Annotated in this window: 45 protein-coding genes, 1 tRNA gene and 3 pseudogenes (2 of these 49 running past the window's edge); 31 read left to right on the top strand and 18 right to left on the bottom strand. The window is 72.1% G+C overall.

Annotated features, from left to right (window positions below; all coding sequences use genetic code 11):
- Nucleotides 1-2,379: the 5' portion of a S41 family peptidase gene (locus M1E25_RS17375; protein ID WP_251416529.1), read on the bottom strand. Its footprint begins 999 nt before the window's first position; the window shows 2,379 of its 3,378 coding nt (coding positions 1-2,379); the start codon lies at nt 2,377-2,379; its stop codon lies beyond the left edge, outside the window.
- 141 nt (nt 2,380-2,520) lie between these two features.
- Nucleotides 2,521-4,551 (bottom strand): MDR family MFS transporter, encoded by a 2,031-nt coding sequence (locus tag M1E25_RS17380; protein WP_251416531.1) that lies wholly within the window; start codon nt 4,549-4,551, stop codon nt 2,521-2,523.
- Between the two features lie 247 nt (nt 4,552-4,798).
- On the opposite strand from M1E25_RS17380, the pseudogene M1E25_RS17385 reads away from it, so the two are divergent.
- From M1E25_RS17385 to M1E25_RS17405, 5 genes and pseudogenes are all read left to right on the top strand, one after another.
- A pseudogene (locus M1E25_RS17385) lies at nt 4,799-5,910 on the top strand (energy-coupling factor ABC transporter permease).
- The gene (cbiQ, locus tag M1E25_RS17390; RefSeq protein WP_251416533.1) at nt 5,910-6,671 is read left to right on the top strand and encodes a cobalt ECF transporter T component CbiQ; all 762 of its coding nucleotides are present in this window, start codon (nt 5,910-5,912) and stop codon (nt 6,669-6,671) included. Before M1E25_RS17385 ends, cbiQ begins: the two are co-directional and overlap by 1 nt.
- Nucleotides 6,659-7,450, top strand: a complete 792-nt coding sequence (locus M1E25_RS17395; RefSeq protein ID WP_251416535.1) for an energy-coupling factor ABC transporter ATP-binding protein — start codon at nt 6,659-6,661, stop codon at nt 7,448-7,450. The genes cbiQ and M1E25_RS17395 overlap by 13 nt, the downstream gene beginning before the upstream one ends.
- 117 nt (nt 7,451-7,567) lie before the next feature.
- Entirely contained in the window at nt 7,568-8,764 is a 1,197-nt protein-coding gene (locus M1E25_RS17400; RefSeq protein ID WP_251416537.1) for a serine hydrolase domain-containing protein, read from the top strand.
- A 683-nt stretch (nt 8,765-9,447) separates the two neighbouring features.
- Nucleotides 9,448-9,675, top strand: coding sequence for a hypothetical protein (locus tag M1E25_RS17405; protein ID WP_251416538.1), 228 nt, complete (start codon nt 9,448-9,450; stop codon nt 9,673-9,675).
- 158 nt (nt 9,676-9,833) lie between these two features.
- Here M1E25_RS17405 and M1E25_RS17410 read toward each other — a convergent pair whose 3' ends face one another.
- The 4 genes from M1E25_RS17410 to M1E25_RS17425 form a co-directional block, all read right to left on the bottom strand.
- Nucleotides 9,834-10,685, bottom strand: a complete 852-nt coding sequence (locus M1E25_RS17410) for an EamA family transporter (protein WP_251416540.1) — start codon at nt 10,683-10,685, stop codon at nt 9,834-9,836.
- Entirely contained in the window at nt 10,682-11,173 is a 492-nt protein-coding gene (locus M1E25_RS17415) for a YbaK/EbsC family protein (RefSeq protein ID WP_251416543.1), read from the bottom strand. The genes M1E25_RS17410 and M1E25_RS17415 overlap by 4 nt, the downstream gene beginning before the upstream one ends.
- 166 nt (nt 11,174-11,339) lie before the next feature.
- Nucleotides 11,340-12,998 carry a penicillin-binding transpeptidase domain-containing protein gene (locus M1E25_RS17420; RefSeq protein WP_251416546.1) on the bottom strand — a complete coding sequence of 553 codons (1,659 nt, stop codon included), beginning with the start codon at nt 12,996-12,998 and terminating at the stop codon, nt 11,340-11,342.
- Nucleotides 12,999-13,169: 171 nt separating this feature from the next.
- Nucleotides 13,170-14,957, bottom strand: coding sequence for a dolichyl-phosphate-mannose--protein mannosyltransferase (locus tag M1E25_RS17425; protein WP_251416548.1), 1,788 nt, complete (start codon nt 14,955-14,957; stop codon nt 13,170-13,172).
- 111 nt (nt 14,958-15,068) lie between these two features.
- Here M1E25_RS17425 and rsmI point away from each other — a divergent pair, with 111 nt between their 5' ends.
- The 20 genes and pseudogenes from rsmI to M1E25_RS17525 all read left to right on the top strand — a co-directional run bounded on the left by rsmI (nt 15,069) and on the right by M1E25_RS17525 (nt 40,078).
- A complete protein-coding gene (gene rsmI / locus M1E25_RS17430) occupies nt 15,069-15,956 on the top strand; it encodes a 16S rRNA (cytidine(1402)-2'-O)-methyltransferase (RefSeq protein ID WP_251416551.1) in 888 nt (295 codons plus the stop codon).
- A gap of 388 nt (nt 15,957-16,344) precedes the next feature.
- Nucleotides 16,345-16,869, top strand: a complete 525-nt coding sequence (locus tag M1E25_RS17435; RefSeq protein ID WP_443735589.1) for a hypothetical protein — start codon at nt 16,345-16,347, stop codon at nt 16,867-16,869.
- 134 nt (nt 16,870-17,003) lie between these two features.
- Nucleotides 17,004-17,909 (top strand): TatD family hydrolase, encoded by a 906-nt coding sequence (locus M1E25_RS17440; protein ID WP_251416554.1) that lies wholly within the window; start codon nt 17,004-17,006, stop codon nt 17,907-17,909.
- Between the two features lie 109 nt (nt 17,910-18,018).
- Complete coding sequence (locus M1E25_RS17445) at nt 18,019-19,698, top strand: resuscitation-promoting factor (RefSeq protein WP_308290439.1); 1,680 nt, start codon at nt 18,019-18,021, stop codon at nt 19,696-19,698.
- Entirely contained in the window at nt 19,695-20,582 is an 888-nt protein-coding gene (rsmA, locus tag M1E25_RS17450; RefSeq protein ID WP_251416556.1) for a 16S rRNA (adenine(1518)-N(6)/adenine(1519)-N(6))-dimethyltransferase RsmA, read from the top strand. Before M1E25_RS17445 ends, rsmA begins: the two co-directional genes overlap by 4 nt.
- Nucleotides 20,583-20,675: 93 nt before the next feature.
- The gene (locus M1E25_RS17455) at nt 20,676-21,647 is read left to right on the top strand and encodes a 4-(cytidine 5'-diphospho)-2-C-methyl-D-erythritol kinase (RefSeq protein ID WP_251416558.1); all 972 of its coding nucleotides are present in this window, start codon (nt 20,676-20,678) and stop codon (nt 21,645-21,647) included.
- A gap of 92 nt (nt 21,648-21,739) precedes the next feature.
- Nucleotides 21,740-23,533, top strand: coding sequence for an ABC-F family ATP-binding cassette domain-containing protein (locus M1E25_RS17460; protein ID WP_251416560.1), 1,794 nt, complete (start codon nt 21,740-21,742; stop codon nt 23,531-23,533).
- Nucleotides 23,534-23,799: 266 nt separating this feature from the next.
- Entirely contained in the window at nt 23,800-25,551 is a 1,752-nt protein-coding gene (locus M1E25_RS17465) for an outer membrane protein assembly factor BamB family protein (RefSeq protein ID WP_251416563.1), read from the top strand.
- A 680-nt stretch (nt 25,552-26,231) separates the two neighbouring features.
- Nucleotides 26,232-26,765: a hypothetical protein gene (locus M1E25_RS17470; protein ID WP_251416565.1), complete on the top strand. Its 534-nt coding sequence runs from the start codon at nt 26,232-26,234 to the stop codon at nt 26,763-26,765.
- A gap of 109 nt (nt 26,766-26,874) precedes the next feature.
- Nucleotides 26,875-29,064 carry a S1 family peptidase gene (locus tag M1E25_RS17475; protein WP_251416567.1) on the top strand — a complete coding sequence of 730 codons (2,190 nt, stop codon included), beginning with the start codon at nt 26,875-26,877 and terminating at the stop codon, nt 29,062-29,064.
- Nucleotides 29,065-29,325: 261 nt separating this feature from the next.
- Nucleotides 29,326-30,210 carry an alpha/beta hydrolase gene (locus M1E25_RS17480; protein ID WP_251416569.1) on the top strand — a complete coding sequence of 295 codons (885 nt, stop codon included), beginning with the start codon at nt 29,326-29,328 and terminating at the stop codon, nt 30,208-30,210.
- A gap of 45 nt (nt 30,211-30,255) precedes the next feature.
- Nucleotides 30,256-31,716, top strand: a complete 1,461-nt coding sequence (locus M1E25_RS17485; protein ID WP_251416571.1) for an FG-GAP-like repeat-containing protein — start codon at nt 30,256-30,258, stop codon at nt 31,714-31,716.
- 303 nt (nt 31,717-32,019) lie between these two features.
- Nucleotides 32,020-35,373 (top strand): ALF repeat-containing protein, encoded by a 3,354-nt coding sequence (locus M1E25_RS17490; RefSeq protein ID WP_251416573.1) that lies wholly within the window; start codon nt 32,020-32,022, stop codon nt 35,371-35,373.
- Nucleotides 35,374-35,563: 190 nt separating this feature from the next.
- A complete protein-coding gene (locus M1E25_RS17495; protein WP_251416575.1) occupies nt 35,564-35,953 on the top strand; it encodes a hypothetical protein in 390 nt (129 codons plus the stop codon).
- A gap of 198 nt (nt 35,954-36,151) precedes the next feature.
- Nucleotides 36,152-36,868, top strand: a complete 717-nt coding sequence (locus M1E25_RS17500) for a LuxR C-terminal-related transcriptional regulator (RefSeq protein WP_251416577.1) — start codon at nt 36,152-36,154, stop codon at nt 36,866-36,868.
- 72 nt (nt 36,869-36,940) lie between these two features.
- Nucleotides 36,941-37,064, top strand: a pseudogene (locus M1E25_RS17505) (galactose-1-phosphate uridylyltransferase); the annotation flags it as partial.
- A gap of 16 nt (nt 37,065-37,080) precedes the next feature.
- Entirely contained in the window at nt 37,081-38,067 is a 987-nt protein-coding gene (galE, locus tag M1E25_RS17510) for a UDP-glucose 4-epimerase GalE (RefSeq protein WP_251416798.1), read from the top strand.
- A 53-nt stretch (nt 38,068-38,120) separates the two neighbouring features.
- Nucleotides 38,121-38,195 (top strand): galactokinase family protein, encoded by a 75-nt coding sequence (locus M1E25_RS25795; protein ID WP_251416800.1) that lies wholly within the window; start codon nt 38,121-38,123, stop codon nt 38,193-38,195.
- A gap of 82 nt (nt 38,196-38,277) precedes the next feature.
- Nucleotides 38,278-38,928, top strand: a pseudogene (locus M1E25_RS17520) (galactokinase); the annotation flags it as partial.
- A gap of 397 nt (nt 38,929-39,325) precedes the next feature.
- The gene (locus M1E25_RS17525; protein WP_251416802.1) at nt 39,326-40,078 is read left to right on the top strand and encodes a response regulator transcription factor; all 753 of its coding nucleotides are present in this window, start codon (nt 39,326-39,328) and stop codon (nt 40,076-40,078) included.
- Here the strand turns inward: M1E25_RS17525 and M1E25_RS17530 are convergent.
- A complete protein-coding gene (locus tag M1E25_RS17530) occupies nt 40,037-40,534 on the bottom strand; it encodes a MarR family winged helix-turn-helix transcriptional regulator (RefSeq protein ID WP_251416579.1) in 498 nt (165 codons plus the stop codon). The genes M1E25_RS17525 and M1E25_RS17530 overlap by 42 nt on opposite strands.
- 135 nt (nt 40,535-40,669) lie before the next feature.
- Between M1E25_RS17530 and M1E25_RS17535 the strand changes: the two genes are divergently transcribed.
- Nucleotides 40,670-41,488, top strand: a complete 819-nt coding sequence (locus M1E25_RS17535) for a trans-aconitate 2-methyltransferase (RefSeq protein WP_251416580.1) — start codon at nt 40,670-40,672, stop codon at nt 41,486-41,488.
- Nucleotides 41,485-41,844 (top strand): VOC family protein, encoded by a 360-nt coding sequence (locus tag M1E25_RS17540; RefSeq protein WP_251416582.1) that lies wholly within the window; start codon nt 41,485-41,487, stop codon nt 41,842-41,844. Before M1E25_RS17535 ends, M1E25_RS17540 begins: the two co-directional genes overlap by 4 nt.
- A gap of 72 nt (nt 41,845-41,916) precedes the next feature.
- Here M1E25_RS17540 and M1E25_RS17545 read toward each other — a convergent pair whose 3' ends face one another.
- Nucleotides 41,917-42,603: a TetR/AcrR family transcriptional regulator gene (locus M1E25_RS17545; RefSeq protein WP_251416584.1), complete on the bottom strand. Its 687-nt coding sequence runs from the start codon at nt 42,601-42,603 to the stop codon at nt 41,917-41,919.
- A complete protein-coding gene (locus M1E25_RS17550) occupies nt 42,600-43,598 on the bottom strand; it encodes an acyl-CoA desaturase (protein WP_251416586.1) in 999 nt (332 codons plus the stop codon). The genes M1E25_RS17545 and M1E25_RS17550 overlap by 4 nt, the downstream gene beginning before the upstream one ends.
- A gap of 283 nt (nt 43,599-43,881) precedes the next feature.
- Between M1E25_RS17550 and ppc the strand changes: the two genes are divergently transcribed.
- A complete protein-coding gene (gene ppc / locus M1E25_RS17555) occupies nt 43,882-46,614 on the top strand; it encodes a phosphoenolpyruvate carboxylase (RefSeq protein WP_251416804.1) in 2,733 nt (910 codons plus the stop codon).
- A 74-nt stretch (nt 46,615-46,688) separates the two neighbouring features.
- On the opposite strand, the gene M1E25_RS17560 is transcribed toward ppc, so the two are convergent.
- The 7 genes from M1E25_RS17560 to M1E25_RS17590 all read right to left on the bottom strand — a co-directional run bounded on the left by M1E25_RS17560 (nt 46,689) and on the right by M1E25_RS17590 (nt 52,678).
- Nucleotides 46,689-47,321, bottom strand: a complete 633-nt coding sequence (locus M1E25_RS17560) for a hypothetical protein (RefSeq protein ID WP_251416587.1) — start codon at nt 47,319-47,321, stop codon at nt 46,689-46,691.
- Between the two features lie 190 nt (nt 47,322-47,511).
- Complete coding sequence (locus M1E25_RS17565; RefSeq protein ID WP_251416588.1) at nt 47,512-48,033, bottom strand: hypothetical protein; 522 nt, start codon at nt 48,031-48,033, stop codon at nt 47,512-47,514.
- A 347-nt stretch (nt 48,034-48,380) separates the two neighbouring features.
- Entirely contained in the window at nt 48,381-48,971 is a 591-nt protein-coding gene (gene pth, locus M1E25_RS17570) for an aminoacyl-tRNA hydrolase (RefSeq protein ID WP_251416590.1), read from the bottom strand.
- Nucleotides 48,972-49,097: 126 nt separating this feature from the next.
- Complete coding sequence (locus M1E25_RS17575; RefSeq protein WP_251416593.1) at nt 49,098-49,694, bottom strand: 50S ribosomal protein L25/general stress protein Ctc; 597 nt, start codon at nt 49,692-49,694, stop codon at nt 49,098-49,100.
- Between the two features lie 225 nt (nt 49,695-49,919).
- Nucleotides 49,920-50,897, bottom strand: a complete 978-nt coding sequence (locus tag M1E25_RS17580; protein ID WP_251416595.1) for a ribose-phosphate diphosphokinase — start codon at nt 50,895-50,897, stop codon at nt 49,920-49,922.
- 94 nt (nt 50,898-50,991) lie between these two features.
- On the bottom strand, nt 50,992-52,446 hold the full coding sequence (gene glmU / locus M1E25_RS17585) for a bifunctional UDP-N-acetylglucosamine diphosphorylase/glucosamine-1-phosphate N-acetyltransferase GlmU (RefSeq protein WP_251416597.1): 1,455 nt from the start codon (nt 52,444-52,446) through the stop codon (nt 50,992-50,994).
- Between the two features lie 160 nt (nt 52,447-52,606).
- Nucleotides 52,607-52,678, bottom strand: a tRNA-Gln gene (locus tag M1E25_RS17590).
- Nucleotides 52,679-52,996: 318 nt separating this feature from the next.
- Here M1E25_RS17590 and M1E25_RS17595 point away from each other — a divergent pair.
- The gene (locus M1E25_RS17595; protein WP_251416599.1) at nt 52,997-54,331 is read left to right on the top strand and encodes a sensor histidine kinase; all 1,335 of its coding nucleotides are present in this window, start codon (nt 52,997-52,999) and stop codon (nt 54,329-54,331) included.
- 101 nt (nt 54,332-54,432) lie between these two features.
- Here M1E25_RS17595 and M1E25_RS17600 read toward each other — a convergent pair whose 3' ends face one another.
- Nucleotides 54,433-54,939: an SUKH-3 domain-containing protein gene (locus M1E25_RS17600; protein WP_251416601.1), complete on the bottom strand. Its 507-nt coding sequence runs from the start codon at nt 54,937-54,939 to the stop codon at nt 54,433-54,435.
- Nucleotides 54,940-54,958: 19 nt separating this feature from the next.
- Nucleotides 54,959-55,468, bottom strand: a complete 510-nt coding sequence (locus M1E25_RS17605; protein WP_251416603.1) for a YwqJ-related putative deaminase — start codon at nt 55,466-55,468, stop codon at nt 54,959-54,961.
- A gap of 178 nt (nt 55,469-55,646) precedes the next feature.
- Here M1E25_RS17605 and M1E25_RS17610 point away from each other — a divergent pair, with 178 nt between their 5' ends.
- A complete protein-coding gene (locus M1E25_RS17610; RefSeq protein ID WP_251416605.1) occupies nt 55,647-56,621 on the top strand; it encodes an SMI1/KNR4 family protein in 975 nt (324 codons plus the stop codon).
- Nucleotides 56,618-57,671: the 5' end (the start) of an SUKH-4 family immunity protein gene (locus M1E25_RS17615; protein WP_251416607.1), read on the top strand. Its footprint extends 1,331 nt past the window's final position; only the first 1,054 of its 2,385 coding nucleotides appear in the window; it begins with the start codon at nt 56,618-56,620; the stop codon falls past the right edge of the window. The genes M1E25_RS17610 and M1E25_RS17615 overlap by 4 nt, the downstream gene beginning before the upstream one ends.

The raw sequence follows: 57,671 nt of genomic DNA on the forward strand, positions 1-57,671 counted from the left end.
GTCCGCAGTGGGCCGGAAGTTCGCCCCGAGCAGGCCGATGGGCCGCTGGTACCGGCCGGGCCCCTCGTTCCGGCGGGCCGGGACGACATAGGCGTGGGACGTGCCGAGTTCCCCGAGTACCTCGCGCAGCAGATCGGCGAACTCGTCCGGTGTGGCGACGTGTTCGACCAGCGGCCGGTACTGGTCCAGCACCGCGTCCCAGTCGATGCCGCACATCCCGGGGTCCCAGAAGTACGTGCGGACGATCCGGCCCGCCTCCTCGAACGCGTGCCGCCACTCCGCCGCCGGGTTCGCCTGGTGCATGATGCGCCGCAGATCGAGCCGCACGGTCGAGTCGCCGTCACCGGGCTCGGTCGCCGGCACCGCACTCAGCTCGCCGTCGTTGTCGACCACCAGCCGGGTGCCGTCACCGCTCACCTCGAACCAGTCCAGATCCGCGACCAGTTCGGTGCACTTCGCCCGCGCCGGGTCGAAGTGCTCGAGCGTCGGCCAGCCCGAGACGTCCGCGGGGTTGGCGAACGTCTGGCCCAGCGCGCCCGAGATGGGCCAGCGCAGCCACACCAGCCCGCCGCCGCTCACCGCGTGCAGCGAGGAGTACTTCGACGCCGCGACCGGGAACGGCGTGACCCGGCTCGGCAGTCCCTCCGCCTCCACCAGCACCGGACCGCCCTCGGCGTTCTCCCCGGCCTCCTCCGGATCGAGGCCGCCGGCGGCGGGCCGGCCCTCCGCGGAGAGGGCGAACGGGGACGGCGTCGCCGACGACAGCGGGACGAGGTGCGGGCGGCAGCCCAGCGGGAACGACAGATCGCCGGTGTGGACGTCGTACACCGGGTCGAAGCCGCGCCAGGACAGGAACGCGAGATAGCGGCCGTCGCGGGTGAACACCGGCTGCTCGTCCTCGAACCGGCCGTCCGTGACGTCGACGACCGTGCCGTCCGCGAGCCGGGCCAGCCGGATCTGCCGCAGCGACCGGCCGACACCCGGGTGCGACCAGGCGATCCACGCCGAGTCGGGTGAGAAGGCCAGGTCGCGGACCGGGCCGTTGCCGGAGACCGCGAGCACCCGGACCGGGTCGGCGCCGGGGCTGTCCACCGGTTCCTCCGCGCCGGTGACGTCCTCGGCTTCCTCGGGAGCACCGGCTTCGACGATCAGCAGCCTGCCGTCGTTCGAGGCGACGGCCAGCCGCTCGCCGTCGGGGGAGGCCACCAGCTCGTGGACCCGGCCGAGCCGTCCGGAGGCCAGCCGACGGGGGCCGCGTCCGCCGCCGGCGCTCGGCAGCGGGACGATTTCGATGGCGTCCTCGCCCTCCGCGTCCGTCACCTGCGCGAGCCGTCCGGTCGAACCCAGCATCCCGGGAAGCCTGACCCGGGTTCCGGGGGCGTCGGCGAGGGTGCGGGCCGGACCGTCCCGGTGGGTCAGCCAGTACAGGCTGCCGCGAACGCACACGGCACTCGCGCGCCCGGTGGTGTCGACGGCCAGCGAGTCGATGTGCGACTCCGCCGGCACCTGGTACCGGCGCCGGCCGGCCCGCGGCCCGCCGAGCCGCACCTCCACCCGTCGCGGCCGGGCGCCCGGGCCCAGGTCGTCGACCAGCCAGATCTCCCCGGCGCACTGGTAGACGATCCGGCGGCCGTCGGTCGAGGCGTGCCGGGCGTAGAAATCGGTGTGATCGGTGTGACGGCGCAGGTCGGAGCCGTCGTGTCGGCACGAGTAGAGGTTCCCGACCCCTTCGTGGTCGGACAGGAAGGCGATCCGGCCGCCGGACACGAACATCGGGCAGTCCAGATGCCCGTTCAGCCCGGCGAGCAAGCGCTGCCCCCGGAGGTACAACCGGCCGGTCGCGCCGCCCCGGTAGCGCTTCCAGGAGGCCGGCTCGTGCGGGGGTTTGCCGGTCAGCAGCAGCGTGAGGTGTTCGCCGTCGACGTCCGCCACCGCGATGTCGGAGAGCGGCCCCCACGGCAGCCTGCCGCCCGGGCCGCCGTCGAGCGGGACCTTGTAGCCCCAGGAGAAGTACGAGAACGGCTGGCCGTGCGACGCGGCGGCCAGGATGTGACCGTCGGGGGTCCAGCCGCACACCCGGGTGTCGGGACTGCCCCAGTAGCTCAGGCGCCTGGCCGGGCCGCCGCCCACCGGCACCAGGTGGATCTCCGGGTCCAGGCTGCGCCAGGTCGTGAACGCCATGTGGTGGCCGTCGGGGGAGAAGCGGGGGTGCCCGATGCGCGTGCGGTCGACGGTGAGCCGCCAGGCACGAGCGGGGGGTTCGGCTTCGGCGGGCGGGGTGAGCGGGGACACCCACAGGTCGTCCTCGGCGGCGAAACACACGAGGTCGCCGTGGATGTGAGGGAACCGGAGGTACACGCCGTTGCTCACCTCATCCATGGTTCGGCCGGCGGCGGAACGGGGCAACTCGTGGTGCGCGGGCCGCCGGGGGTGTCCGGTCGCGGGCACGGTCGCCCGGTGTTCCGGTGCGTGCGGTCCCCGCCCGGAGGGGGTGGTAGCGGGAGGGGCGGATCCGGGTGGTCACAGCGGTGTGCGGATGTACTGGGCCTCGGCCTCCTCCAGGAGTTCGGAGGCGAGGTGGTCCAGGGCACGGTCCAGACGGGCACGGTCCTCCGGGTCGCGGACGTCCCAGTCCTCGAGCCGTTGGTCCAGCCAGTGCCGCCAGGCCGCGGTGAGGCGGTCGATCTCGGCCCGGCCGGACGGCGTGAGCTGCAGCCGGCCCTCCTCGTCGGGCTCGACGTACCCGGCCTCGGCGATCCGGATGAACACCGGCCACAGCACGTCGTCCGGCACCCGGTGCTCGGCCGCGACGTCGCGCAGCACGGCACCGCGTTCCCGTTTGCCGCGCCAGTGGATCTGGCCGAGCGCCCACGCCTCGGCCGCGGTCAGCGGACTCTCGCTGTCCTCGATCAGCTGCCGGCCCACGGGCCTCGGAGACCTGCGCATGACGCCGGCCACCGCCCGGGCCAGCTGCTGGTCGGAGTCCGGGGTGTCGGGCGCGGAGAACCCCTCGCCGATGTCCGATGCTCCGGCGCGGGCGCTGTCGCGGAGCGGAACGCTCTTGAGGAAGAAGGCGATCACCAGCCCGGCGAGGGCCACCGGGACCACCCAGAAGAACACGTGGTTCACGGTCTCCGCATAGGCGTCGATGAAGGGCGCGGCGCGGGCGGGCGGCAACTGGTGCAGGGCTCCGGGGGCGCGTACCGCGTCCGGCGGCACGCCGGGGGAACGGGCGGAGGCGTCGGCGAGGCTCGCTTCCAGCTTGCTGCTGTAGAGGGTGCCGAAGACGGCTGTGCCGAAAGCCGAGCCGAGGGTGCGGAAGAACGTGACGCCCGAGGTCGCGGCCCCCAGCACGTGGTACGGCACCGTGTTCTGGACCGCGATGGTCAGCACCTGCATGGTCATACCGAGTCCCAGGCCCAGTACGAACATGTAGAGGAACTCCAGTGGCGCCCCGGTGGAAGCGCTCATCGTGGACATCAGGAACAGCCCGAGCGCGGTGACCGCGGAACCGAGGATCGGGAAGATCTTGTATCTGCCGGTGCGGCTGACGACCTCCCCGGAGAACAGCGCCGTCCCCAGCAGTCCGATGACCATCGGCAGGGTGCGCACCCCGGACGAAGTGGCCGAGACGCCGTCCACGAACTGCAGATAGGTGGGCAGGTAGGTCAGCGCTCCGAGCATCGAGAAGCCGACGATGAAGCTGAGGACCGAGCAGATCGTGAACACCGGACTTCGGAACAGCCCGAGCGGGATCATCGGCTCCCGCGCCCGGTGCTCGGCGAACACGAACGCCGCGAGGAGCGCGGCCGAGCCCGTGAACAGGCCGATGATCGTGACCGAGTCCCACGGGTACGTGCTCCCGGCCCACTCCAGCCCCAGCACGAGCCCCGACGCTCCCATGGCGATCAGGACGATGCCCAGGTAGTCGATCACAGGGCGAACGGGAGCCCGGATGACCGGGATGGTGCGCGCCGCCATGAAGATCATGAGGAGCGCGAGCGGGATGTTGATGAAGAAGCACCAGCGCCAGGTGGCATGGTCGGTGAAGACGCCCCCGAGGGTGGGACCGACCACGGTGGTGATGCCGAAGACCGCGCCCAGCGCCCCCTGGTACTTGCCGCGCTGCCGCAGCGGGATGACATCGGCGATCAGCGCCATGGCGGTGACCAGCAGTCCGCCGCCGCCGATGCCCTGGATGGCGCGGGCGGTGACGAGCATGAGCATGCTGCTCGCAACGCCCGCGAACACCGACCCCAGCAGGAAGATTCCGGCACTGATCTGGAAAATGAGCTTCCGGCCGAAGAGGTCGCCGAACTTGCCGACCAGAACGGTCGCGATCGTCTCGGTCAGCAGGTAGGCGGTGATCACCCAGGCCATGTGTCCGCCGCCGCCGAGGTCGGCCACGATGGTCGGCAGGGCCGTCGAGACGATCAGCTGGTCGAGCGCGGCGAGCATCAAGCCGAGCACGATCGTGGCGAAGACGGCGTTGGTGCGCCGCCGGGACAGCACGGGCGGCGCGACGGAAGGCTCGACAGCGGCGTTCACCATCCCGCACGCACCTCCCCAGGTCGGCTCTCCTACAGGATTCGGTCCCCGGGGCGGCGCCGCCACCTCGGAGCGCGCGGAGCAGCGCTACCGGAATCCGGCACGGGAACCCCGGCGCGCTCCCGGAACGACTTCGCACATGAGGCGCTCTTGCAAGCCGTTCGCATGTAGCGTCTATCATCGGACCGCCGGGGGCACAGGGCCCTCCGCACGCACGCAGACGTCCCACGCAGCAGAAGCGGAGCCCGCGATGCACGTACCCGACGGATTCCTCGACGCCCCGGTGTCGGTGGCGACCGGAGTCGCGGCGGCGGCAGCCGTCGCGGTCGGCCTCCGGGGCGCGCGCCGCGAACTGGAGGAGCGCACGGCCCCGCTGGCCGGGCTGGTCGCCGCCTTCGTCTTCGCCGTGCAGATGCTCAACTTCCCCGTGGGAGTCGGCGTCAGCGGGCATCTGCTGGGCGGGGCGCTCGCAGCGATCCTCGTCGGCCCCTTCACCGGGGTCCTGTGCATCGCGGTCGTGTTGCTGATGCAGAGCGTGCTGTTCGCGGACGGCGGACTCACCGCGCTCGGCACCAACGTCACGGTCATGGGCGTGGTGACCGTCGCCGTCGCGTACGCCCTGTTCCGCGGCCTCCTCAAGGTGCTGCCGGTGTCCCGGGCGTCGGTCACCGCGGCGTCGTTCGTCGCCGCGCTGGTGTCCGTCCCCGCAGCGGCAGCCGCCTTCACCGGCCTCTACGCGATCGGCGGCGCGGCAGACGTGCCGCTCGGCAAGGTCCTCACCGCCATGATCGGCGTGCATGTCCTCATCGGTGTCGGCGAGGCGGCGATCACTGCCCTCACCGTGGGTGCGGTCCTTGCTGTCCGCCCCGACCTGGTCCACGGCGCGCGGGGGCTGCGGCACCCCCTGGTGCTCGCCACCACTGCCCCCGAGACCCCCTCCGGCCCGCAGGGCGCGAACACCGGCAAGGGAGTGACGGCCTGATGTCCGCCGACGCGAAGTCCGAGCAGTCCGTCACCGCCGGGAGCAGCACCGCGGCGCCGGCCCGCCGCAAGTCCGCCCGGGGAGTCTGGATCACCGGCCTGTTGGCAGCCCTGCTCCTCGCCGGCGGTCTCAGTTATTACGCCTCCGCCAGCCCGGACGGCCTCGAGAAGGTCGCGGCCGACCACGGCATCGACCGGACGGCCCGGGACCATGCGGCCGCGAACTCGCCGCTGGCCGACTACCGGACCAAGGACGTCGAGAACGCCCGGCTGTCCGGTGGCCTGGCCGGAGTGGTCGGCGTCGGCGCGACGCTCGCGGTCGGTACCGGCGTCTTCTGGGCCGTGCGCCGCCGCACCCCCGCCTCCTCGGACGCCGCCTGATGGGCGCCGGGCACGCGCACAAGCTCTACCGGCACGGCCACTCGCGCGTGCACCGGCTGCCCGCGCACTGCAAGATCGCCGCGCTGCTCTGTTTCGTGCTGGCGGTGGTCGCCACCCCGCGCGAAGCGCTGGGAGCATTCGGCCTGTACGCGCTGCTGCTCGGGGCGGTGGCGGTTGCCGCCCGGGTCCCGGCCGGTTTCCTGTTCCGGCGGATGCTCGTGGAAGTGCCGTTCGTCCTGTGCGCCGTACTCATGCCGTTCGTGGCGGAGGGCGAGATGGTGCACGTGCTCGGGGTGCCGCTGAGCGTCTCCGGACTCTGGGGCGCCTGGAACGTCCTGGCCAAGGGCACACTGGGCGTGGCCGCGTCCGTCCTGCTCGCCGCCACCACCGAACTGCGCGAGGTGCTCCAGGGGCTGCAGCGGCTGCGGATGCCGTCCCTGCTCGTCCAGATCGCCTCGTTCATGATCCGTTACGGGGACGTGATCGCCGACGAGCTGCGCCGGATGCGGATCGCCCGGGCCTCCCGCGGCTTCGAAGCCCGCGGAGTGCGCCACTGGGGGGTCCTCGCCAAGACTGCCGGGGCGCTGTTCATCCGCAGCTACGAACGCGGGGAACGCGTGCACCTCGCCATGGTGAGCCGGGGCTACACCGGCACGATGCCCGTCCTCCACGAGGCGCCCGCGACCCGCGCCCAGTGGACGTACGCGGCGACCCTGCCCGCGGCGGCCCTCGCCGTCTGTCTGATGGGATGGACCCTGTGACCGTATCCGGCCCGATGCCCCCCGGCCCCCCGGCGTCCCTCGATGTCCGCGGCCTCGCCTACGCCTATCCCGACGGCCACCAGGCGCTGTTCGGCATCGACCTGACCGTCGACCGCGGTGAGCGCGTCGCCCTCCTCGGTCCCAACGGCGCCGGCAAGACCACCCTCGTCCTGCACCTCAACGGCATCCTGGCGGCCGGTGCGGGGACGGTGCACGTGGCCGGACTGCCGGTCGACGCGGAGAACATGGCCGAGGTGCGCCGACGGGTGGGCATCGTCTTCCAGGACCCCGACGACCAGCTCTTCATGCCCACGGTCCGCGAGGACGTCGCCTTCGGGCCCGCAGCCGCGGGGCTGCGCGGTGCGCAGCTCCGGGCCCGGGTCGACACGGCTCTCGACCGGGTGGGCATGGGGTCGTTCGCCGACCGCCCGCCGCACCACCTGTCGTTCGGGCAGCGCCGCCGGGTCGCCGTCGCCACCGTGCTCGCCATGGAGCCGGAGGTCCTCGTCCTGGACGAGCCGTCGTCCAACCTCGACCCCGCGTCCCGCCGCGAACTCGCCGACATCCTGCGCTCGCTCGACGTGACGGTCCTGATGGTCACCCACGATCTTCCGTACGCGCTGGAGCTGTGCCCCCGGTCGGTGGTCCTCAGCGGTGGGGTCATCGCGGCCGACGGGCGCACCCAGGACCTGCTGTGCGACAGCGAGTTGATGGGCCGTCATCGTCTCGAGCTCCCGTTCGGCTTCGATCCCCGGTCGGTGGCCGCGCCCGTCGGCTGAGCCCGACGGGGGCCGGGCAACCCCCGCCCGCGGGTGCCCCCGCCTCCGTCCCCCCGTGGGCGCCGAGGCACTATGGGAGGTTGACAGCGCAACGACGGCGAGCGGGAGTGCGGACCAGTGGTGGACGTCCAGGGCACGGTGACGGGCGGCTTCGAGCCGGTCCGGGACGCCTTCGCACGCAACTTCGAGCAGCGCGGTGAACGCGGTGCCGCCCTCGCCGTCTACCGGGACGGCCGGAAGGTCGTGGACGTCTGGGCCGGCACCGCCGACGCCACCGGAGGGCCGGACTCCGCCCCGTGGACCGAGAACACCGCACAGGTCGTGCGCTCCGCCACGAAGGGCCTGGCTGCCGCCGTCCCCCTCATCCTGCACCAGCGGGGACGGCTCGACCTGGATGCCCCGGTCGGCACCTACTGGCCCGAGTTCAAGGCCGCCGGCAAGGAACGCGTCCTCGTCCGGCACCTGTTGTCCCACCGGGCCGGACTGCCCGCGCTCGACACCCCGCTCACCCCGGACCAGGCCGTCGACGGCGTGAGCGGACCGGCTGCCCTCGCCGCCCAGCGGCCCCTCTGGCAACCCGGCACGGACCACGGCTACCACGCGCAGACCTACAGCTGGCTGCTGGGCGAACTCGTCCTGCGGGCCACCGGTCGCACCATCGGACGCTGGATCGCCGAGGAGATGGCCCGGCCGCTCGGGCTGCAACTGTGGCTGGGCGTGCCCGAGTCCGACCAGGGCCCGGTCGGCCGTATCGGTGACGTGGAGACGCCGCCGCCCCCGCCTGCCCAGGGGCTGCGGGCGCGCCCCAAGCGGTCCGTGCTGGAGGCCTACCGCGATCCTGAGTCGCTGACCCGCCGCGCCTTCACGGCGATCCACCCCCTGCCCGACGAGAACGCCCCCGCCTACCGCGCCGCCGGCCTGCCCGCGTCCGGCGGCATCGCCACGGCACGCGGACTGGCCCGCTGCTATGCCGCGTTCGCCGGTGAGGTGGAGGCCGAGGCGGGCGGTCGGGCCGGACGGCTCTTCGTCCCGGCGACCCTGACCCTCGCCCGCACCGAGGAGTCCGCCGGACCGGACCGGGTGCTGGTCGTCAACACCCGTTTCGGGCTGGGGTACATGCTGCACGGGCCGTCCTCACCGCTGCTGTCGCGCGGTGCGTTCGGGCACCCCGGCCGCGGCGGATCCCTCGCCTTCGCCGATCCCGAGTCGGGCATCGGCTTCGGCTACGTCACCAACGGCATGCAGCAGAACGTCACCGCCGACCCGCGGGCCCAGGCCCTGGTGCGTGCACTTCGCGACTGCCTGCGGAGGTAGGACGACCACCGCGCGCGTGGTCAACCCGGCCGAAGGGGGCGGCACATGCGCGACCTCGGTCGTCGTCCCGAACATCTCCGCGGCTTCCGCAGGCTTCTCGTGCGACATCGATGACGGTTCTCGTCATGAGTGCTACGTGGCCGATCACGGTGTCCGGACTTCGGTGAGACCGAATCTCCCATAGTACGACATCTCCTGGCGCTGCCCTGCGAGTGGAGTTGTGAAGATCGCTGCCGATGTGGCGCTCGTCTCATCGGCCGAGGTGGCGCCGGCCCGGCGATGTGGGCCCGCGAGCGCTCCTGCGTCCCGGCGCAGGGCGACTATGGGCCGTGAAATCAGGATCCCGCGGTTACGCGAAGGTTGAAAGGTTTCGACGTCGTGTCAGCTCCCGCGGATTCCATGCCTTTCGCCGGAATTCTGGCCCCTCATCCGCCCATGGTGTGGCGGTTCGACGGCCTTACGCGCGAATGTGAAAGGGATGTGACGTTGCCCCACGGAATAGTCACTGGGAATACAGAAAATCGAGGTGGGCTTCCGCATAGCCCATGTGATCTGATCTCTGGGTAAGCGGGAGCGGGCTCCGTCTGACCGGTTGTCCCACACGCCAGTTGGGGTCTCCGGATCAACCCCCCGCCGAGTCGGCTGATGCTACGTCCATTCTCGTTTCGAAGGGAACACATACAATGAGCAACTTCACCAACCAGGTCGAGACCCGCGAGATCGCCGACGCCGACCTGGACAACGTCGCCGGTGGCATGTCCGCGGGTGTCGAGACCGCCAACCCGGCCGGTGCCCTGGGCGCCCTCTCCGGTGGCCTGCCGCTGTCCCTCCCGGCCCTGCCGACCGAGGGTGTCCTCTCCGGCGGCGTCGAGATCGCCCCGCTGGGCGCTCGTGGCGGCGTGCAGATCTGATTTCTCTTCGCGAGAGCGGCCCGTCCGGCAAGTCCGGGCGGGCCGTCCGCCGTTCTCCCGCAGGGGCACGTGCCCTGCGCCGTACGCACCCCGGTCGTACGCCCTGCACCGGCACCGCGCCCGCCGGGGGCGACGTACGGCTCCGGAGCCGGCAGCGGTCAGCCCGCGTGCAGCATCAGGCCGATGCCGACCACCATCAGCCCCGCGGCAGCGACCCGAGGACCGCCGAACCGCTCCTCGAAGAACACGGCCCCGATCGCCGCGCCCACCAGGATGCTCGACTCGCGCAGCGCCGCGACCGGCGCCAGCTCGGCCTGCGTCTGGGCCCACAGCACAAGCCCGTACGCCCCCACCGACAGCACCCCGCCGCCCAACCCGCGCACGGCGTGCGGCCGCAGTTGGGCCGGGAATTCCCGGCCGCGCCGGGCCAGCGTGAACAACGGGATCGCCGACCCCTGGACGATCATCAGCCAGGCGATGTAGCCGAGCGGAGTCCCCGACGCGCGCACCCCCACGCCGTCCACGACCGTGTAGACGGCGATGGCGAGTCCCGTCGCCATCGCCGCCGTGACCGCAGCCGTGCGCGGACGGCCGCCGCTGCCCCGGATGCCCCACAGGGCAAGGCCGACCAGTCCGGCGGAGGCGACCACGACCCCCAGCGACGCCCAGCCGTCCGGCCGTTCGCCGACGAACAGCGCGGCGAGCACCGTCACGACCAGCGGAGCGGTGCCGCGGGCGATCGGGTACATCTGGCCGAAGTCGCCCAGCCCGAAGGACCGCATGAGCAGCGCCATGTAGGCGACGTGGACCGCCGCCGAGACCGCCAGGTACGGCCAGGCCGCCGGTGCCGGCAGCGGCACCTGACAGGCGATCACCACCCCGGCCAGCGCCCCGCCCGAGGACACCAGGGTGAACGCGATCAGCTGGTCCCGGATGCGGTGGGCGATGGCGTTCCACCCCGCGTGCGCGACCGCCGCGGTCAGCACCGCCGTGGCGACGACCGGGGTCACACGCCCGCTTCGCTGACGTCCACCAGTTCGCCCCCGGCATGGTCGATCAGGGTCCTGGGGGCGAGCGCGAAGACCGTGTGCGGGGTCCCGGCCGCCGCCCACACCACGTCGTGCCGCAGCAGCCCGTGATCGGCGAGCACCCGGATCCGGGTGCGATGGCCGAACGGCGGTACGCCGCCGATGGCGTACCCCGTCGCCTCGCGCACGGTGGCGGCGTTCGCGCGCTGCACGACGGAGGCACCCAGCTCCTCCCGCACGAGCGTCAGGTCGACCTGGGAGGAGCCGTCCATCAGCACGACGACAGGTTCCCCGTCCACCTCGAAGACCAGCGACTTGACGATCCGGCCGGGATCGCAGCCGATTGCGGCGGCGGCCTGGGCCGCGGTCCGTACCGCGTCCGGGAACTCGCGCAGCTCCACCTCGAGGCCGAGCTCCTCGAGAGCCTCGGCGAAACGGGGGTGCGCGGTGGGGTGGTCCGAAGTGCTCATGGGCCGAACCCAACCACAGGGGTCCGGGCAACGCGACCGCCTTTCAGCACCCGGACGACGGCGGCCGGGCCGGGCACAGGGCACCGGTCGTCCGCGAGGAACGAGCGACGCGGCGCCCGGCCCGTGCCGGACGCCGCGCCGCCGGCGGCGGGCGTCTCGCCGCGCCTCAGCCGGCGCGCAGGATCGCCGCCACGACCGGCCCTGCGGAGTCACTGCCGTGGCCGCCCTCGGGGACGACCGCCGCGGCAGCCACGTCTCCGCGGTAGGCCGTGAGCCAGCCGTTCGGCTTCTTCTGGTTCATCACCTCGGCCGAACCGGTCTTCGCGCCGATGTCGCCGCTGAGTCCGGACATGGGCTCGGCAGCCGTCCCGGACGTCGCCGTGAGCCGCATCAGGGCACGCAGTTGCTGCAACGCGTCAGCCGAGAGCGTGCGGGGAGCCTTGGCCAGCTGCCGGTTGTCGAGCTCCGGGGAGACCAGGTACGGCTGACGGAACGTGCCGCTCTGGACCGTGGCCGCGACCGACGCCATGTTCAGCGGGTTCATCCGGACACCGCCCTGCCCGATCATCGAGGCGGCCTTCGGGGCGTCGTGCTGCACCGGCACGGCGCCGTCGAACGTCGGCACGCCCGTCTGCCAGTTGAGGCCGATGCCGAACACGTCACGCGCCTGCTGCGTCAGCGCGTCGTCCTTGATCTTCTTGGCCTGGGTGATGAAGGCCGTGTTGCAGGAGCGGGCGAAGCTCTGCGCGAACGTTCCGTCCTTGATCTCGAACTTCTTGTCGTTCTGGAACTTCCAGCCGCCGTAAGAGGAGTACTTGGGACACGGGTGCGGCTTGTCGTAGCCGGCCAGCCCCTTCTCCAGCAACAGCGACGACGTGATGACCTTCATCGTCGACCCCGGGGCGTAGGAGCCCTGGAGCGCCGCATTGAAGCCGTCGGCCGGGGAGTTCGCGACCGCGAGGATCTCACCGGTGCTGGGCTTGACGGCCACCACGGCGGCCTTGCGGTGCTTGTTGACCTGTGCCTCGGCGTTCGACTGGAGCCGCGCGTCCAGCGTGGTGCGCAGCGTCCCCGGCGTTCCCTTGGAGAGCACCTTCAGCGTCTCGTCCGGGCGCTCGGCCGCACGGGTCTTGGCGTCCGCACCTTTCGGCGCGGCACGGGAGATCCACAGTTCCACGCCGGGGCGGCCGTCCGTCTTGTCGCCGTAACGCTCGCGGAGCGAGGCCAGCACGCCGCGCAACGCCGGGTGCGACTTCGTGCTCAGCTCCACGCCGTTGCGGTCCACGGCCTTGATGGGCGGAGCGTCGGCCTCGCCGGTCTTGAGGGTGTCGCCCTCGCGCAGATGCGGGTGGACGACGGACGGCTCCCAGTCGAGCACCGGCTTGCCCGTCGACTTGTCCCGGGTCACGGTCAGCTCGGAGGCGTACTGCCACGGGGCCTTCTGCGTGCCGAACGCGATCACCGCATTGACCTTGAACGGGACGGTCCGCTGCGAAGCCCTGCCGGGCTCGAAGGCGACGTCGGAGATCCGGGCGTCCTTGTGGTACGACGTGAGGGCCGCGGCGGCGTCGGCCGGGCTGTCCGTGAGGGCGGCGGCCTTCTTCAGCGAGCCGCTCTCCCACGCGGACAGGAACTTCCGCGCCGTGGTGCGGACCTCGGCGGCACTGGGCGGACCTGTCTTCACCCGCGGACGGTCGTCCTCGGAGGTGACGGACGAGCTGCCCCCACCGGAGTCACTCATCAGGGCGTACGTCCCGACACCCGCTCCCACCACGGCAACGACCACTCCGCCGACGACGGCCACCTTCGCGCCATTGGTGCGCATTGCAGATCCCCACAGCCCTTCGGAGTCCTCCCCGGATCCCGCGGACCGGAGATGCGATCGCTGGGGACTCTACTTGACGTCCTCCCGGCCCTGAAGAATCGGGATTCCTGCCGTCCCTGCGCGCAGCTCCGGCCGGGCCGGCTGCCCTGCGCCGGCCGGGACACGTCCGTATCAGACCCAGGTGTCGAACCACATGCGGTTGCGCCACGCCTCCACGGGCAGCGGATCGCCGGTGAACAGCGGGTGGAAGTAGATGAAGTTCCACACGATGAGCAGCACCAGCACCCCGGCGCCGACCGTTCCCGCCACCCGCCTGCGCTCCGGGACCCCGGCCGGGCCCAGCATCGCACCGATCATCATGGCCAGCGCCAGGCACAGGAACGGCACGAACACCACGGCGTAGAAGAGGAAGATCGTCCGCTCCTGGTACAGGAACCACGGCAGCCAGCCCGCCGCGATGCCGCACAGGATGCCGCCTGCCCGCCAGTCCCGGCGCAGGGCCCAGCGGTAGATCAGGTACAGCACGGCGAAGCAGGCCGCCCACCACAGCACCGGGGTGCCGATCGCCAGCACCTCGCGGGCGCACTTGTCGACGGTGCCGGCCGGGCACCCGTCCTCCCCGGGCTTCGGTGACTCGTAGAAGTACGAGACCGGGCGGCCCAGGACCATCCAGCTCCACGGGTTCGACTCGTACGTGTGCGGTGACGTGAGCCCGACGTGGAAGCCGTAGACCTCCGACTGGTAGTGCCACAGGCTGCGCAGGCTGCCGGGCACCCAGCTCCACGCGCCGCCCCGGTGCGCCCCCTCCTCGGCCCAGGTGCGGAAGTATCCCCCGCGGGTGGCGAACCAGCCCGCCCAGGAGACGATGTAGGTGATCACGGCGACCGGGACCAGTGACAGGAACGCCGGGAGCATGTCCCGGCGCGCCACGGCACGCACCGGCCGGTACGCCCCGGCGGTCCGCCGGGCGCCGATGTCCCAGGCCAGGGTGAGCAGGCCGAACGCGGCGAGCACGTACAGGCCGTTCCACTTGGTGGCGCAGGCCAGGCCCAGGCACAGTCCGGCGGCGAGCCGCCAGGGCCGCAGCCCGAGACCGAGCCGGCCGCCGACGGTGGCGTCCGGCCGTACGGTCCCGGCCGTCCCGTCCCGTTCGGCAGCGTCGCCGAGCGCGTCGGCCAGCCGGGCCCGGGTCCGGTCGCGGTCGACGAGAAGGCAGCCGAACGCGGCGACCACCCAGAACATCAGCACCACGTCGAGCAGGGCGGCGCGGCTCATCACGAAGTGCAGGCCGTCGACGGCCAGCAACAGGCCGGCCAGGCAGCCCAGCAGGGTGGAGCGGAACAGCCGCCGGCCGATGCGGCAGAGCATCAGTACCGAGAGGGTGCCGAGAAGAGCCGCCATGAAGCGCCAGCCGAACGGGTTCAGCCCGAACAGCCACTCGCCCGCCGCGATCATCCACTTGCCGACCGGCGGGTGCACGACGTAGCTGGCCTCGGGACTGAGCAGCACGCTCGGCGGGCTCTGCAGGATGGCGTCGTTGGCGTTCTTCGGCCAGGTGCCCTCGTAGCCGTACTGCAGCAGTGACCAGGCGTCCTTGGCGTAATAGGTCTCGTCGAATATCACCGCCCGCGGGCTGCCCAGCTGCCGGAAGCGCAGCACACCGGCGAACAGGGCCACCAGGAGCGGGCCGCCCCAGGCCGACCAGCGGGCAAGCCGTCCGGCGGCGCGGGGGCCGAGGCCGAACACCGACCATCCCCCGGAGCCGCGGCCGGCGACGTCCCGGTCCGCGAACGGCGGCACGAGCCGCTCGCGCACGGAGGTCCGCGGCCGGTCCGTATGGCCGAAGTGCCGCAGCCGCTGCTGCCAGGCCGTCGGGGCGGCCCCGGGAGCACCCGCACCGGATGGGTGTCCGCCGGGCTGCCGCGCGTGCCGCGATCCTGTCGCCGTGTCACTGGTCACCGCGACAGGATAGGGAACGCGCCGGAGTGCTCCGCGCCTCGCGGGGCGGGTGCGGGCCCGACGGCGGCGGGCGGACCGTCTCCCGCCCGGCCGGCCTGGGAGGATGGCCGGGTGACTGGAACGCTCGTACTCGCAGGGACACCCATCGGCGACACCGCGGACGCCCCGCCCCGGCTGGCCGCGGAACTCGCCGCCGCCGACGTGGTGGCCGCCGAGGACACCCGCAGGCTGCGCCGCCTGACGCAGGCGCTCGGGGTCCAGCCGTCCGGGCGGATCGTGTCGTACTTCGAGGGCAACGAGGCGGCGCGAACGCCCGAGCTGGTCGAGCAACTGGCGGGCGGTGCGCGGGTGCTGCTGGTGACCGACGCCGGGATGCCGTCGGTGTCCGACCCCGGCTACCGGCTGGTGGCTGCGGCCGTCGAGCACGGCGTCCGGGTCACGGCGGTGCCGGGGCCGTCGGCCGTACTGACCGCGCTCGCACTCTCCGGTCTGCCGGTGGACCGCTTCTGCTTCGAGGGCTTCCTGCCCCGTAAGGCCGGGGAACGACTGGGCCGGCTCCGCGAGGTGGCCGACGAGCGGCGGACCCTCGTCTTCTTCGAGGCGCCGCACCGGCTCGACGACACGCTCATGGCGATGGCCGAGGTGTTCGGCGCGGAGCGCCGGGCCGCGGTCTGCCGGGAGATGACCAAGACGTACGAGGAGGTCCGGCGCGATTCGCTCGGGGAGTTGGCGGCCTGGGCTGCCAACGGCGTGCGCGGCGAGATCACGGTGGTGGTCGAGGGCGCGGCACCGCCCGGCCCGCAGGACCTGGACGCCGCCGAACTGGTACGACGGGTGGCCGTCCGCGAGTCGGCGGGGGAGCGGCGCAAGGAGGCCATCGCTGCGGTGGCCGTCGAGGCCGGAGTGCCGAAGCGTGAGGTGTTCGACGCGGTCGTGGCGGCGAAGAATGCCCATGCGCCGGGGAAGACCGGAAAGTCCGGGACGGCGGGGGAGGGCTGAGTGCTCACGGGGAGTTGTCCGCCTTCCTGTTCCCTGTCGCGTTTCCGACCCGTTCCCGTTTCCCGTTCCGTTTCGTGTGCCGTGTTTCTCGCTCATCGCCCGCCGTCGGTGCCGAGTCCTGCGTGCCGACGGCGGTGAACGACGGACCCCGGCGCTGTTTTCCGCTTTCCTTCACAAGTCTTTCAATTCTTCTGCGAATCGTCCCGTAGGGGGGACGAAGGGCTATTCTGAAGGGAAGTCCGGGGCGCATGGCATGCCCATTTCGCGGACGGTGGCCGGGTTCCGTCAGGGCCGCGGGAGTGGTCCGGCGCGCTGCCGCCGGAACGGGCGTCCACTGGATACGAGGGTTCGTCCCGGAGTCCTTGTCCAGCGGACAGGAGGAACGGTCATGAGCGACACCCCGGACACGACTCCGGACACTCCGCGGACGCCGCTCGGTCTCCCGGTCGATCATCCGACGACGCAGGAGGCGTACTCCTTCGCGTGCATGCGCTGCGGGCACGGCTGGGAGCAGGAGTACGTGATCGAGCACCATGTCGACGCGGCCGGCGAGGAGTACGTGGTCTACCGCGCCGACGGCCGGCGGGTCCCCTCCCCCCTGACCCGGCCCAGGTGCGCCAACTGCGGTCACACGGTGGTCCGGATCATGCGCTCGGGCCGGGTCTCCACGGCGCGCGGCGGATGGCTGTCCGACGTTCCGGCGGCCGGGCCGCTGGTCGTGCCCGGTGCCCACGAGACACCGCGAGGGGCAATGGCTGCGGCGTCCGAGCCAGCCGAGGCCGTCGAGAGGTCCCGGCCCGCCGGGGAGGAGCCGCCCGGTGACCGGGCGCCCGAGCCGGAGGCGGAGCGCGAGCCCCGGCACCGCCGGCACGTGCACGATCTGGTGCGCCTCCTGCACCGCGAACGGCACTGACGGCAGCCGGCGCCCCCGGAGCGCAACGCTCCGGAACGGTCCGAGGACGCAGACCGCGTGCGGAACCCGCCACGGTCCGCGTCCCAGGGGGCCGCCCCGGGCCGGACCCGCGGCCGCGTCCTACCATGACGGGCATGACGGCACGGACGGGCGGCAACGGCGGCAGCGGCGAGCGCGACAAGGCCGCTCCGCCACCTCTGCCCGAACCGCTGCGGGTCCCCGTCGCCGATTCGCACACCCACCTCGACATGCAGAGCACAAGCGTCGAGGAGGCGCTGGCCAAGGCCGCCGCGGTCGGTGTCACGACCGTGGTGCAGGTGGGCTGCGACGTCAACGGCTCCCGCTGGGCCGCCGACACCGCCGCGGCGCACCCTGCCGTCCTGGCCACCGTCGCCCTGCATCCGAACGAGGCCCCGCGCATCGTGCACGGCGACCTCGAAGGGTGGTCGCGCCAGGGAGCCCGGGAACCCGGCGGCACGGCCGCGCTCGAAGAAGCGCTCGCCGAGATCGACCGGCTGGCCGCGCTGCCTCAGGTGCGCGGTGTGGGCGAGACCGGACTCGACCGGTTCCGCACCGGTCCCGAGGGCATGGCCGCCCAGGAACTGTCGTTCCGCCGCCACATCGACATCGCCGAACGGCACGGCAAGGCGCTGGTCATCCATGACCGGGAGGCCCACGACGACGTGCTGCGCGTCCTCGACGAGGAGGGCGCCCCCGACACGGTCGTCTTCCACTGCTACTCGGGCGACGCCGAGATGGCCAAGATCTGCGCCGAGCACGGCTATCTGATGTCCTTCGCCGGCAACGTGACCTTCAAGAACGCCCAGCCGCTGCGCGACGCCCTGGCCGTCGTCCCGCTCGACCTCCTTCTGGTGGAAACCGACGCGCCGTTCCTGACGCCCGCCCCCTACCGCGGCCGCCCCAACGCGCCCTACCTCATCCCGGTCACCCTACGGGCGATGGCCGAGGTCAAGGGCGTCGACGAGGACACCCTCGCCGCGGCCGTCTCCGCCAACACGGCCCGCGTCTTCGGTCGTTGAAACCCGCACTCCCCCCGACTGTCCGTCACTATCGGTGCCCGTTCGACTTGGGAGAGTAGTCGGAGCTCCGCTACAGTCCCCGGGCCTACCGCCGGACCAGTGGAGCGTCGTGAGCAATTCCCAGGGCAGCCACCGGACAGTGCGCACCGGAACCCCCGCTGCGTCCGAGGCGCCGCCTGAGTGGCCCCGTCCGCCGTACGAGAGCCACGTCCGCCACCCCCACATCCACGGCCGGGACCTCCACGGGGCCCATGCACCGGCCGGTCAGGGGTACGGGTACGCCGACACCGCCCGGGCCGTTCACCCGGACCGGCCCCGGCCGCCCGCGCCCCGCGCAGAGCACAGGATCCCGGACCTGTACCTCCCCCCGCAGGCCCCGCCGGCCGGCGCCCAGGCCCCCGCCCACCCGTCGCCCCAGGCGTACCAGGTCCACGCCCCCGCGCCGTCCGTACCCGGCCCGTCGCCCCGCCCGGCGCCATCCCCGACTCCCGGCGGCGGACGCCATGCCGCTCCGGCTCCCGGCGTCCGCTCCGCAGAGCGACGGCCCACCGCGACCCTCCTCGACCCACTCGCCGCGCCGCGCACCGTGGCACCGGACGCCCCCACCGTCCCGCACTTCGTCGCACCCACCCTCGAACTCCCCCGGGAGGGGCGGGCCGCCGCCCGCCGCGCCGCACGAGCGAAGCGCGCAGCGGAACTGGACGCGCTGCGCCGCCTCGTCCCCCGGGCGCTCGTGGTCGCCGTCCTCGCCGGAGGGACCACGGCGTTCGTCGCCCACGACAAGGAGGTCCGGCTCAGCGTGGACGGCCGGGAGCGCTCGCTCCACACCTTCGCCGCCGACGTCGGCGGGCTGCTGGAGAGCGAGGGCCTCGACACCGGGCCCCACGACCTCGTCTCGCCGTCCCCGGGTGAGGCGATCACCGACGGCGACGAGATCAAGCTCCGCCGCGGGCGTCCCGTCACCCTCACCCTCGACGGGGAGCGGCACCGGATCTGGACCACAGCGCGCACCGTGGAGGGCGCCCTGCGCCTGCTCGGGGTCCGCGCCGAGGGTGCCCACCTGTCCGTGCCCCGGCACGCCGCCATCTCCCGCCGCGGCCTCGATCTGGAGGTCCGCACCGAGCGGACCGTCACGTTCCTGGCCGACGGCCGGGAACGCACGATCCGCACCAACGCGGCCACGGTCCGCCGTGCCGTGGCCGAGGCCGGCATCGTCCTGCGCGGCGAGGACACCACCTCCGTGCCGCCCGACAGCTACCCGCTGGACGGCCAGCGGGTGTCGGTGCTGCGGATCACCGGCAGCAGGGAGGTCCGCGAGGAGGTGACCCCCTTCCGCACGGTCGAACGCTCCGACCCGACGCTCTTCGAGGGCACCCGCGTCGTCGTCCGGCGGGGTGTCCTCGGCGTGCGCCGCGTCACCTACGCCCTGCGCACCGTGAACGGGGTCGAACAGAAGCCGCGCAAGCTCTCCGCCGAGACCGTCCGGGAACCGGTCGACCAGATCGAGCACATCGGCACCAAACCCCTGCCCGGCTCCGTCGGCGGCGCGGACGGCCTGAACTGGAAGGCGCTCGCCCAGTGCGAGGCCGGCGGGCGGCCGAACGCGGTCGACCCCTCGGGCACGCACGGCGGGCTCTATCAGTTCGACACCCGCACCTGGCAGCGGCTCGGAGGCACCGGACGGCCCCAGGACGCCCCCGCCGCCGAGCAGACCCACCGGGCCAAGAAGCTCTACGTGCAAAGGGGGGCGAGTCCGTGGCCGGTGTGCGGCCGTAAGCTTCACCAGTGAGCTTCAGCCCCACCACCCCCGGCCCCGACCCGTCGAGCGCCCTGCTGGGCCCCGCCGAGATCCGCGAACTGGCCGCCGCCCTGGGCGTACGCCCGACCAAGCAGCGCGGCCAGAACTTCGTCATCGACGCCAACACCGTGCGCCGGATCGTCCGGACCGCCGAGGTTCGCCCGGACGACGTCGTCGTCGAGATCGGCCCCGGCCTCGGCTCGCTCACCCTGGCGCTGCTGGAGCAGGCGGACCGGGTCACGGCCGTCGAGATCGACGACCTGCTCGCCGCGGCGCTCCCGTCCACGGTCGCCGCCCGGCTGCCCCGGCGCGCCGGCCGCTTCGGCCTCGTCCACTCCGACGCCATGGACGTGTCCGAGCTCCCCGGCCCCCCGCCGACCGCACTCGTCGCCAACCTGCCGTACAACGTCGCCGTGCCCGTGCTGCTGCACATGCTGGCGACCTTCCCGACCATCGAGCGCACCCTCGTCATGGTCCAGGCCGAGGTGGCCGACCGCCTCGCCGCCCCGCCCGGCTCGAAGGTCTACGGGGTGCCGTCGGTCAAGGCCGCCTGGTACGCCCACGTCACCCGGGCCGGCAGCATCGGGCGCAACGTGTTCTGGCCCGCCCCCAACGTCGACTCCGGCCTCGTGCGGCTGGTGCGCCGGAGCGAACCGCTCGCCACCCGGGCCACCCGGCAGGAGGTGTTCGCCGTCGTCGACGCCGCGTTCGCGCAGCGCCGCAAGACCCTGCGCGCGGCCCTCTCGGGCTGGGCCGGCTCGGCCGCCGCCGCGGAGGTGGCGCTGACCGCCGCCGGCGTCTCCCCGCAGGCCCGCGGCGAGGCCCTGACCGTGGAGCAGTTCGCGGCCATCGCCGAGAACCGACCCGACCGCTGAACCCCCGGCTCCGGCCGGCGGACCGCACCCCGCACCGGAACGCCGTGCCCGCCACGGCAGCCCCCACGCCCACCACACGAGGAGCCCCGTCCCATGTCCCCGGCGTACCCGGCGTACCCGGCGCCCCCGGTCCCCGTCACCGTCCGCGTCCCGGCGAAGGTCAACGTGCAGCTCGCGGTCGGCGGACTGCGCCCCGACGGCTACCACGACCTCGCCAACGTCTTCCTCGCGGTGTCCCTCCACGACGACGTCACCGCCACCCCGGCGGACACCCTGCGGATCACCGTCGAGGGACCCGACGCGGGCCGGGTACCGCAGGACCGGACGAACCTCGCCGCCCGCGCCGCCGAGCTCCTCGCCGCCCGCCACGGCATCGAGCCGCACGTCCACCTGCACATCGCCAAGGACATCCCGGTCGCCGGAGGCATGGCCGGCGGCAGCGCGGACGCCGCCGGTGCGGTGCTGGCCTGCGACGCCCTCTGGGGGACCGGAGCGAGCCGGGACGAACTCCTCGAGATCTGCGCCGAGGTCGGCAGCGACGTGCCGTTCAGCCTGGTCGGCGGGGCCGCTCTCGGCCGTGGTCGAGGCGAGCTGCTCACCCCCGTGGAGACCGGCGGCACCTTCCACTGGGTGTTCGCGGTCGCCGACGGCGGCCTGTCCACCCCGGCCGTCTACCGCGAGTGCGACCGGCTGCGCGAGGCCGCGGGAACCGGCTCCGGCGTCGCGGACGTCCCCGCCCCCGACCCCTCCGCAGAGCTCCTGGACGCCCTGCGCAACGGAGACCCGCGCGCGCTCGCCGCCGCCCTGAACTCCGACGGCGGCGCCAACGACCTCCAGCCCGCAGCGGTCTCCCTGCGCCCGTCCCTCGAGGCGGTGCTGCGCGCGGGCACCGAAGCCGGTGCGCTCGCCGGGATCGTCTCCGGCTCGGGACCCACGACCGCCTTCCTCACCGAGGACGGGGCGGCCGCCCGCAAGGTCGCCGACGGGCTCCGCGCCTCCGGCACCTGCCGGGCCGCCCGGGTGGCCACCGGCCCCGCGGACGGCGCCCGCGTGATCACTCGATAGCGCCCCCCGCGGCGGCGGCTACGCTGGGAACGATTCATACAAGGGCGCCCAGGGCCGGTCCACCGGCCCGGGGCGCGGGAGCTGGGGCGGAAGTGGCAACGAACCTCGTCAATCTGGAAACCGTCGACAAGGTGTACGGCACGCGTGCGCTGCTCGACGGCATCTCCCTCGGCGTCAACGAGGGCGACCGGATCGGCGTCGTCGGCCGCAACGGCGACGGCAAGACCACCCTCGTCCGCATCCTCGCAAAGCTGGAGGAACCGGACGCCGGACGGGTCACCCACTCCGGGGGGCTGCGCCTCGGCGTCCTCACCCAGCACGACTCGCTCGACCCCGCGGCCACCATCCGGCACGAGGTCCTCGGGGACATGGCCGATCACGAGTGGGCGGGCGACGCCAAGGTCCGGGACGTGCTCACCGGGCTTTTCGGCGGGCTCGGCCTCCCGGGCTTCCCCGACGGCCTGGAAACCGTCATCGGACCGCTCTCCGGCGGTGAGCGCCGGCGCATCGCCCTGGCCAAGCTGCTCATCGGCGAGCCCGATCTGATCGTGCTCGACGAGCCCACCAACCACCTCGACGTAGAGGGCATCGACTGGCTCGCCGCCCACCTGCGCGCCCGGCGCTCGGCGCTGGTGGTGGTCACCCACGACCGTTGGTTCCTCGACCAGGTCTGCACGCTGATGTGGGACGTGCAGCGCGGCGCGGTCCACGAGTACGAGGGCGGCTACTCCGACTACGTCTTCGCCCGTGCCGAGCGGGAGCGCATCGCCGCGACGGAGGAGGCCAAGCGCCAGAACCTGATGCGCAAGGAGCTCGCCTGGCTGCGCCGGGGTGCCCCGGCCCGTACCAGCAAGCCGCGCTTCCGGATCGAGGCCGCGAACGCGCTGATCGCCGACGTCCCGCCGCCGCGCGACAGCGCGGAGCTGATGAAGTTCGCCAACTCCCGGCTCGGCAAAACGGTGTTCGAACTCGAGGACGTCACCGTGCAGGCCGGCCCCAAGGTGCTGGTCGAGCACCTCACCTGGCAGCTCGGACCGGGCGACCGGGTCGCGCTGGTCGGCGTCAACGGTGCCGGCAAGACGTCGCTGCTGCGCACACTGGCCGAGGCCGCCCGCACCGAGGGCGAGCAGCAGCCCGCGCAGGGACGCGTGGTCGTGGGCAGGACCGTCAAGCTGGCTCATCTCTCGCAGGAGGTCGCCGAACTCGACCCGTCCTGGCGGGTGCTGGAGGCCGTGGAGGCGGTCCGCGGCCGGGTGGACCTCGGCAAGGGCCGGGAGATGACGGCATCCCAGCTGTGCGAGAAGTTCGGCTTCGCCAAGGAGAAGCAGTGGACGCCGGTCGGCGATCTCTCGGGCGGTGAGCGCCGGCGGCTGCAGATCCTGCGGCTGCTGATGGACGAGCCGAACGTCCTGTTCCTCGACGAGCCCACCAACGACCTCGACATCGAGACCCTCACCCAGCTCGAGGACCTCCTGGACGGCTGGCCCGGGTCGCTGGTCGTCATCAGCCACGACCGTTACTTCACCGAGCGGACCACCGACCGGGTCTTCGCCCTGCTCGGCGACCGGACACTGCGGATGCTGCCGCGCGGTCTGGACGAGTACCTGGAGCGCCGCCGCCGCATGCATGAGGCCGCGGTGCCCGCGCCGGCGGCCCCGGCCAAGGACAAGCCCGCGGGGGACAACCGGGCCGCGAAGAAGGAACTGCAGAAGATCGAACGGCGTCTGGACCGGATCGGGGACCAGGAGTCCAAGCTCCACGAGCAGATCGCCGAGAACGCCACCGACTTCGAACGCGTCGCGAAGCTGGACGCGGACTTGCGCGAACTCGCCTCCGAGAAGGACGAACTGGAACTGCGCTGGCTCGAACTCGCCGACAGCGTTTGAGCGTTGACGCCTCGGTGCGTCCGTCGCGCCGGCCGGGGTGGTTCGTCCGCCCGGTGCGACGGATTCGTCCCGGGTCCGTCACACCTGTCATGGCTGACACCCGCCCCCTTCACAACCCGGTTTCCAGTGGTACAAAGAACTCCCGCTCGCGAATCGTTGCTTGGCGGGTTCCGCGCCCGATTCGCTCCATCCCGGGAAGAACCGACCACCCGGGACAGCGGGGGAGTCCGGTCGGGCTGCGGACCCCCGTGAAGAGGTAGAAGCCCATGGCGAAGCCGCCGCCTCAGCCACCGCAGGAGCCGCCCCAGGGCGGTTTCGGCGCGCCGCAGGACCCACGCTCCGGTTCCACGGACGGACCGTCCGGATACGGGTACCCGCCGAAACAGCCCAGCGGGCAGCCGGGTTACGGCTACCCCCAGCCGCAGGGCCACGCTCCGCAGACCCCGCCACCGCCCGGCGCAGCGCCCGGGTACGGATACCCGGGGCCGCCCCAGCCGGGTTACGGATACCCGGGCCGGCAGCCGTACGGCCAACAGCCCTACGGGCAGCAGCCGTACGGCATGTACCCGCAGGGCACGTACCCCGGCGGCATACCCCCGCAGGGCGGCCGGTCGAATCAGCGGATGATGATCGTCATCAGTGCCGCGGTCGCGGTCGTGCTCGTGATCGCCGGCGGAGTCTGGTTCGCCAACAGCAATGACGGGGGCAAGGACGACGTCGCGGGTACCTCCGGGGGCAGCCGGGGCAGCGAGGACGGTGGCGGCACGGACCCGACCGAGGGGGGCGGCGAACGGCCCGCCGACGCCGATGCGAAGGCGGTTCTGCAGGTCCCCTACCCCTCCTCCGTCCCGGTCGACAGCATGCTGGTTCCCGGGCAGTGGGCGACGGCGAAGACGTACGCCAAGCCCTCCGTCTACTCGATCACCGGTTACCACGCCGACACCGGGAAGAAGGCCTGGAAGCTCCCTCTCGACGGCCAGGTCTGCGCCTCGTCGAGGCACGTCACGGCGGACGGGCGGACCGCGGTCGTCTTCCAGGAGCGGAAGATGAGCTCCGACAGCTCGTCCGAGCCCTGCAACCAGATCGCCGTCATCGACCTCGACGCGGGCAGGAAGCTCTGGCAGAAGAAGCTGCCGGGTGATCGTGTCTACAGCACCGGCCTGAGCCTGACCATCAGCGGCAACACCGTCGCGTCCGCCTGGATCGGCGGATCGGCCGGCTACTCCATCACCGGCAAGGAGCTCTGGAAGTCCGCCAGTTATCGCGGCTGCCGGCCCCGCGGCTACGGCGGCGGCAAGGCGCTGGTGGCTGTCACCGACTGCGGGAGCGGAATCGACAACGAGTACAAGGTCCAGAAGATCGACCCGGCGACCGGCAGGGCGAAGTGGAGCTTCGCGGCCCCGAAGGGCCTCAAGAACGTCAACGTCATCTCCACCGATCCGGTGGTCGTCGCCGTCGGCGCCGGCTCGGTGAGCACGACGGACATCATGTCCCTGGACGACAAGGGCAAGCTGCGCGCCCGGCTCTCACTCGAGCGTCCGGAACACGGGCAGCCGAAGTACGACCCCAACTGCCGGATCGACACCGAGTCCTGTGTGACGGTGGCCGTCGACAAGGACAACCTCTACCTTCCTTCGGAGGAGCACCAGGGCAAGTCCCAGTACGGGGACACGAACGAGATCATCGCGTTCGACCTGGGGACCGGGAAGCCCAAGTGGAAGTCCGACGCGGGGGAGAAGCGCACCATCCTGCCGTTGCGGATGGACGGTGACACGCTCATCGCCTACCGCCAGCCCACGCTGGACTCGGGTGGCCAGGTGGTGGGCATCGAGACCGGGTCGGGCAAGCAGACGGTCTACCTCAGATTGCCGAACGAGACGTCGGAGTCGGAGCGCAGGCTCGCACCGGGATACGGCACCGGCGCCCTGTACGTGAACGGGCGGCTTTTCATGTCGCGCGACTCGATCCGCAAGAACAGCACCTATGACAAGGAACTGGCGCTCGCCTTCGGCAGCTGACGGGCCGTCGTTCCCCGCAGGCCCGGTGCCACATCCACGATGTGGCACCGGGCCTGCGGCGTTCCGCCCAGGCGGGCGTGAGCCGTTCCTGTCCGAGCGCCGGGGTGACTCCCCGTTCGAGGTGCTGGACGGCGCTCCACCGCGCGTCCGCGGCGGGTGATGTTGCCCAGTGAGCACCGTGTGCAACGGGCCGTCTTCGCGGCCGACTCCGTGCCGAGGCAGGTTGCCTTCGCCGCATCGTGCCCGCGGCGCTCCTTCCGGTGGCGACGATGCGCGCCGTCCCGCGCTCGTGTGGCCGCGGTGCGAGGGCGCCGCTCCACGCCCTGGAGCCAGCCGGTGCTGAAGGCAATACGTGGTTTCAGAGCAGTCGTTGGATCTGCACCATGTCATCACTTCATGCCGTGCAACCTTTTCCAGGTATGGCGCACGTCACAGATCAGGAGTCCCGTCTGTTCCTAATGAACCGTCAAGTCCATTGGACAGCAAGCAGTGTTGTGGATTTCATGTGACGGCTGGAGCGCTCCGCTCGCCCTCCCCCAGGGGCGATCTCGCAGTCGGCGCTCAGCAACTCCGGGTGCGCAGTCGCGCATTCGGACGGGGGGTGGGGGGAGGGGCTTTCGTTCTTCCTTGCGCCTGGCCGCAAGTTCGGGCCGGACCGGAACCGATGGACGAGGAATATGATGAAGCCACTCGAGAGACCTGGAAGAAAATCTTCGGCACGGAGGCTCGCACGGGGCGCCGTCGTGGCTGCGACGGCCGGGGCACTGGTCTGGCTGGCCGTGACGGCCGGCGCGCAGGGCAGTCCGTCCGGGACGACACGGTTGGTGGCCGACGAGGGCCCCGGATATGCGGTGGAGGACTTCGACTACCCGCAGGCCGACAAGATCCTGGCCGAGCAGGGGATCACGCTGAAGCGCGGTGACGGGCACATCGTGCTCGCGGACTGTGCGAGCGAGACGGGCCTGCTGGAGGTATGGGCTCGGCAGCAGGACAAGATCTGCTTCCGGATGACCGGCGACTCGGGCTGGCTGACCATGGAGATCCCCTCGGTCTACGGGGTCAAGGGCAACGACTACACCACGCAGGTGGACATGACGGTGGGTACGGAGGAGAAGACCTTCGACATCGCCAAGAACTCCTGGACCCCGGTGGGCGAGAGCGCGGACGAGCAGGGGCGCGAGCACATGCTGGTGGAGATCAGGTCCTCCAAGTAACCGTCACCGTCCGATGGTTCACCTGCCATCGGAACGCCCGGTTCTCCCCTCATGCCCCTACCCCTTCGGGGCGGGCGCACTCCGTCTCTCTTTCCGAGGATTCTTCGTCATGCGACACCGCAGATCCATCCGATTCGCCGCGCTGGCCGTTGCCCTGGCCGTCGGCCCCACCGCGTTGCTCACTGCCGTTCCGGTGGCTGCCGTCACCGGCGCTCCGGCGGCCGATCAGACCCACGCCTTCACCGCGCGCCTGGACATCGGCGACACCACCCGCGGCTGCACCGGCGTCCTGGTGGACACCGAGTGGCTGCTGACCGCGGCCAGTTGCTTCGCCGACGACCCGGCGCAGAGCCTGTCCGTCCCGGCCGGCAGGCCGAAGCTGAAGACCACTGCGACCATCGGGCGTACCGACCTGACCACCACCGCGGGCGCGGTGCGCGAGGTCGTCGAACTCGTGCCGCGCGACGACCGGGACGCGGTGCTCGCCCGGCTCGACCGGCCGGTCACCGAGGTCGCGCCCGTCGCCCTCGCGGACAGTGCCCCGGCCACCGGTGAGGAGCTGGCCTTCGCCGGTTACGGGCGCACCCGCACCGAGTGGGCGCCGCTGAAGCTGCACACCGGCACGTACACCGTGGATGCCTCCGACGCGACCGCGGCCACCGTCACCGGCAAGGACGGGGTGTCGGCGTGTGCGGGCGACACCGGCGGTCCGGTGCTACGCGCGTCGACCGGCGGAGCGCAGCTCGTCGCACTCACCAGCCGCTCTTACCAGGGAGGTTGCTTCGGCGTCGACGCCGCCGAGACCCGGACCGGAGGCGCGGCCGCCCGGGTGGACGACCTGGGCGGGTGGATCGCCGAGACCACCGGTGCGGCCGCCATGACCGACTTCAACTGCGACGGCCTCCGGGACGTCGCGATCTCCGACCCGGACGCCACGGTCGCCGGGGCGGCCAAGGCCGGCCGGGTGCAGGTCGTCTACGGCGGAGGCAAGGGCACCGCCGAGATCACCCAGAACACCCCGAACCTCCCGGGTGACTCCGAGGCCGGCGACCTGTTCGGCAAGGCCCTGGCCACCTTCGACCACAACCAGGACGGCTGCACGGACCTGGCCGTGGGTATCCCCGGCGAGGCGATCGGCGCCGAGGCGAACGCGGGCGGCGCGCAGATCGTCTACGGTGCGCCGGACGGCATCGCCACCGGCACCGCCGCGGTCGCCCTGTACCAGGGTGCGGGCAGCGGCGCGCTGGCCTCCTCGGTCTCCGAGGCCGGTGACCAGCTCGGCGCCTCGCTGGCCGCGGGCACGACCGCCGCGGGCGCCCCGTACCTGGCGGTCGGCGCGCCGGGCGAGGACTCCGCGGGCGGACTCACCGACGCGGGCGGGGTCTTCTACCTGGGCTCCACCGGCCTGAGCAACGTGGTGCTCCATCAGGACAGGCTGGACGTGCCGGGCGTCATGGAGGCGGACGACAAGTTCGGCTCCGCGATCGCCGGTTCTCCGCAGCATCTGGCGATCGCCTCGGGCGGCGAAGCCATCGGCACCAAGGCGAACGCAGGCGGGGTGGCGCTGTTCACCCATGCACGCAACGCCGACAACCTCCCCACCGGAATCACCGGCCTGGACCAGGACCAGGACACCGTGGAGGGCGGGGCCGAGACGGGCGACCGGTTCGGCGGCGCGCTGGCCATGGTCTCCTACCGGTCGAGCGCTTCGGCTGACGGCACGGAGTCCGTCCTGGCCGTGGGCACGCCCGGCGAGGACGGCACCTCGGCCGCGGACGCGGGCCGGGTGGACACCTTCCTGCTGACCGGGACCGGCGCCACCCAGATGACCGGGATCTACCAGGGCTCCCCCGGAGTTCCCGGCGCAGTGGAGGCCGGTGACAACTTCGGCGCCACCCTGGCCGCGGTCGACACCGCCCCGGACGAGGTCAGCACGGCGAGGAACACGCTGCTCGCGGTCGGCGTGCCCGGCGAGGACACCCCCGAGGGCGCCGACGCCGGCACGGTCTACACCTTCGGCCTCACCGGCGCCCCGGGTGACTCGGTCGCCACGGTCCACCCCGGCAAGTTCGGTATCCCCGGCACTCTGGGCGCGAACCAGAAGGTCGGTTCTGCTCTGACCGCCACCGGCGCCGACCTCTACCTCGGGATGCCGTTCGGCCCGTCCACGTACGGCTCGGTGCACACCGTGCCCTGGGCGAACGTCTACGACGCGGCCACCCAGACGGTGACCACCCACGAGCCGGGCAGGAACGGCCTGCCCGCCACCGGCGACACCTTCGGCACCGCGATCCGCTGACCACCCGGCCATTCCTGGCCACCTCCGCAGGCCGGTCTCTCCCCGGCCGGCCTGCGGACCGGACGGAGTCCACTGCACGGCGGTCCACCGGGTCGCAACCGCCCCGGGCGGTCCCGGCCCACGGACGCCCGAAGGTTCTGCTCCACCGATAGGCCGCCATCGGCACGGCCCCGGGACCACAACGAATTGCCGACGAACCGAAGACGGGGGATGCCCGCGTCCCCTCCTCCCACTCCCTCTTCACGAAAGCAGCTCCGCATCATGCGTCGCGTTCTGCTGCCCCTCCTCGGGGCGTTCCTCGCCGTCACCGGCCTGCTGTCTGCGGCCCCCGCTCAGCCCGCGCACGCCGCCGAGACACCCACCACCCACAGCTACGGCGGCCATGCCCGCCAGACCCTGGACGCCTACTGGACCCCCTCCACCGGGGCACCGAAGCCCGCGCTGATCCTCATCCACGGCGGCTACTGGTACGCCCAGACCGACTGGTCCACCCGCGCCCAGGACTTCGCCGACCAGGGCTTCCAGGTATTCGCCATCAAGTACCGGCTCAACTTCGAGGCCGCCTGGCCCGCCCAGCGCGACGACGTCGCCGCAGCCACCGCGTGGGTGCGACAGCACGCCGCCGAGTTCGATGCCGACCCCGAGCGGGTGGTCATGCTCGGTTCCTCGGCCGGCGGCCAGCTCGCCACGGACGCTGCGACCAACGGCACCAACGCCCTCGATCTCAAGGGCATCGTGGCGCTGTCCCCCGTCGCCTCTCCCTACCGGGCCTGGGTGGACGGCAACGCCTCCACCGAGTTCAAGCGACGCAAGGTCCGCGACAACGCCTCCATCCTGGCCCGCTGCTACCCCGACTCGACCGACACCAGCGAGGCCATGCACGCCTCCTGCTGGGGCACCTGGCGCTCCATGGTGTCCAAGAACTGGGCCAACGCCGGTGACGCCCCCATGTACCTGCTGCACTCCGAGGATGACTTCGTGCCGGCCACCCACTCCACCGACCTGGAGGCCACCGCCGAGAAGAACGGCGTCCCGGCCGGTGACATCACCACCCGCATCGTCACGGGGTCCGCGCACGGCGGCGCGCTGCTGAGCCAGGGCACCGAGTTCGACCGTATCGTCAGCTGGCTCAAGGCCAAGGCCTGACCGCCGTTTTCGCCCGTATCACCGTCCATCAGTGAGGAAGAACCTATGGGACGACATGCTCGCAGACCGTCCGCTCCACCTCCCGGGAAGGCCGCCAAGGGTGCCTGGCTGATCGCCGGCGCGGTCGCCGTCACCGGTCTCGCTGCCACCGGCGGTGCCGCGCACGCGGACACGCCCGGTGTGGAGCGCTCCGACTTCGACAACTCCGGCTCATCCGACCTGGTGGCCTCGGTTCCCGCCGCCTCGTCCTCCGCCGGCGCGGTCAGCGTGCTCCCCGGCGGCGCGAGCGGGCCGTCGGCCACCGGCCGCAAGATTCTCACTCAGAACTCCGGTTCCGTGCCGGGTAGTTCGGAGAAGGGTGACCGGTTCGGGGCCGCCACCGCCTCCGGCGACCTGGACGGTGACGGCAGGCTCGACCTGGTCGTGGGCGCGCCCGGCGAGGACGACACCTCCGGTACGACCGATCGCGGAGCGGTGACCATCCTGACCGGCAAGTCCGGTCTGACCGGCGGTACGTACTTCACCACCGGATCCCGCTGGGGCACGGCGCAGAAGGCCCGCCTGGGCACCGACGTGGAGGTCGGCGACATCAACGGCGACGGCCTCGACGACGCGATCGGCATCGGCCCGGGCACCGCCGGCAGCGCGCCGTGGGTGGTGTGGCGCGACAGCGCCACCGGTGCCACCCACTCCGGAGCGGTCGGCTACGACCCCGCCGTCGCGATCGACGGCGCCGTGGGCGACTTCAACGCCGACGGTCACGACGACCTCGCCGTCACCGTCGTCGACGTGTACGGCACCGCCAAGGTCTACGAACTCACCGGCAGCGCCTCGGGGTTCGAAGGCGGCTTCGGGGCAGCTGTCTCCGGCGGCCGCGCCGTGGACGCCGGAGACATCAACGGTGACGGCCACGACGACCTCGTCGTCGGCCAGCCCGTCGCTGCGGACGCGAACGGCCGGGCCGGAGGCCAGATCACCGTCAAACTCGGCAGCGCGGCCGGTCTGCAGGCCCAGGGTGGCACCCTCACCGTCCACCAGGCCACCACCGGAGTACCCGGCGCCGCCGAGGCCGGCGATGCGATGGGCACCGACGTCGCCCTGAGCGACCTGGACGGCGACGGCACCCTCGACATCGTGGCCGGCCTGCCCGGCGAGGACCTGACCGTCAGCGGCACCTCCCGCAAGAACGCCGGCGCCGCCCTGCTGCTCCGCCTCACCGGGAGCGCCGACGGCACGGGCGTGGCCCTCGCCTCCGCGCAGGCCCTCCAGCAGGGCCGGGACGGCATCGGCGGCGTCCCCGAGTCCGCCGACCGCTTCGGATCCGCCGTCGCCGCCGACGACTTCACCGGAACCGACGCCACCAGCCTGGTGATCGGCGCCGAGGGCGAGAACACCGGCGACGGAACCATGGTCCACCGCACCGCCGGCGGCACCGGCACCTATGTGGGCCGCTCGGTGGCCGGAACACCCGTGGACGGCGGCCTCGGCGGTGTACTCGCACCCTGACCGCGGGCCTTTCCAACCCGGTCCGGGCGCACGTCGCCCGGGCCGCTCTCCCCGCTCCGGGATTTCCTCGAGACGGGCCAGTACACCAGCAAGGCTGCGGCCGCGGCCCAGGACAGGACGCTGTCACTCAGCAACAAGGCGCAGGAGCCCAGCGTCGCGGTCGCGTGCGTCGAAACCCATCCGGTCGCCCAAGGGCGAGGTGGCGGCCGGTGAGAGCCAGTGCGCCCATGCCACCCACCTCGTCGGGGGATCGGGGCGCCGCACCCATGTCTGACTGTCGGATTCTGAGGAAGGACCCACGCCGTGTCACCAACGCTGTGGAGCAGGCGCCGGATACTGGCTGGTCTCGTCGGGGTGGCCGCCGCCCCTGGCCTGCCCTCCATCACCATGCTGACTGCAACTCCCGCCCGGGCCGCCGAGAACGGTACTGACGGCACCGGCAACGGCCTGCCCGACAGTGAACGCGGCCGGACCGTATGGGCGTACAAGACCGGTGGCCGTGCCGTGCGAGAAGCTGCGGCCGCAGCCCTCATCGGCGGCCCCGCCGCCATCACCGCGTTCCTCACGAGCGAACTGCCCGTCGCCAAGGCCGAAGACAACCGGTTCGCCATCCTCACCAGCCTCGGCGATGCCGGCCGTGCCGTGCGGACAGCGGCCGACGAAGCCCTGTCAGCGGGCGATGGAGCTGTTGCCGCTTACCTCGCCGGCGGCTTCAGCGCGGATGTCGTCGAAGATCTGCGCGTCGCCGTACTCACCGTCATGAACAACGGCGGGGCCGCCGTCCGGCGTGAGGCGTCTCTGGCCCTCGACGACGGCAGCGACGACGTCCTCAGGAAGTTCCTGGAAGAGGGGCAGTTCACCGCACAGGAGGAGGACGAACGGGTCGAGGTCTTCGCGATCCTGGCCGGCGCTTCACCAGAGGTGAAGAAGTACGCACAGCAGGCTCTGGACGACGGCAGTCCCAAAGCCATCCGCTGGTTCCTGACTTCCGGCCAGTACATCGCCCGCGCCCGTGACGAGGAGGCTGCGACGATCGACCAGCTCGTCGCGATCGTCGAGCGTGAGGGCACGCGCGCGAAGCTCAAGGCGGAGCAAGCCGTCGCCGCTTCCGACAAGGCGAAGGAAGCGGCGGAGAAGGCCAAGCAGGCAGCGCTGAAGGCGGCAGAGGAGGCCGGGGAGGCCAAGGAGGACGTGAAGAAGGCGGCAAGCGCGGCGAACGATGCCGCCGATGCCGCACGCGGCGCTGCTGCCGCAGCCACCACCGCCATCTCCGCCTCGCGCACCGCACAGGCGGCGTCCCACCGCGCGGCGACCGCTGCCCAAGCGGCTGCTGCCGCGGCGGCCACCGCCGGCAGGGCGGCGTCCCGGGCCTACAACGCGGCCATCGCCGCCTCCAAGGATGCCTCCAAGGCTGACGCCGCCCGCGTGGCTGCTCAGGGAGCAGAGGATGCCGCGAAGCGGGCCCGCACCGCGGCGAAAGCCGCCGACCAGGCCGCAATCGCCTCACAACAAGCCTCGGGCGCGGGTTCGGCAGCTGCCGCTGCCGCTCGCGACGCCGCCTCCGCCGCGAGCGCCGCCGCCGACGCAGCCGAGTCTGCTGGTGTCGCCCAGAGCCAGGCCGCCCGAGCCCGCGCGGCCGCCGCCGAAGCCGATCGTGCGGCAGCACGCGCCACTCGTGCGGCGGGCAGAGCACAAGGCCTTGCAAATCGGGCCGCCACGGCTGCCCGTGTCGCAAGAGATGCCGCCAACTCGGCCGCCGGCCATGCGGAGAAGGCCGCTCAGGCTGCCAGGACCGCGGCCGACGAGGCGGGTCAGGCGATCGAGTACGCGCAGCGGTCCACTGCGTACGCCAATGCCGCAGTCGAGGCCGCCGAGACCGCAGCGGCTGCAGTCAAGGAAGCGGAAGAGGTGGAGACGGCTGCGCGGTTGGCCGAAACCGAGCGCATCGACGAAGAGACCGAGACCGGCATCGAGGCGGCTCGTGTGATGGCCGAGGCCGAAGCCGATGCCATCGAGAAGGCCCAGAACCAGCGCACCCAGGAGGACAGGACCGCCTCGGCCATCAAGGATCTGATCGTCGTCGCCGAGGACGCCATGAAGGCGGGTAACACCGGAGAGGCTGTCGCCACTGGCCGCAAGGCAGCGGCGAAGCTGCTCACCGCCACCGGCTCATGGACACGGGAGGCCGCGGAGTTCGCCCTCGCCGGAACCGACGAGGACGTCCTCAACTGGATCGACACCGACCGGATCCTCGCCCAGGGGCAGGATGACCGGGAGACGGTCCTGACGGTCGCGAAGATGTCCACGGCCGCCGTCTCGCAGGCCGCGCACACCGCGCTCGCCAGTGAGGCCGAGGACGCCGTGCGAGAGTTTCTCGACCAGGGCGCACTCCGGGCCGGGGAGTCGGACAACCGGGTGCAGATCTTCGCCATCCTCAACGACGCACCCGGCACGGCGGTCAGGACGAAGGCCGAGGCCGCCATCGACGACGGCAGCCCCCAAGCCTTGCACCGCTTCCTCAAGGTCGAACTGGCCGAAGCGGTCAAGGAGGACGACAGGGTCGAAGTGCTCCGTCTGCTCGACTCCGGCGGCGCCTACATGAAGTCCGCGGCGGAGATCGTTCTGGAGGGTTCCTCCGCCATGCGGCGGAACTTCGTCATCCATGACCGACACGCTGTTGCGCGCCTCGACCACGACCACGCCACTCACGTCTCCGCCATCCGCGCGGCCATATCCCACGCCGCCCGGATCGCGGCCAACGCCCTCGAAGACGCTGCACGTGCCTCCAAGGCAGCTGCCGAAGCGCGCGACGCGGCCGAGGAGGCGTCCGCCTGGGCAGCCAAGGCGCAGGACTACGCGGACGATGCCGCGGCTTCGGCGAAGCAGGCCAAGGAGAGCGCTGACGCGGCCGACGCGTCCGCCGCCGCGGCGGCCCGGTCGGCGACGGACGCCGACAACGCGGCGATCACCGCTCGCGGAGCGGCCCGCAACGCCAACTACTCCATGCGGCAGGCCATGGTCTCCGCCGAGCAGGCAGTGAGTTACGCGGCAGAAGCACAGGCCTCCGCCTCCCGTGCACAAGCCTCAGCGATCGCGGCCGGTAAAGACGCCAAGGAAGCGGCCAAGGCGGCGAGTGACGCCCGCAAGGCCGTGGCCGACAAGCGCAGGGCCGAGGCCGAGGCCGCTGCCAAGAAGGCAGCCGAAGAGACCGAACAGCGGGCGGCGGAGGCCAAGAAGGAGGACCAGGACAAGCCCTGGTACGTCGACTGGGGTCTCTGGCCCGAGGACACCGGCAGCGATGCGGACTGGGCGAGTGTCACGGGGCACTGGAGCACGGTGTTCGGTACCGCGTCCGCTGTGATCGGTGCGGCCGCGCTGTTCCCCACACCGGCCTCGCCGGTCCTCGGCGCGATCTCCCTCGGCCTCGGCGCCGTTTCCTGGGGCCTGCAGGGTGTGAGCACCTACTTCACCGCCGAGGCGTACGGCACCGACAGCGCCAAGTTCAAGCAGGCTCTGGGCATCACGGTGATCGGTGGTCTCTTCCTGGGAAAGCAGGGGTTCTTCTTCCGGAGCGGCATCGGGAAGGCGATCGGCGGTGGGCTGTCCGATCTCGCCGAGGACGTGACGACATCGGTCATCGGCATACTTACCTGGTGACCTGACAGCCCCGGTTCGGGGGCAGGGAATACCCAGGGCGTGTTGTGAAAGTAGCGTCGTCCGCCCCTGGGGCGCCGCAAGCCAGACGGGACTTTCACAACATGCCCTGATGCCCTGCCCCCGTCACTCCTCCCTGCGGCGCACGTTCACACCCCACAAGCTCTTCGGAGCGAAAGGAAGTCGTACGAGAATGTCGGACATAACCCTGCTGCGCATCTTCGCCGTTGTTTCGGGCATAGCGCTCGGCGGCGCGATGGCGACCATGACCGCCAAGAAGAAGCGGAAGCTCGCAGCTGTGGTCGTCCCGCTCGTTGCGACCGCCGTCATGGTCGGGCAGTCGATCCTGCGCGGATACGATGAGGGAACGGCTCTGCGGCTGTACACGCTGGCCGTCCTCGACTTGGTGCTGATGAGGGTCGTCTTCAGCGGCTGGCTTCGGCGCCAGTCCGAACGGCAGACGGCAGGTCTGCCGCCTCAAGAGCCGAAGCTGCTGCATTTCCTCGTCTTCTTTCCCGTCTTCGTCGGCGGAGTTGTTCTGATCGCCTTCTGCCTGTCGCAGGTCGAATCGCTGCTCACCTGACCCTCGATTCGATGCTGGAGACGACCTCTCCCCTGAGGGCAGGGGGCGCCGATCGCACCCGGCGAGGAGGTGGGCGACGACGTGCCGCCGCTGACCGCCCCAAGGGGTGTTCGGCGGATCCGCCGCAGAAGATCCGCCGACCGTGTACCTTCCGGCCACGGGGGCCGGGGACCGGCCCCCGGTGATTGGGGGTGGGCCGTGGGCGTGCGGCTCGTGGTGGTCGACGACCACCGGCTGCTGGCCGAGGCGCTCGCTTCGGCGCTCAGACTGCGCGGGCACCGGGTGCTGGCCGCCGCCGCGCCGAGTTCCGGCGCGGCCGAACTCGTCGTCAACCGGGGACCCGAGGTCTGTCTGTGGGGCACGGCCGAGCCCGCGGCGCCGGGTGCGTTCGACGCCCTGGAGCGGATCAGGACCGAGCGGCCGCAGACCGCCGTCGTCGTCCTCGGGCCGGTCACCCAGGCGCGCGGCATCGCGTCGGCCTTCGCGGCCGGAGCGGTCGGCTACGTGCGCCACGACGAGCGCATCGAAGGCGTCGAGCGGGCGATCGTCCGGGCACGCGCCGGTGAGGCGGCCGTCGCCCCCGCCCTGCTCAAGGAGGCGTTCGCCGAGCTGCTGGACCCCGCGGACCAGCCCGACGACGAGGCCGCCCGGCTGCTCGGGGTGCTGACCCGGCGGGAGGTCGAGGTCCTGGTACGGGTCGCCGAGGGGGAGGATACCCGGTTGATCGCGGCCGGCATGGGCATCGCCTCCAGCACGGCCCGCACCCACGTGCAGCGCGTGCTGGTGAAACTGGGAGTGGGCTCCCGGCTGGAGGCCGCCGCCCTCGCGGCGCGCACCGGCCTGCTGGACCGGGCGGGCCGCCCGGGGGGCCCCGGTGCACCGATCGGCGGATCGGCGGGCCGTGCGGGGGCCTGAGACGGTACGGGCCCGTGCGGCCTGCTGCCGTCCCGGTGCGTACGCAGCGGCGCCGGGCATCGCGCTGCACCCGAGCTCTTCATCGTTCGACGCACTTGCCGCAAGCTGAAGTTTCTCGCAGGTTCCGAATCCGGCATGAATGTGTTCACCGACCACGTGCCGGCGTAGAACCGCGGCCGAACGACTGCGAGAGGTAACACGACGTGAGCACCATGGAGCGCGAGCCCGGGACGTCCCGGAAGTACCTGGTCACCGGCGGCGCCGGCTACATCGGCAGTGTGGTGGCGGCGCATCTTCTCGAAGCCGGGCACCGGGTGACCGTCCTCGACGACCTGTCGACCGGCCACCGGGAGGGCGTGCCGGCGGGAGCCGAGTTCGTCGAGGGCCGGGTCCAGGACGCCGGCAAGATCCTCGACGCCACCTTCGACGCCGTCCTGCACTTCGCCGCGTTCTCCCAGGTCGGCGAATCGGTGACCGACCCGGAGAAGTACTGGCGCAACAACGTCGGCGGCAGCGTCGAGCTGCTCGCGGCCATGCGGGAGGCCGAGGTGCGCACCCTCGTCTTCTCCTCCACGGCGGCCACCTACGGCGAGCCGGCCGAGACCCCGATCACGGAGGACACGGCGACCGCACCCACCAACCCGTACGGCGCCTCCAAGCTCGCTGTCGACCACATGATCGGCGGCGAGTGCGCCGCGCACGGTCTGGCCGCGGTCTCGCTGCGCTACTTCAACGTCGCCGGGGCCTACGGCGCATACGGCGAGCGGCACGACCCCGAGTCCCACCTCATCCCGCTCGTGCTCCAGGTGGCCCAGGGCCGGCGGGAGGCGATCTCCGTCTTCGGCGACGACTACCCGACCCCCGACGGCACCTGTGTCCGCGACTACATCCACGTCGCCGACCTGGCCGAGGCCCACCTGCTGGCCCTCGGCGCGGCCACGGCCGGTGAGCACCTCGTCTGCAACCTCGGCAACGGCAACGGTTTCTCGGTCCGCGAGGTGATCGAGACCGTCCGCGAGGTGACCGGCCACCCGGTGCCGGAGGTCGTCGCACCGCGTCGGGGCGGCGACCCCGCGGTCCTGGTGGCGTCCGCGGAGCGGGCCCGGGAGCGGCTCGGCTGGGTTCCGGCCCGCCCCCGGCTCGCGGACATCGTGGCCGACGCCTGGGACTTCGCCCGGCGGACCGGGGGGCGCGATTGACCGAGCCATGCCCGGTCACCCGGGCCGCCGGCGTCGCCGAGGCGTTCCGAGAGGTGTACGGCACCCGGCCGGAAGACGTGTGGTGCGCCGCCGGCCGGGTGAACCTCATCGGCCAAGGCTTGTTGTGAAAGTAGCGTCGTCCGCCCCTGGGGCGGGGCTTGCGGCGTCGGGTGCGTGCAGCCGCAAGGCGGAGAGTCGGCCTCGTAGCAGTTCGCCGGGGTGCCCTGCGGGATCACGGACCAGATGGCTTCGGCGTGCTGTGCCGGGGGGCATCTGCTCCACCTCTACGCCCGTGACCTCTCCCGGCGCCACGTGCCCTTCGATCTCGCCGGGCGGGGCCTGGGCCTCCTCGTCGTCGACGCCGGTGTCAGGCACGCGCTCGGGGACGGGGCGTACGCGAGGCAGCGCGCGAGCTGTGAGGCGGGGGCGCGTGCGCTGGGCGTGCGGGCCCTGCGGGACGTCGCACCGGAGCATCCGGACGATAGCCCTGGGGCGGCTCGCCGACTCTGTGGCGCGGGCCTGCGTCCGGCATGTGGTGACCGAGAACGGCAGGGTCGCCGAGGTCGCCGGACTGCTCCACGCCGGGGACGTCCGGGCCGTGGGACCGGTGCTGACCGCCGGGCACGCGTCGTTGCGCGACGACCTCAGGGTCTCCTGTGCCGAGCTCGATCCGGTGGTGGAGTCCGCGAACGCGGCCGGGGCGCCGGTAGCCCGGATGACCGGTGGGGGGTCGGCGGTTCGGCGATCGTCCTGGTCGAGGCGGGGTCGGCCGGCGAGGTCTCCTGGGCGGTCCGGGACGCGTTCGCCGGGGGCAGGACTGCGCGCCCTGCGGATCTCGTCCGTCGTCGCGGCGGGCGGCGCCCGGCGGCCGGCCTGAGCCCGGCATGCCTCCGGTGGAGCCGCCCGGGTGGTGCGGGGACGCAGTGGCGGCGCGGCGGCACCGACGGCCGTGGAGCCCGGGGAGCACGTCATGGTCGGCCGGGACTTCCCTACGGAACCGACGAGTCCACCAGTTTCGTCCATTGGCTTCCGATGTCGGACCGTCGTCGTACTCTGAGCAGGTGCCGGTGGGGGCCGGCATCGATCAGGGGGCGAGCCGGGTCCTTCTCCGCGGTCCGCGGGTGAGGGGGAGGCGCGACGTCATCGGAGGGCGGCGGACACGGCGCGGCGGCAGCCGCGGCCCGATCCGCGCCGCCGGGGGCTGCCGGGAAGGCGGCTGTCGTGCCCGCACCGTCGCACTACGGAGCTGGGGGTGGCTGTGACACGTATCCGAATCCTGGTGGTCGACGACCACCGCATCTTCGCCGAGTCGCTGGCGGCCGCGCTGGCCGCCGAGCCGGACGTGGACGTCGGTGTCGCCGGTAGCGCCCCGGGGGCGCTGCGCTGCCTGGAGCGGGCAGCCGCCGAGGGGCGCTCCTTCGACGTGCTGCTGGTCGACGCGGACCTGAGCGGTGTGCCGGTCGCGCGTGAGGGCGACGTGGGCGCCGCCGCCGACGGCCTGTCGCTGGTCGCCGGGGTCCGCACCGCCCGGCCGGAGCTGCACCTCGTGGTGCTCGCCGAGCGGGACGATCCGCAGCGCGCCGCCGCCGCCCTCCAGGCCGGCGCCGCCGGCTGGGTGGCGAAGGACTGCTCGCTGTCCCGGCTGCTGGCCGTCGTCCGGGGCGTACTGCGAGGAGAAACGCATCTTCCGCCTGCGCTGCTCACCGGTGTGCTGCGGGAGATGACCGTGGCGCGCCGGGCCCGCACCGAGAGCGAGTGCCTGGTCGACTCGCTGACCCCGCGCGAACTCGAGGTGCTGCGCTGCATGGTGGCCGGGCTGGGGCGCAAGGCGGTCGCCGAGCGGCTCTACCTGTCGCCGCACACGGTGCGCACGCACATGCAGAACGTCCTGGGCAAGCTCGGCGTCCATTCCACGCTGGCGGCGGTGGCGCTGGCCCGCCGGGCCGGTGTGGGGCCCGCGGAGGACGCGTCAGCCGGGCACGTTGTCGAACGGGGCGGTCAGCCTGCGTAGCAGTGCGGCAAGGTCCCCACGCTGGTCGGCCGACAGTTCGATGAGGATCGCCCGCTCCTGCGCGAGGAGGCCGGCCAGGGCGTGGTCGGCGCGGTCCCGTCCGGCGGGGGTGAGCCGTACCAGGACGCCTCGCCGGTCGCTGGGGTCCGGCAGTCGCTCGACGAGGCCCTTCTTGGCGAGCCGGTCGATCCGGTTGGTCATCGTGCCGGAGGTGACCAGCGTCTGCGTCAGTAGCTGCCCCGGCGACAGCTGGTACGGCGAACCGGCCCGCCGCAGGGCGGTCAGCACGTCGAACTCCCAGGGCTCCAGGCCGTGTTCCGAGAAGGCGATGCGTCTTGCCCGGTCGAGGTGGCGGGCGAGACGGCTGACCCGGCTCAGCACTTCGAGTGGTTCCACGTCGAGGTCCGGGCGCTCCCGGCGCCATGCCGCGACCAGTCGATCGACCTCGTCCTCCATGACGATCAGTGTAGTAGGTCTGTCGACGTGAAGTCTCTTGACGTCAAGAGATAATTCGGTCACCCTATGGGCAGCGTCGGCGCAGAACTCCGTTCCAGCGTCATATGACGGCACCCGCAAGGAGGCTGCACGCACATGCCCGTACCCACCTGGGATCCCCAGCAGTATCTGCGCCACACCAGCCATCGCATCAGGCCCTTCCACGACCTCGTGGCCCGGATACCGGAGCTGCCGGCGCACGACAGGCCCGCCCGGATAGCCGACCTGGGCTGCGGTCCCGGGAACGTCACGGCCCTGCTCGCCGAACGCTGGCCGGATGCCCGTATCACCGGGTTGGACAACTCCCCGGAGATGCTCGCCAAAGCCTCCGAGCTGGCCGGCCCCACCCCCGGCGGGGGCCACCTGGAGTTCCGGCACGGTGACGCCCGGAACTGGGTTCCCGAGGAGAGTTACGACCTCATCGTCTCCAACGCCGCCCTGCAGTGGGTGCGCGGGCACGACGCCTCGTTCCCGGACTGGATCTCGGCCCTGACCCCGGGCGGCACCTTCGCCTTACAGATCCCCGGCAACTTCACCTCGCCCAGCCACGCCCTCCTCGGCGAGCTCTGCGACTCACCCCAGTGGCGCGAGCGCCTCCACGACCGCGGTCGCCGGTTCGTCCACATCCTGCAGCCCGCCGACTACCTCGAGCGGCTGGTGGAACTCGGCTGCGAAGCCGATGTGTGGGAGACCACCTACGTCCAGCTCCTCGCCGGTGAGGACGCCGTGCTCGAGTGGGTCAAGGGCACGGCTCTGCGCCCGGTCCTCACCGCCCTCGCCGACGATCCCGCTGCCCGTGAGGAATTCGTCGCCCAGTACCGCGAACTACTGGGCAAGGCCTATCCCACCAGCCCCCACGGCACCGTCTTCCCCTTCCGGAGGATCTTCGCCGTGGCCAGAAAGGCAGAACGGTGATCACCGCACTCGACCATGTGCAGCTGGCTGCGCCGGCCGGCAACGAGGACCGCCTGCGGGCCTTCTACACCGGTGCGCTCGGCATGACGGAAATCCCCAAGCCCCCGCCCCTGGCCGCCCGCGGCGGTTGCTGGTTCGGCCACGGAAAAGTCCAGCTCCACCTCGGGGTCGAGGCGGATTTCCGGCCCGCGCGCAAGGCCCACCCCGGCCTGCGGGTCACCGGTATCGACGCCCTCGCCGCCCGTCTGGAGGAGCACGGCGCCCCCGTCGTCTGGGACGAGGACCTCCCCGGACACCGGCGGTTCTTCTCCGAGGACCCGGTGGGCAACCGACTGGAGTTCCTGGAACCCTGCTGAGACCCGTACGACGCAGCGGTCCCCCCGCGGACAGCGTCCGCGGGGGGACCACCGGCGGAGCGGGCAGCCGGATCAAGCCTTGCGGTGGCCGATCAGCCGCGGCTTGGCCTCCAGCCCGTCCAGACCGTGCCAGGCCAGGTTCACCAGATGCGCCGCCACCTCGGCCTTCTTCGGCTTCCGGGCGTCCAGCCACCACTGCCCGGTCAGCGCGACCATCCCCACCAGAGCCTGCGCGTACAACGGGGCCAGCTTGGCGTCGAAACCACGGGCCTTGAACTCCAGGCCCAGGATGTCCTCGACCTGTGTGGCGATGTCGCTGATCAGCGAGGCGAACGTGCCCGTCGACTGGGCCACCGGCGAATCGCGGACCAGGATCCGGAAGCCGTCCGTGTGCCTCTCGATGTAGTCGAGCAGCGCGAACGCAGCCTGTTCCAGCAGTTCCCGCGGATGCCCGGCGGTGAGCGCCCCCGTCACCATGTCGAGCAACTGTTGCGTCTCGCGGTCGACCACCACCGCGTAGAGCCCCTCCTTGCCGCCGAAGTGCTCGTAGACCACCGGCTTGGAGACCCCGGCCCTGGCCGCGATCTCCTCCACCGACGTGCCCTCGAACCCTCGAGCCGCGAACAGCGTGCGACCGATGTCCAGCAGCTGCTCCCGGCGCTCCTTGCCACTCATCCGGACCCGGCGTGCCCGACGGTTCACCGAGGCGGAGCCCCGCCCCTTGTCGCTGTTCTCGTCGATCGCCACGCGGTCAATCATGCCGCCTGTGCATCCTCCGCCTGACGACGGCCCTCGTTCTGCAGCCGGCCGGCGATGCGCTCGGCACTCGGCCACCGGACGTCGTACGCCCAGCCGAGCTTCTCGAACCAGCGGATGATGCGCGCGCTGGAGTCCAGCTGCCCGGGCATCACGCCGTGGCGGGCCGCAGTGGGATCGGCGTGGTGCAGGTTGTGCCAGGACTCTCCGCAGGACAGGATCGCCAGCCACCACACGTTGCCCGACTTGTCGCGGGACTTGAACGGCCGCTTGCCGACCGCGTGGCAGATCGAGTTGATCGACCAGGTCACGTGGTGCAGCAGCGCGACCCGCACCAGCGAACCCCAGAAGAACGCCGTCAGGGCACCCTGCCAGGACCAGGTCGCCAGTCCGCCCACCAGCGGCGGGATGCCGAGCGAGATCGTCGTCCAGAGCACGAACTGGCGCGAGATCCGGCGCAGCGCCGGATCCTTGACCAGGTCAGGAGCGTACTTCTGCTGCGGGGTCTGCTCCTCGTTGAACATCCAGCCGATGTGTGCCCACCACATGCCCTTCACCAGGGCCGGGAGCGTCTCGCCGAAGCGCCACGGCGAGTGGGGGTCGCCCTCGGCGTCGGAGAACTTGTGGTGCTTGCGGTGGTCGGCCACCCAGCGCACCAGCGGTCCCTCGACCGCCATCGAACCGGCCACGGCCAGCGCGATCCGTAGCGGCCGCTTCGCCTTGAAGGCGCCGTGGGTGAAGTACCGGTGGAAACCGATCGTGATGCCGTGGCAGCCCAGGAAGTACATGAAGACCATGAGGCCCAGGTCCAGCCAGCTCACCCCCCAGCCCCAGGCCAGGGGAACCGCCGCCACAAGCGCGACGAACGGGACCACGATGAACATCAGCAGCGCGATCTGCTCGGCCGATCCCTTCTTGTCGTCGCCCAGGGTGGCGGACTCCAACGGGGTGCCGGCCCTCTTCGGGGCGTCGTCAAGGACCGGGGGACTTGTGTTCATGGGGGGCGTTCCTTGTCGTACCGGGTACAGGGCCGGGTGCATGGCTACGGAACCGTAACCTACGGCATCGTAAGTATGGCAGGGCCCGGGGCCCAGGCAAGGGCTGTGGAAAACCCGTGTAGGGCAGCCGCCTATCCTGGGTGGGCCGGACAGCGCGGTCCGCACCCCGCCAGTGGGACGGGGCTCGGGGCGCGCGGCGCTGGCCGCAGACGTACCGTGCCCGGTCAGACACGTTCGCCTGCAAGGAGCCGCACCCGTGAGCAGCGCCGAATTCCCCACGTCCATCCATTCGGGCGACTACGACCGACCCGAGGACCACGCCCCGTTGCGTGCCGACATCCGACGGCTCGGAGACCTCCTCGGCGAGAGCCTGGTGCGCCAGGAGGGCCCGGAACTGCTCGAGCTCGTCGAGCGTGTCCGCGCGCTCACCCGCGAGGACGGCGAGGCCGCGGCCGCACTCCTCGGCCGGACCGATCTGCCCACCGCGATGAAGCTGGTCCGGGCGTTCTCCACCTACTTCCACCTGGCCAACATCACCGAGCAGGTGCACCGCGGCCGGCAGCTGCGCGCCCGCCGTGCCGCCGAGGGCGGGCTGCTCGCCCGCACCGCCGACCGGCTGAAGGACGCCGACCCCGAGCACCTGCGCCGGACGGTCGCCAACCTCCACGTCCGCCCCGTGTTCACCGCGCACCCGACCGAGGCCGCACGCCGCAGCGTCCTCAACAAGCTCCGCCGCATCGCCGCCCTCCTCGAGACCCCGGAGGGGGACGGCGACCGGCGCCGCACCGACCTCCGGCTCGCCGAGAACATCGACCTGGTCTGGCAGACCGACGAACTGCGCGTGGTTCGGCCCGAGCCCGCCGACGAGGCCCGCAACGCCGTCTACTACCTCGACGAACTGCATGCCGGGGCCGTCGGCGACGTGCTGGAGGACCTGGCCGCCGAACTCCAGCGCGTCGGCATCGAACTGCCGCCCGGTACCCGCCCGCTGACCTTCGGCACCTGGATCGGCGGCGACCGCGACGGCAACCCCAACGTCACCCCCGAGGTGACCGGCGAAGTCCTCATCCTCCAGCACGAGCACGGCATCAACGACGCCCTCGAGGTCGTCGACCAGCTCCGCGCGCTGCTCTCCAACTCGATCCGCTACACCGGCGCCACCGACGAACTCCTGGGCTCGCTCGAGGCCGACCTCGAGCGGCTTCCCGAGATCAGCCCGCGCTACAAGCGGCTCAATGCCGAGGAGCCCTACCGGCTCAAGGCCACCTGCATCCGGCAGAAGCTCGAGAACACCCGGGAGCGCCTCGCCAAGAGCACGCGCCACCAGCCCGGCCGCGACTACCGCGGCACGGCCGAACTCCTCAAGGACCTCACCCTCCTCCAGGAGTCCCTGCGCGCCCACCGCGGAGAACTCTTCGCCGACGGCCGCATGGACCGCACCATCCGCACCCTGGCCGCCTTCGGCCTCCAGCTCGCCACCATGGACGTCCGCGAGCACGCCGACGCCCACCACCACGCGCTGGGCCAGCTGTTCGACCGGCTCGGCGAGGAGTCCTGGCGCTATGCCGACATGCCGCGCGAGTACCGAGCCAGGCTGCTCGCCAAGGAACTCCGGTCCCGCCGGCCGCTCGCCCCGCTCCCGGCTCCCCTGGACGCCGCCGGAGCCAAGACCCTCGGCGTCTTCAGCACCATCGGCGAGGCACTCGAACGTTTCGGCCCCGAGGTGATCGAGTCGTACATCATCTCCATGTGCCAGGGAGCCGACGATGTCTTCGCCGCCGCCGTGCTGGCCCGCGAGGCCGGCCTGATCGACCTCCACGCCGGCTGGGCCCGGATCGGGATCGTGCCGCTGCTGGAGACGACCGACGAGCTCAAGCAGGCCGACCGCATCCTCGACGACATGCTCGCCGACCCCTCCTACCGCCGTCTCGTCTCGCTCCGCGGCGACGTGCAGGAAGTGATGCTCGGCTACAGCGACTCGTCCAAGTTCGGCGGCATCACCACCAGCCAGTGGGAGATCCACCGCGCCCAGCGCCGGCTGCGCGACGTGGCCCACCGCTACGGGGTCAGGCTGCGGCTCTTCCACGGCCGCGGCGGCACCGTCGGCCGGGGCGGCGGCCCCACCCACGACGCGATCCTCGCCCAGCCCTGGGGCACCCTCGAGGGCGAGATCAAGGTCACCGAGCAGGGCGAGGTCATCTCCGACAAGTACCTGCTCCCGTCCCTGGCCCGGGAGAACCTCGAACTCACCGTCGCCGCAACCCTCCAGGCGTCCGCGCTGCACACCGCGCCGCGCCAGTCCGACGAGGCCCTCGCCCGGTGGGACGCGGCGATGGACATCGTGTCCGACGCAGCCCACGACGCCTACCGCCGCCTGGTGGAGGACCCGGACCTGCCCGCGTACTTCTTCGCCTCCACCCCCGTGGACCAGCTCGCCGAACTTCACCTCGGCTCCCGGCCGTCCCGTCGTCCCGACAGCGGCGCCGGACTCGACGGCCTGCGGGCCATCCCGTGGGTCTTCGGCTGGACCCAGTCCCGGCAGATCGTCCCCGGCTGGTTCGGCGTCGGCTCGGGCCTCAAGGCCGCCCGGGAGAAGGGCCTCGGCTCCGTCATCGAGGAGATGAGCGGCCGCTGGCACTTCTTCCGGAACTTTCTGTCCAACGTCGAGATGACGCTGGCCAAGACGGACCTGCGGATCGCCCGCCACTACGTCGACACCCTCGTCCCCGACGAGCTCAGGCACGTGTTCGGACGGATCGAGGAGGAACACGCCCTCACCGTCCAGGAGGTCCTGCGCATCACCGGAGGCCGCGAACTGCTCGACTCCGACCCCGTCCTCCAGCAGACGTTCCAGATCCGTGACGCCTACCTGGACCCGATCTCCTACCTCCAGGTGGCACTGCTCGACCGGCAGCGCCGGGCAGCCGACCGGGGCGAGGAGCCCGACCCGCTGCTGTCCCGGGCCCTGCTGCTCACCGTCAACGGTGTCGCCGCGGGCCTGCGCAACACCGGCTGACCGGCCCGGAACGCCGAGCGGCGCCGGTCCCCTGCCGCAGGGGACCGGCGCCGCGGTGGTCGTGCGTGCGGAAATCAGCCGCGGCTGTGGGCCCGACGGCGGAAGGCCATCGCCCCGCCCGCACCCAGCAGCAGCGCCGCCGCCACGGAGATGCCCGCCACCGAACCGGCACCGGTCTCGGCGAGGTCACCCTTGCCGCCGTCCGGCGAGGTGGCCGCCGGAGCGGACTCCTCGGCCTGCGGCGTGTCGGCCTGCGGCGTGTCAGCGGGGCTGTCGGACTGCTCGGCGGGGGTGTCCGCGTCCTTCTCGCACGAGGTCCAGAAGACCTTGTGCTTGGCCCGGCCGTGCTCGCCGTCGAAGTTCCAGATCAGCTTGTAGTGGCCGTCGGGCAGGCTCAGTTCGGCGGTACGGCCGTGCCCGTCGAGGTTCAGCTCCAGGAGGCCGGTCTTCGCCTCGACTCCCTTGGTGCCCGTGGGAGGCATCTCGACGATCTTCCAGGTCACCTGCTGACCGCCGTCGAAGCCGAACGCGTCGAGGTAGAACGTGCAGACGTGCGGTTCGTTCTTGCGGAGCTCCTCGCTCGTGCTCGCATCGTGAATCTTCACGGTGCCGTTGTCGCCGGGCGGGGTTGCGAACGCGGTGGGCGCCGACAGCAGGGTGACTGCTGCCGCGACCGAGACCGCGCACGCCGAAGAGAAGGTGCGCATGGGCAAACCAACTTCGGTTCGAAAAAGGTGGAGTGGGGGGCGGCCGCGTCAGCATCTAACCCGTCTGATGACAGGTCAAGGAAGGATCTGCACGTTCCGTCCCGCTACCGCACACACGTCCAGAAGATCACGCATAACAATCCGGTGAATGCACCGCGCATCCCCGCACGCCCCACCGCGGACACCGGTCTCAGAGCGTCGCGTACGCCCCGCCCAGCAGCGCCGCGCCCAAAAGCGCCACGACCCAGGCCGTCCGCCGCATCCGCAGGCCCCCGGCGATCACCAGCGCCACCAGCAGCAGCGACCCGCCGAACGGGATCCACGCGTACAGCACACCGGGCAGCCCGGTGCGGACCACCTCGTCCGTACCCGGCTTCACCGACACCGGGAAGCGCTGCCCCTTCGCCGGGTTCACGGCCCTCGCCATCACCACCTGACGGCCCGGTCGGGACGCGTCACGCGGTGTGAACCGGCCCGAGCACACCTGTTGACGGCAGCGCTCGACAGCCATGGTTCCCTGCTCCCGGCCCTTGGTCAGCATCGCGTGCTGCGCCGTCCCCCACGACGTCCACACCCCACCGGTCATCAGCAACATTGCTATCGCCGTGATCAACACGTTCCTGCCAACCAGGACCAGCCCGAACGCGCTCTCACCCATGCGCCGGGTGCGGCTGCGCCGGACCGGACCCTTACCCGAAGTCGCTGTCGCCATGGCCGAAATCCTTGGCCATGGGCCATCGCGCGGTCAACCTGGCGACGGTGTGCACCCGATGTCCGCCCGGGAACGCACGGCGGACGGGGACTTCTCGCGCGGCTCGAACCGCCACCCGGTCCCGGCGGGTTGACAATGATGCGACCAGGAAGGTTCACCGGCTCGCGACGCCCTGCACGGTCCCTCGCTGCGGTGCCGCGTCACCCCGGGCACCCCCGGCCTTCGGCCGGGAGGCTTCCGGTGCGAGGAGCTGTTGGTCCTGCGATGCCGCCCCCGGGTGCCGGAGGGCCCGGGGCGACCCCGTCCACCGGAAGCCGAGGGCTTCCCGGCGGACCGGCCACCGCACTCTAGGAGTTGTACGTGCTCTGGGCCCGCTCGAGCCCGTCCACCACCAGCGACTCCACGGCGTCGGCCGCCCGGTCCACGAAGTAGTCCAGCTCCTTGCGCTCCGCGGCCGAGAAGTCCTTGAGCACGAAGGCCGCCACGTCCATCCGGCCCGGTGGCCGCCCGATGCCGAACCGCACCCGGTGGTAGTCCGGCCCCATCGCCTTCGTCATCGACTTCAGGCCGTTGTGCCCGTTGTCGCCCCCGCCCTTCTTGAGCCGCAGCGCGCCGTAGTCGATGTCCAACTCGTCGTGCACGGCGACGATGTTGGCCACCGGCACCTTGTAGAAGTCGCGCAGGGCCGTCACCGGGCCGCCCGACAGGTTCATGAACGACATCGGCTTCGCCAGGACCACCCGGCGGCTGGAGACACCGGGAGCGCCCAGGCGTCCCTCGACGACCTGCGCCCGGGCCTTGTGCGACTTGAACCGGCCGCCGAGGCGCGCGGCCAACAGGTCCGCGACCATGAACCCCACGTTGTGACGGTTGCCCGCGTACTCCGGGCCGGGGTTGCCCAGACCCACCACCAGCCACGGGCTGTCCACGTCGCTCACTGCGTCTCTCCTGCTGATCGTCTCTGCGGTTGTCGGCTGCACGGTTTTCCCCGCAACTCACGGGATGCACGACCGCCGCCCCGCTCCGGCGGGAGCGGGGCGGCGGTCGAAAGAACGCGTCGAGGATCAGGCCTCGGCGGCGGCCTCTTCCTCGGCCTCCTCTTCCTCGGCGGCCTCCTCGATCTGCGCCGCGACGACCTGCAGCACGATGGCGTCGTCCTCGACGGCGAGCGAGGCGCCCTTCGGCAGCTTCACGTCCTTGGCCAGGATGGAGGCACCGGCCTCCAGGCCCTCGATGGAGACGGTGACGCCCTCGGGCAGGTGCGTGGCCTCGGCCTCGACCGGCAGCGCGTTCATCACGTGCTCCACCAGGTTGCCGCCCGGTGCCAGGTCGCCCTCGGTCTGGATCGGGACCTCGACGGTGACCTTCTCGCCCTTCTGGACGAGCAGCAGGTCGACGTGGACCAGGAAGCCGCGGATGGCCTCGCGCTGGACGGCCTTGGGGATGACGAGCTCGCTCTTGCCACCCTCGATGTCCAGGCGGATCAGCACGTTCGGCGTCTTGAGGGCCATCATCAGGTCGTGCGCCGGAAGGCCGACGTGCACGGGGTCGGCGCCGTGACCGTAGACCACACCCGGGACCGTGCCGTTGGCGCGCATGCGGCGCGCGGCACCCTTGCCGAAGTCGGAACGGGGCTTGACGGAAATCTTGTACTCGGCCACGGGAGCACTCCTCGTAATCAGCGGGGCTGAAAGATCTGACGGGCGTCACCCGGCCCACGACAGACCTGCTACGAAGAGCGCGTCGATAACGGATTGCCGCGTCCCGCCCGTGCCCTGCACGAACAGCGCGGCCTCCCTCGCCGAGCAACTCCTCGAGTCTACCCGGCGGGGAGGCCGCGCCAGAAATCGATCACTCGGGGCCGGAACGGGCCCCGTCGCGGCGGATCAGGCCTGCTCGTCGAAGAGGCTCGTGACCGAGCCGTCCTCGAAGACCTCCTGGACCGCGCGCGCGATGGTCGGGGCCATCGACAGCACCGTGATCTTGTCCAGTTCGAGATCGCCCGGGGTCGGCAGCGTGTTCGTGAAGATGAACTCGCTGACCTTGGAGTTCTTCAGACGGTCCGCGGCCGGGCCGGACAGCACGCCGTGCGTCGCCGTCACGATCACGTCCTCCGCACCGTTGGCGAACAGCGCGTCCGCCGCGGCGCAGATCGTGCCACCGGTGTCGATCATGTCGTCGACCAGGACGCACACCCGGCCCTTCACGTCACCCACGACCTCGTGCACGGTGACCTGGTTCGCCACGTCCTTGTCCCGCCGCTTGTGCACGATGGCCAGGGGCGCACCCAGCCGGTCGCACCAGCGGTCGGCGACCCGGACCCGGCCCGCGTCCGGGGAGACCACCGTCAGCTTCTCGCGGTCCACCTTGGCACCGACGTAGTCCGCCAGGACCGGCAGCGCGAACAGGTGGTCCACCGGGCCGTCGAAGAAGCCCTGGATCTGGTCGGTGTGCAGGTCGACGGTGAGGATCCGGTCGGCGCCCGCGGACTTCATCAGGTCGGCGATCAGCCGGGCCGAGATCGGCTCGCGGCCGCGGTGCTTCTTGTCCTGGCGGGCGTATCCGTAGAACGGAAGGATCACGGTGATGCTCCGCGCGGAGGCCCGCTTCAGAGCGTCGATCATGATCAGCTGCTCCATGATCCACTTGTTGATCGGAGCGGTGTGGCTCTGCATCAGGAAGCAGTCCGCGCCGCGGGCCGACTCCTGGAAGCGCACGTAGATCTCACCGTTGGCGAAATCGAAGGCCTTCGTGGGGACCAGGCTGACACCCAGCTGGTGTGCGACCTCCTCCGCCAGCTCGGGGTGGGCGCGGCCGGAGAAGAGCATCAGCTTTCTCTCGCCGGTCGTCTTGATCCCGGTCACAACAGGTCTCCTTGCCAGCTTGCATGCGTTCGGTGGGGGGACGCTTCGCGTTCGCTTCTCACGGTACGCCCAGGACGGAACACCGCCTTGCGGGTCACTGCCCGCCACCCGCCGCTTCCTCGGCCGCCGAAGCGGCCTGCGCCGCGGCGCTTCCGGGGCGCTTGCGCGCCACCCATCCCGCGATATTCCGCTGCTGTCCGCGTGCCACGGCCAGCGATCCGGGCGGCACGTCCTTGGTGATCACGGAGCCGGCAGCGGTGTAGGCGCCGTCCCCGACCGTGACAGGAGCCACAAACATATTGTCCGAGCCCGTCTTGCAGTGGGATCCGATCGTGGTGTGGTGCTTGGTCTCGCCGTCGTAGTTCACGAACACGCTCGCCGCGCCGATGTTCGTGTACTCGCCGATCGTCGCGTCACCCACGTAGGACAGGTGCGGAACCTTGGTCCCCTCACCGATCGTCGCGTTCTTCATCTCCACGTACGTGCCGGCCTTCGACTTCGGGCCCAGCTTCGTCCCGGGGCGCAGGTACGCGAACGGGCCGACGCTCGCGCCCGGGCCCACCAGGGCCCCGTCCGCAACCGTGTTGATCACGCGGGCGTCCTCACCGACCTCGGTGTCCGTCAGCGTGCAGTCCGGGCCCACCTCGGCACCGGTCGCCAGATGGGTGGCGCCCTGCAGCCGTGTGTTCGGGTGCACCAGCGCGTCCGGCTCGAACGTCACCGAGACGTCCATCCAGGTCGACGCCGGGTCCACCACGGTCACGCCCGCGAGCATCGCCTGCTCCAGCAGCCGCTCGTTCAGCAGCCGGCGGGCCTCCGAGAGCTGCACCCGGTTGTTGATCCCCAGGATCTGCCGGTGGTCCCCGGCCACCGCCGCGCCCACCCGGTGCCCGGCCTCGCGCAGGATCCCCAGCACGTCTGTCAGGTACTCCTCGCCCTGGCTGTTGTCCGTGCGGACCTTGCCGAGCGCGTCGTGCAGCAACTGCCCGTCGAAGGCGAAGACGCCGGAGTTGATCTCCCGGACCGCGCGCTGTTCCTCCGTGGCGTCCTTGTGCTCGACGATCGCGGTGACCGCGCCGTCGGCGCCGCGCACGATGCGCCCGTAGCCCGTGGCGTCCGGGACCTCGGCGCTCAGCACGGTGACGGCGTTGCCGTCGGTTTCGTGAGCGGCGACCAGCTCTTCCAGGGTCGTTGCGGTGAGCAGCGGGGTGTCCCCGCACACGACGACCACCGTGCCGTGGACCGCCTCGCCCGCTCGGGCCAGCTCCTCGAGGGCCATGCGGACGGCGTGACCGGTGCCGTTCTGCTCGTGCTGCACGGCGGTGCGCACGCCGGGGTCGATCTCGCCGAGGTGTGCGGAGACCTGTTCCCGCGCGTGGCCGACGACCACGACGAGGTTCTGCGGGTCGAGCTCGCGGGACGCGGCGACGACGTGGCCGACGAGCGTGCGGCCGCAGAGGGTGTGCAGGACCTTGGGGGTAGTCGACTTCATACGGGTGCCCTCACCCGCTGCGAGGACGACGACGGCTGCCGGGCGGTTGGCGCTCACGGGGTGTGCCCTTCGACTTCGGGGGGCTGACACCCGCAGGATACCGGGGTGTTTCCAGGCGATCGCGGGGACGGGTCCCCGAGTGGGCGGGCGGGAGGTGCGAAGGGAGTCGGGAGCCGGGGCGGGCGCTCGCGAGGAGCGTGAGGGGAGACGCTCAAGGCTCCGCCGCCAGGACTCGAACCCGGACATACTGGACCAAAACCAGCAGTGCTGCCAATTACACCACGGCGGATGGTGATCGGTGTCGATTCCGACATTCTGTCAGGGAGGCGCACCGGCCCCCACCACTATGCCGTACCACCCGCCCTCGCCGCGACGGGGCTCCTCGTTCACAGCCCGCTCCGGACGCCTGCGGGGAAACGTTCGCCGCGGTTCGGCCCGAGGGCACTTGGGGCGCCCGGCCGGGTCGGTGGAGAGTCCTTGCAGCGGCCTGCGAAAGCGCAGCGCCGAGGGGCGGTCTCCCCAGGGCGTCGTCCGCCGTATGGCCGGGGCGCGTGCAGGGTGACCGGAGCCCGGCGAGACGAGAGAGGCAGACCCTAGGCTGGCGGTCATGACCACAACGGGGGAAGTTGCGGGAAAAGGGGAACGGGGCGTGCCCGAGGGGCCATGGTGGTGGGCCGGGCGCCGGAGCATGTGGTTCGACGTGGTCCTGGCCGCCGCGTCGGCGGGCGAGTGCGCGGTCGAGGGGGTGTTCTTCGCCGACGGCGCCGGCATCCCGGCGGTCCTCGGCGCGGTGCTGGGACTGGTCGCGGGCTCGACCCTGCTGCTGCGCCGCCGGTGGGCCATCGCGGTCGTGCTGGTCTCGGTGGCGGTCGCGCCGGCGGAGATGGGATTCCTGCTCGGCATCGTCTCGCTCTACACGCTCGCGGCGACGGACACGCCCCGGCGGATCGTCGCCGCCCTGGCCGGGGCGTCGGTCACCGCCACGCTCGTCATGACGTTCGTCGGCTTCCAGCGGGACATGCGGCACGACGGCTACGCGCCGCCGCTGTGGGTGGTCGGCCTGGTCGCCGTCCTCATGTCGCTGGGGCTGACCGCACCGCCGGTCCTCTTCGGCTTGTACGTGGGGGCGCGCCGCCGGCTGGTCGACAGCCTCCGGGAGCGGGCGGACGGGTTGCAGCGCGAGCTGGTCCTGCTGGCCGACCGTGCGGAGGAGCGCGCCGAGTGGGCCCGCAACGAGGAACGCACCAGGATCGCCCGGGAGATGCACGACGTCGTCGCGCACCGGGTGAGCCTGATGGTCGTGCACGCGGCGGCTCTCCAGGCCGTGGCGGCGAAGGACCCCGGACGGGCGTCCCGGAACGCGGGTTTGATCGGTGACCTGGGTCGTGAGGCGTTGACCGAGCTGCGGGAGATGCTCGGCGTGCTGCGGAGCGCAGATCGTCCGGCGATGACGGTGCCGCCCGTGCCGCTGCCTGCACAGGCCGAGGCGGCGGAGGCTGCCGCTCCGGACGCGAGCGGCACGGCCGGCGCCGAGCCGCCGTCGCTGGCCGATGTGGAGGCGCTGGTGGCCGAGTCGCGGGCGGCCGGGATGACGGTGGAGCTCGCGGTCGAGGGCGAGCGGAGCCGCTACGCGCCCGGAGTGGAGCAGGCGGCCTACCGGGTCGTCCAGGAGGCGCTGACCAATGTGCACAAGCATGCCTCGGGGGCCAGCACGCAGGTGCGACTGGCCTGCCGGGACGATGAGTTGGCGGTGCTGGTGGTGAACGGGCCGGGTGCGCTGGGCTCTTCGGATGTGCGGCTGCCGAGCGGCGGGAACGGCCTGGTGGGCATGCGGGAGCGGGTCAAGGCGCTGCACGGGGGCTTCGTCGCCGGGCCGACCGACGCCGGCGGCTTCAGGGTCTCCGCTCTGCTGCCGGACCGGATCCGGTTGCAGGTTCCCTGAACGTGGGGCGGCCGGGGCCGGTGCTGGGACCGCCGCCGGGCACGCCCGCAGGCGCGCGCCTGGACGCACGTGGGCGGTCGCCTTTCCGGACCACCGGCCGGTCAGCGGTCCCGGGTGGTCAGCCGGGCCGGGAGGACCCCGGTGACGAGGGTGGCGACAGCGCGGTCGATGTCGGGCCCGAGATACCAGTCCCCGCTGTGGTCGATGCCGTAGACGCGGCCCTCGGTGTCGATGGCGAGGGTCGCTCCCGGAGGGCCGGTCTCCTCGCCGAGGGGGCAGATCTCCGTACCGAGGGCCCGGCCCAGATCGGCGAGGGTGCGCGCGAAGTGGAGGCCGCAGAGCGGATCGAACCGCAGGGCGGCGGGCGCGATGTCGTACCCCGAGCCGGGCGGGACGATGTGCAGACCGCCGAACTCCGCCCACGCCTCGACTGCTGCGGGGAAGACGGCGTGGCTGTGGCCGCCGGGGGAGTGGTGGGCGCGCAGGGTGTCGGCCCAGACCTCGGCCCGGGCGATGTCCCAGCGACCCGGCTGCCAGCCGGCCTCGCGGAGGACGGCGTCGACCTCGACGGGAAAGCGCGTGGCCGCGGTTCGTTCGAAGGCGCGCAACGCCTCAACTCCTGTCGGATCAGGTGGCGGGATCCACCGGACGTACGCCGAAGTGGGCCAGCACCGCGTCGCAGGTGCGACAGGGTGCGGCGTAGGCACCGTGCCGGGGGTCTCCGTCCTCGCGGATGTGGCGTGCGGTGATCTTTGCGTGCTTGAGAGCGCGGCGCGCCTCGCCGTGGCCGAGGGGCTTGCGGGAGGCCCGTTTGCTGCGTGCCCGGTCGACGCTCGTGATGTACCGGGAGAGCAGGACGGTCTCGGGGCAGCGTCCCGTGAACCGTTCCCGCCGGCCGACCGGGAGGGTGTCGAGGCAGTCCTGGACGAGGGGGTGCAGTTCCGGGGGCTCGTCGCCCCTGCTCGCGGTCGAGGTGAGCGTGGTGCCGCGGACGGAGAGGGCGGCTGCGACGGCGGGCAGGATGCCGTCCCGGCGTTGCCGGAGCACTGGAGGCGCACCGGATTCGTCGGTGCCGGCCCAGCCGTGCCGGGGGGCCTCCGGCGGTCGGCCGGTACCGCTGTGCCGGCTGTCGTTCATGGTCGTTCCCCTCCTGCGCAACCCCCACGTTGCGGAGGACACCCTGCCAAATATGCAGGGTGAACGGGAAGTCGGGCACGCTGGGGGTGCCGCGAGCGGGTCCCGGAGGGGGCGGACGGGCCCGCGGGGCAGCGCATAGGCTGTGCCCATCAGCCGGACACAGCAGGGGGAAACCGCGATGACGACAGGTCCGCTCGGGCAGCACGTCGCGCCACCGAACGCGGCGTACGCCGGGCAGGTCGTGCACTTCCCGGATCCGGTGCGTTCTGCCCGCTACCCGCGGGGGGTCCGCGTGGACGAGCGTGGGTTCCCGGACTTCTCCGGCTATGCCCGGGCCGCGGCGGAGATCGCCGCGCCGCCCGAGGGTTTCGGCGTCGACGAGCTGCGGTTGACCGACTACGTGTCCGCGAACGCCGCCCTGCATGCGGCGGGCCACGAACTGTGGGGCGACCTGCCGGGCGTCGCGACCCCGCACGGCTGGACCTGGCACCACGTGGGGGGCACCCGGCGGCTGGAACTGGTGCCGGTCGAGGTGAAGGCGCTGCTGCGGCACCACGGGGGGCTGGCCACCGCCGCCGTGGATCACGGCAAGCGCGGCACGCGGCCCCTGCAGGAGCCCCGTCCGGCACACTTCGGACTGCCCAAGGGCGCGGTGTCGGTGACCGAGAAGCAGGTGCTGCGGGCGGAGGAAGCGCTGGGCTGCCGGCTGCCCGGGGCGTACCGCTCGTTCCTGAAGGCGGCGGGCGGCTGCGCGCCCGTGGGGGTGGCGCTGGACGCGGAGTTGGGGCTTCTGATCGACCAGCCGTTCTTCACGGTGCGCGACGAGGCGGCGTTCAACGACCTCGTATACGTCAACAAGTGCCTCCGGGACCATGTCGGCAAGGACTTCCTGGCGGTGGCCTTCGTGCAGGGTGGTGTCCTCGGGGTGAGGATCCGGGGCGAGGAGGCCGGTTCGGTGTGGTTCTGCGCGTACGACGACGCGCGGGACCGCGATGGGCTTGCGGCGCAGGAGCGGTCGGAGCTGCTGCTCCCCTGTGGTGAGGACTTCGATGCGTTTCTGCAGCGGCTCGCGGGAAGTCCGCCGGAGTTGGAGACGGTGGCGGGGCTGATGGTGGACGGGGCGTTCGCGCGTGCCGTCCCGGTGGAGGGGTGAGCGCGGTGGTGACGTTCGCGCAGGCGCAGGACCGGGCGGAGCGCTGGGTCAACGACGGGGTTCCCGCCGGCCGGCATCACGAGGTGCGGGTGCGGGAGTTCGGGCTGGGTTTCGTGGCCTGGGCCGAGCAAGGCGCGGACCGTACGGACGGGCCGGGAGGGGCCGCAGGGCGTCAGCGCCTGGTCATCGCCCGGGACAGCGGTGACGCCACGCTGTGGCCGGGGTTTCCGGTGGACGAGGTGATCCGCCGTTACGAGGAGATGTACGGCGGCGGGGCGGGGCCGGTGGAGCCGGCGGTGCCGGCGCCCCGGCGGGTCGATCTCGAAGCGACGTCGTTCCTGCTGTCGCCGCCGGAGTGGCTTCAGGAGGCAGCCGACCGGATGGGGGTTCCCCGGGCGCCCGACGCGCCGTCCGACGCCCCTGTCTCCTCGGACTCGCCTGCCGGCGCCGCGGGTTCGCAGGAAGGTTCGCAGCACGGGAGGGGCCGGGGGACGCCCGCGGCCGTCCCCCGGCCGGACGGTGGCGCGCCCGCAGCGGGGGACGGCGGTGCGTCGTCCCCCGTGCCCGGCGGCGCTCCGGCGGGCGACGGCACCGCCGGCGGGGCCACCCCGTGGGCGGGTACCGACACGACGGGCAGTGGTGCGGATGCCGACCGCTCGGTGCCGCCCCCGATGACGGTCTTCGACGCTCCCCCCGCCCGGGCAGCGGAGGAGCGGAGCGAGGCCGGTGCGGCGCCGGACGCCCGGACCCGGCTGCTGACGAACAGCGGTGCGCTGCCGCCGACCGCTGTGGCTCCCGCGGCGCCGGAGGAGGGCCGGTCCGCGTCGCGCGTACCGCCGATGCCGACCGCCCCGCCCGGCCCTCGCGCCGCGGCGGAGGCCGCCGACGCCGAGACCGAGCGCGCCGCACGGGGCGGCCCCGGCGTGCCGCCGCCTCCGGGCGTTCCGGGCGTCCCGGGTGAGGGAACACCGGCCGGGGGCGCGGGTGGTTACGTCCCGACTCAGGTCGTCGCTCAGGTGGGGCCGGACGGGCCGGTCGGTTCGGGCGCTC

This window comes from Streptomyces meridianus (genome assembly GCF_023703325.1).
Classification (GTDB): domain Bacteria; phylum Actinomycetota; class Actinomycetes; order Streptomycetales; family Streptomycetaceae; genus Streptomyces; species Streptomyces meridianus.

Coding starts and splice junctions, on each gene's coding strand:
- galE (WP_251416798.1), top strand. CDS start 37,081: ATGGAGCGCGAGCCCGGGACGTCCCGGAAGTACCTGGTCACCGGCGGC.
- M1E25_RS17550 (WP_251416586.1), bottom strand. CDS start 43,598: ATGAACACAAGTCCCCCGGTCCTTGACGACGCCCCGAAGAGGGCCGGC.
- M1E25_RS17545 (WP_251416584.1), bottom strand. CDS start 42,603: ATGATTGACCGCGTGGCGATCGACGAGAACAGCGACAAGGGGCGGGGC.
- M1E25_RS17495 (WP_251416575.1), top strand. CDS start 35,564: ATGTCGGACATAACCCTGCTGCGCATCTTCGCCGTTGTTTCGGGCATA.
- M1E25_RS17380 (WP_251416531.1), bottom strand. CDS start 4,551: ATGGTGAACGCCGCTGTCGAGCCTTCCGTCGCGCCGCCCGTGCTGTCC.
- M1E25_RS17535 (WP_251416580.1), top strand. CDS start 40,670: ATGCCCGTACCCACCTGGGATCCCCAGCAGTATCTGCGCCACACCAGC.
- M1E25_RS17405 (WP_251416538.1), top strand. CDS start 9,448: ATGAGCAACTTCACCAACCAGGTCGAGACCCGCGAGATCGCCGACGCC.
- M1E25_RS17395 (WP_251416535.1), top strand. CDS start 6,659: ATGGACCCTGTGACCGTATCCGGCCCGATGCCCCCCGGCCCCCCGGCG.
- M1E25_RS17595 (WP_251416599.1), top strand. CDS start 52,997: ATGACCACAACGGGGGAAGTTGCGGGAAAAGGGGAACGGGGCGTGCCC.
- M1E25_RS17465 (WP_251416563.1), top strand. CDS start 23,800: ATGGCGAAGCCGCCGCCTCAGCCACCGCAGGAGCCGCCCCAGGGCGGT.
- M1E25_RS17470 (WP_251416565.1), top strand. CDS start 26,232: ATGAAGCCACTCGAGAGACCTGGAAGAAAATCTTCGGCACGGAGGCTC.
- M1E25_RS17420 (WP_251416546.1), bottom strand. CDS start 12,998: ATGCGCACCAATGGCGCGAAGGTGGCCGTCGTCGGCGGAGTGGTCGTT.
- cbiQ (WP_251416533.1), top strand. CDS start 5,910: ATGGGCGCCGGGCACGCGCACAAGCTCTACCGGCACGGCCACTCGCGC.
- M1E25_RS17415 (WP_251416543.1), bottom strand. CDS start 11,173: ATGAGCACTTCGGACCACCCCACCGCGCACCCCCGTTTCGCCGAGGCT.
- M1E25_RS17560 (WP_251416587.1), bottom strand. CDS start 47,321: ATGCGCACCTTCTCTTCGGCGTGCGCGGTCTCGGTCGCGGCAGCAGTC.
- M1E25_RS17475 (WP_251416567.1), top strand. CDS start 26,875: ATGCGACACCGCAGATCCATCCGATTCGCCGCGCTGGCCGTTGCCCTG.
- M1E25_RS17440 (WP_251416554.1), top strand. CDS start 17,004: ATGACGGCACGGACGGGCGGCAACGGCGGCAGCGGCGAGCGCGACAAG.
- M1E25_RS17605 (WP_251416603.1), bottom strand. CDS start 55,468: ATGAACGACAGCCGGCACAGCGGTACCGGCCGACCGCCGGAGGCCCCC.
- M1E25_RS17565 (WP_251416588.1), bottom strand. CDS start 48,033: ATGGCGACAGCGACTTCGGGTAAGGGTCCGGTCCGGCGCAGCCGCACC.
- M1E25_RS17485 (WP_251416571.1), top strand. CDS start 30,256: ATGGGACGACATGCTCGCAGACCGTCCGCTCCACCTCCCGGGAAGGCC.
- M1E25_RS17480 (WP_251416569.1), top strand. CDS start 29,326: ATGCGTCGCGTTCTGCTGCCCCTCCTCGGGGCGTTCCTCGCCGTCACC.
- M1E25_RS17530 (WP_251416579.1), bottom strand. CDS start 40,534: ATGGAGGACGAGGTCGATCGACTGGTCGCGGCATGGCGCCGGGAGCGC.
- M1E25_RS17455 (WP_251416558.1), top strand. CDS start 20,676: ATGTCCCCGGCGTACCCGGCGTACCCGGCGCCCCCGGTCCCCGTCACC.
- M1E25_RS17610 (WP_251416605.1), top strand. CDS start 55,647: ATGACGACAGGTCCGCTCGGGCAGCACGTCGCGCCACCGAACGCGGCG.
- M1E25_RS17435 (WP_443735589.1), top strand. CDS start 16,345: ATGAGCGACACCCCGGACACGACTCCGGACACTCCGCGGACGCCGCTC.